General features: G+C 66.4%; 42 protein-coding genes and 1 tRNA gene (1 of these 43 running past the window's edge). 15 read left to right on the top strand and 28 right to left on the bottom strand.

Annotation, left to right across the window (positions count from 1 at the left end; all coding sequences use genetic code 11):
* Both pqqE and pqqB read left to right on the top strand, forming a co-directional pair.
* Positions 1 to 420: the end of a pyrroloquinoline quinone biosynthesis protein PqqE gene (pqqE, locus tag B9C43_RS30845; RefSeq protein WP_143446771.1), read on the top strand. It extends 675 nt beyond the left edge of the window; 420 of the gene's 1,095 nt are visible here — the last part of the coding sequence; its start codon lies off the left edge, out of view; the stop codon is at positions 418 to 420.
* Positions 417 to 1,292, top strand: a complete 876-nt coding sequence (gene pqqB, locus B9C43_RS30840) for a pyrroloquinoline quinone biosynthesis protein PqqB (protein ID WP_033381766.1) — start codon at positions 417 to 419, stop codon at positions 1,290 to 1,292. Before pqqE ends, pqqB begins: the two co-directional genes overlap by 4 nt.
* On the opposite strand, the gene B9C43_RS30835 is transcribed toward pqqB, so the two are convergent.
* Positions 1,282 to 4,194, bottom strand: a complete 2,913-nt coding sequence (locus B9C43_RS30835; protein ID WP_084430445.1) for an ATP-binding protein — start codon at positions 4,192 to 4,194, stop codon at positions 1,282 to 1,284. The genes pqqB and B9C43_RS30835 overlap by 11 nt on opposite strands.
* Positions 4,195 to 4,257: 63 nt before the next feature.
* On the opposite strand from B9C43_RS30835, the gene B9C43_RS30830 reads away from it, so the two are divergent.
* A complete protein-coding gene (locus B9C43_RS30830) occupies positions 4,258 to 5,079 on the top strand; it encodes an alpha/beta fold hydrolase (protein WP_084430444.1) in 822 nt (273 codons plus the stop codon).
* Between the two features lie 41 nt (positions 5,080 to 5,120).
* On the opposite strand, the gene B9C43_RS30825 is transcribed toward B9C43_RS30830, so the two are convergent.
* The 13 genes from B9C43_RS30825 to B9C43_RS30765 all read right to left on the bottom strand — a co-directional run bounded on the left by B9C43_RS30825 (position 5,121) and on the right by B9C43_RS30765 (position 22,713).
* Positions 5,121 to 8,624 carry a M12 family metallo-peptidase gene (locus B9C43_RS30825; RefSeq protein WP_200825771.1) on the bottom strand — a complete coding sequence of 1,168 codons (3,504 nt, stop codon included), beginning with the start codon at positions 8,622 to 8,624 and terminating at the stop codon, positions 5,121 to 5,123.
* A 67-nt stretch (positions 8,625 to 8,691) separates the two neighbouring features.
* Positions 8,692 to 12,228: a reprolysin-like metallopeptidase gene (locus tag B9C43_RS30820; RefSeq protein ID WP_200825770.1), complete on the bottom strand. Its 3,537-nt coding sequence runs from the start codon at positions 12,226 to 12,228 to the stop codon at positions 8,692 to 8,694.
* Positions 12,229 to 12,382: 154 nt separating this feature from the next.
* Entirely contained in the window at positions 12,383 to 13,810 is a 1,428-nt protein-coding gene (atpD, locus tag B9C43_RS30815; RefSeq protein ID WP_033381763.1) for a F0F1 ATP synthase subunit beta, read from the bottom strand.
* A 3-nt stretch (positions 13,811 to 13,813) separates the two neighbouring features.
* The gene (locus B9C43_RS30810) at positions 13,814 to 14,752 is read right to left on the bottom strand and encodes a F0F1 ATP synthase subunit gamma (RefSeq protein ID WP_033381762.1); all 939 of its coding nucleotides are present in this window, start codon (positions 14,750 to 14,752) and stop codon (positions 13,814 to 13,816) included.
* 12 nt (positions 14,753 to 14,764) lie between these two features.
* Positions 14,765 to 16,405: a F0F1 ATP synthase subunit alpha gene (atpA, locus tag B9C43_RS30805; RefSeq protein ID WP_033381761.1), complete on the bottom strand. Its 1,641-nt coding sequence runs from the start codon at positions 16,403 to 16,405 to the stop codon at positions 14,765 to 14,767.
* A gap of 55 nt (positions 16,406 to 16,460) precedes the next feature.
* Entirely contained in the window at positions 16,461 to 17,270 is an 810-nt protein-coding gene (locus tag B9C43_RS30800; RefSeq protein WP_033381760.1) for a F0F1 ATP synthase subunit delta, read from the bottom strand.
* A gap of 12 nt (positions 17,271 to 17,282) precedes the next feature.
* Positions 17,283 to 17,831 (bottom strand): F0F1 ATP synthase subunit B, encoded by a 549-nt coding sequence (locus B9C43_RS30795; RefSeq protein WP_407657140.1) that lies wholly within the window; start codon positions 17,829 to 17,831, stop codon positions 17,283 to 17,285.
* 34 nt (positions 17,832 to 17,865) lie between these two features.
* Positions 17,866 to 18,105 (bottom strand): ATP synthase subunit c family protein, encoded by a 240-nt coding sequence (locus B9C43_RS30790; protein ID WP_407657139.1) that lies wholly within the window; start codon positions 18,103 to 18,105, stop codon positions 17,866 to 17,868.
* Between the two features lie 88 nt (positions 18,106 to 18,193).
* Positions 18,194 to 18,976, bottom strand: a complete 783-nt coding sequence (atpB, locus tag B9C43_RS30785; protein WP_143446719.1) for a F0F1 ATP synthase subunit A — start codon at positions 18,974 to 18,976, stop codon at positions 18,194 to 18,196.
* Positions 18,977 to 19,167: 191 nt separating this feature from the next.
* Entirely contained in the window at positions 19,168 to 19,635 is a 468-nt protein-coding gene (locus tag B9C43_RS56920) for a Cg1360 family ATP-synthase-associated protein (protein ID WP_084430439.1), read from the bottom strand.
* Positions 19,632 to 20,789 (bottom strand): glycosyltransferase family 4 protein, encoded by a 1,158-nt coding sequence (locus B9C43_RS30775; protein WP_084430768.1) that lies wholly within the window; start codon positions 20,787 to 20,789, stop codon positions 19,632 to 19,634. The genes B9C43_RS56920 and B9C43_RS30775 overlap by 4 nt, the downstream gene beginning before the upstream one ends.
* Positions 20,786 to 22,042 carry a serine hydroxymethyltransferase gene (locus B9C43_RS30770; RefSeq protein WP_327223582.1) on the bottom strand — a complete coding sequence of 419 codons (1,257 nt, stop codon included), beginning with the start codon at positions 22,040 to 22,042 and terminating at the stop codon, positions 20,786 to 20,788. Before B9C43_RS30770 ends, B9C43_RS30775 begins: the two co-directional genes overlap by 4 nt.
* Before the next feature lie 20 nt (positions 22,043 to 22,062).
* On the bottom strand, positions 22,063 to 22,713 hold the full coding sequence (locus tag B9C43_RS30765; protein ID WP_033381750.1) for an L-threonylcarbamoyladenylate synthase: 651 nt from the start codon (positions 22,711 to 22,713) through the stop codon (positions 22,063 to 22,065).
* A gap of 55 nt (positions 22,714 to 22,768) precedes the next feature.
* Between B9C43_RS30765 and B9C43_RS30760 the strand changes: the two genes are divergently transcribed.
* Together B9C43_RS30760 and B9C43_RS30755 are read left to right on the top strand one after the other, a co-directional pair.
* Positions 22,769 to 23,512, top strand: a complete 744-nt coding sequence (locus B9C43_RS30760; protein ID WP_084430437.1) for a DUF7919 family protein — start codon at positions 22,769 to 22,771, stop codon at positions 23,510 to 23,512.
* A 179-nt stretch (positions 23,513 to 23,691) separates the two neighbouring features.
* Positions 23,692 to 24,576 carry an META domain-containing protein gene (locus tag B9C43_RS30755; protein ID WP_084430767.1) on the top strand — a complete coding sequence of 295 codons (885 nt, stop codon included), beginning with the start codon at positions 23,692 to 23,694 and terminating at the stop codon, positions 24,574 to 24,576.
* A 27-nt stretch (positions 24,577 to 24,603) separates the two neighbouring features.
* On the opposite strand, the gene B9C43_RS30750 is transcribed toward B9C43_RS30755, so the two are convergent.
* The 4 genes from B9C43_RS30750 to rpmE all read right to left on the bottom strand — a co-directional run bounded on the left by B9C43_RS30750 (position 24,604) and on the right by rpmE (position 27,523).
* Entirely contained in the window at positions 24,604 to 25,209 is a 606-nt protein-coding gene (locus tag B9C43_RS30750; protein WP_200825769.1) for a methyltransferase family protein, read from the bottom strand.
* Positions 25,206 to 26,069: a peptide chain release factor N(5)-glutamine methyltransferase gene (gene prmC / locus B9C43_RS30745; RefSeq protein ID WP_084430436.1), complete on the bottom strand. Its 864-nt coding sequence runs from the start codon at positions 26,067 to 26,069 to the stop codon at positions 25,206 to 25,208. The genes B9C43_RS30750 and prmC overlap by 4 nt, the downstream gene beginning before the upstream one ends.
* A gap of 22 nt (positions 26,070 to 26,091) precedes the next feature.
* Positions 26,092 to 27,147, bottom strand: coding sequence for a peptide chain release factor 1 (gene prfA, locus B9C43_RS30740; protein ID WP_235038944.1), 1,056 nt, complete (start codon positions 27,145 to 27,147; stop codon positions 26,092 to 26,094).
* Positions 27,148 to 27,310: 163 nt separating this feature from the next.
* Entirely contained in the window at positions 27,311 to 27,523 is a 213-nt protein-coding gene (gene rpmE / locus B9C43_RS30735) for a 50S ribosomal protein L31 (RefSeq protein WP_033381747.1), read from the bottom strand.
* Positions 27,524 to 27,765: 242 nt separating this feature from the next.
* Between rpmE and B9C43_RS30730 the strand changes: the two genes are divergently transcribed.
* Complete coding sequence (locus tag B9C43_RS30730; RefSeq protein WP_143446716.1) at positions 27,766 to 28,146, top strand: hypothetical protein; 381 nt, start codon at positions 27,766 to 27,768, stop codon at positions 28,144 to 28,146.
* Between the two features lie 33 nt (positions 28,147 to 28,179).
* On the opposite strand, the gene rho is transcribed toward B9C43_RS30730, so the two are convergent.
* The 6 genes from rho to B9C43_RS30700 form a co-directional block, all read right to left on the bottom strand.
* The gene (rho, locus tag B9C43_RS30725) at positions 28,180 to 30,135 is read right to left on the bottom strand and encodes a transcription termination factor Rho (RefSeq protein ID WP_084430434.1); all 1,956 of its coding nucleotides are present in this window, start codon (positions 30,133 to 30,135) and stop codon (positions 28,180 to 28,182) included.
* A 355-nt stretch (positions 30,136 to 30,490) separates the two neighbouring features.
* On the bottom strand, positions 30,491 to 31,363 hold the full coding sequence (gene thrB / locus B9C43_RS30720; RefSeq protein WP_084430764.1) for a homoserine kinase: 873 nt from the start codon (positions 31,361 to 31,363) through the stop codon (positions 30,491 to 30,493).
* 26 nt (positions 31,364 to 31,389) lie between these two features.
* On the bottom strand, positions 31,390 to 32,463 hold the full coding sequence (thrC, locus tag B9C43_RS30715) for a threonine synthase (RefSeq protein WP_200825768.1): 1,074 nt from the start codon (positions 32,461 to 32,463) through the stop codon (positions 31,390 to 31,392).
* Entirely contained in the window at positions 32,460 to 33,737 is a 1,278-nt protein-coding gene (locus tag B9C43_RS30710) for a homoserine dehydrogenase (RefSeq protein ID WP_033381743.1), read from the bottom strand. Before B9C43_RS30710 ends, thrC begins: the two co-directional genes overlap by 4 nt.
* Positions 33,734 to 35,173 (bottom strand): diaminopimelate decarboxylase, encoded by a 1,440-nt coding sequence (gene lysA, locus B9C43_RS30705; protein WP_084430433.1) that lies wholly within the window; start codon positions 35,171 to 35,173, stop codon positions 33,734 to 33,736. Before lysA ends, B9C43_RS30710 begins: the two co-directional genes overlap by 4 nt.
* A gap of 3 nt (positions 35,174 to 35,176) precedes the next feature.
* Complete coding sequence (locus B9C43_RS30700; RefSeq protein WP_084430432.1) at positions 35,177 to 35,950, bottom strand: DALR anticodon-binding domain-containing protein; 774 nt, start codon at positions 35,948 to 35,950, stop codon at positions 35,177 to 35,179.
* A 79-nt stretch (positions 35,951 to 36,029) separates the two neighbouring features.
* Here B9C43_RS30700 and B9C43_RS30695 point away from each other — a divergent pair, with 79 nt between their 5' ends.
* From B9C43_RS30695 to B9C43_RS30685, 3 genes are all read left to right on the top strand, one after another.
* Positions 36,030 to 36,671 (top strand): DUF3105 domain-containing protein, encoded by a 642-nt coding sequence (locus B9C43_RS30695; RefSeq protein WP_235038943.1) that lies wholly within the window; start codon positions 36,030 to 36,032, stop codon positions 36,669 to 36,671.
* 73 nt (positions 36,672 to 36,744) lie between these two features.
* Positions 36,745 to 37,602 (top strand): DUF3105 domain-containing protein, encoded by an 858-nt coding sequence (locus tag B9C43_RS30690; RefSeq protein ID WP_084430430.1) that lies wholly within the window; start codon positions 36,745 to 36,747, stop codon positions 37,600 to 37,602.
* The gene (locus B9C43_RS30685) at positions 37,599 to 38,336 is read left to right on the top strand and encodes a DUF305 domain-containing protein (RefSeq protein ID WP_143446715.1); all 738 of its coding nucleotides are present in this window, start codon (positions 37,599 to 37,601) and stop codon (positions 38,334 to 38,336) included. Before B9C43_RS30690 ends, B9C43_RS30685 begins: the two co-directional genes overlap by 4 nt.
* On the opposite strand, the gene B9C43_RS30680 is transcribed toward B9C43_RS30685, so the two are convergent.
* Both B9C43_RS30680 and B9C43_RS30675 read right to left on the bottom strand, forming a co-directional pair.
* Complete coding sequence (locus B9C43_RS30680) at positions 38,333 to 39,481, bottom strand: ROK family transcriptional regulator (protein WP_051895104.1); 1,149 nt, start codon at positions 39,479 to 39,481, stop codon at positions 38,333 to 38,335. The genes B9C43_RS30685 and B9C43_RS30680 overlap by 4 nt on opposite strands.
* A gap of 96 nt (positions 39,482 to 39,577) precedes the next feature.
* The gene (locus B9C43_RS30675; protein WP_033381728.1) at positions 39,578 to 40,495 is read right to left on the bottom strand and encodes a cation diffusion facilitator family transporter; all 918 of its coding nucleotides are present in this window, start codon (positions 40,493 to 40,495) and stop codon (positions 39,578 to 39,580) included.
* Between the two features lie 116 nt (positions 40,496 to 40,611).
* Here B9C43_RS30675 and B9C43_RS30670 point away from each other — a divergent pair.
* From B9C43_RS30670 to B9C43_RS30645, 6 genes are all read left to right on the top strand, one after another.
* Positions 40,612 to 40,683: transfer RNA gene (locus tag B9C43_RS30670), tRNA-Arg, on the top strand.
* Positions 40,684 to 41,542: 859 nt separating this feature from the next.
* Positions 41,543 to 42,556, top strand: coding sequence for a 3-oxoacyl-ACP synthase III family protein (locus B9C43_RS30665; protein WP_235038942.1), 1,014 nt, complete (start codon positions 41,543 to 41,545; stop codon positions 42,554 to 42,556).
* 14 nt (positions 42,557 to 42,570) lie between these two features.
* Entirely contained in the window at positions 42,571 to 43,926 is a 1,356-nt protein-coding gene (locus tag B9C43_RS30660) for an aspartate aminotransferase family protein (RefSeq protein ID WP_160096786.1), read from the top strand.
* 5 nt (positions 43,927 to 43,931) lie between these two features.
* On the top strand, positions 43,932 to 45,110 hold the full coding sequence (locus B9C43_RS30655) for an acyl-CoA dehydrogenase family protein (RefSeq protein ID WP_084430761.1): 1,179 nt from the start codon (positions 43,932 to 43,934) through the stop codon (positions 45,108 to 45,110).
* Positions 45,107 to 45,493, top strand: a complete 387-nt coding sequence (locus tag B9C43_RS30650) for a thioesterase family protein (RefSeq protein ID WP_084430427.1) — start codon at positions 45,107 to 45,109, stop codon at positions 45,491 to 45,493. Before B9C43_RS30655 ends, B9C43_RS30650 begins: the two co-directional genes overlap by 4 nt.
* Before the next feature lie 21 nt (positions 45,494 to 45,514).
* Positions 45,515 to 46,705 carry an MFS transporter gene (locus B9C43_RS30645; RefSeq protein WP_084430426.1) on the top strand — a complete coding sequence of 397 codons (1,191 nt, stop codon included), beginning with the start codon at positions 45,515 to 45,517 and terminating at the stop codon, positions 46,703 to 46,705.
* A 91-nt stretch (positions 46,706 to 46,796) separates the two neighbouring features.
* Here the strand turns inward: B9C43_RS30645 and B9C43_RS30640 are convergent, their stop codons facing one another.
* On the bottom strand, positions 46,797 to 53,009 hold the full coding sequence (locus B9C43_RS30640; protein ID WP_235038941.1) for an RHS repeat-associated core domain-containing protein: 6,213 nt from the start codon (positions 53,007 to 53,009) through the stop codon (positions 46,797 to 46,799).
* A 22-nt stretch (positions 53,010 to 53,031) separates the two neighbouring features.
* Positions 53,032 to 57,671 (bottom strand): LamG domain-containing protein (locus B9C43_RS30635; RefSeq protein WP_084430424.1); only part of this gene is annotated, 4,640 nt, incomplete at its 5' end.

Genomic DNA, 57,671 nt, shown 5'->3' with positions numbered 1-57,671 from the left:
GCGGATTACTACGAGCCGTATCCCAAACCCTGTATGTACGGCTGGGGTTCGCGGCAGCTGACAGTGGCACCGAACGGTGACGTGCTCCCCTGCCCGGCGGCGTCGTCGATCACCACGTTGAAGCTGGACAACGTCCGTTCCCAGTCGCTGGAAGAAATCTGGTACCGCTCGGAGTCGTTCAACGCCTATCGCGGCGACCACTGGATGCCCGACCCGTGCCGCAGCTGTTCACGCAAGGGCATCGACTTCGGCGGCTGCCGCTGCCAGGCGTTCCTGCTGACCGGTGACGCGGGCGCGACGGACCCGGTCTGCTCGAAGTCCCCGGACCGTGGCGTGATCGATACGATCCTGGCCGGCACGCCATCCGAGCCGCCGGAGCTCGTGATGCGCAAGAACACGATCAAGGTGGTCTCCAGTTGAAGGTTCTGCTGCTGGGAACGGCCGCGGGCGGCGGATTCCCGCAGTGGAACTGCGCCTGCCGGATGTGTGAGGCGGGTCTGCCTGCCCGGACCCAGGACTGCATCGCGATCAGTGCGGACGGCACCGGCTGGTACCTGGTCAACGCCTCGCCGGACATCCGCACGCAGATCCTTTCGACGCCCGCGTTGGCCGCAGGTCCAGGCCCGCGCGACACGCCTTTGCGTGGCGCGTTGCTGACAGACGCGGAACTCGACCACTCCCTTGGCCTGACCATGCTGCGTGAGGGCGCAGGCCTTTCGGTGTGGGCTCCTGCTGCTGTCTTGCACGCCTTGCGCACGGATTTTCCGTTGCAGGAAATCGTCTCTCGTTATGGCGCATGGAACTGGCGGCCAGCCGCCGGGAATTTCGAGATCGACGGGTTGACCGTCACGGTCTTCCCGATCAGCGACAAGAAGCCCAAGTACGTCCAGTCCACAGTGGATGGTCCGTGGGTGGTCGCGTACAAGATCTCGGATCCGTCCGGCGGAGCCGTGGTGTACGCGCCGTGCTTGAAGACATGGCCCGAGGGCTTCGACGAGCTGATCGCGGACGCGTCCTGCGTGATCCTGGACGGCACGTTCTACTCGCCCGACGAGATGTCGGGCGCCACGAACAAAGGCGTGGGATCAGGCGCGCAACGGGCGATGGGCCACATCCCGATCGCCGGTCCGGAGGGTAGCCTCGCCCAGATCGCCCGGCACCCAGGCAAGCGCTGGATCTACACGCATCTCAACAACACCAACCCGATCCTCGACCCGGAGTCGAAGGAATACAAAGAGGTCCTGGCCGCGGGAGCGCAAGCGCCCTTCGACGGCACAGTGATCACGGTGTAGCCAACGCAGCAGCTTGCTTGTCGTGCTGAGCAGCCTCGCGGTGACGTCCCAGGCCTCGAGCCAGTCCGCCGAGGTAGTACGCGACCGGCTTCAGCGTGAGCAGCCCGCTTCCGGCCCCGGCGAGCTCCCCAGCAGCTGGCAGCAGCACGTCGTAGAGCTCGGCCATCGACTCACGATCGCCTCTTTCGACAGCGGCGATCGCGTGCAGGCAAGTCCGGGCCTCGAACAGCAGGTCGTGTGGTGAAGGCGGAATCACGCCGCCAGGTCGGCACCAAGGCTCGTAGACGCCGAAGTCCAGGTCACGGGACACGGGCAGCCCGTTGCGGAGCTGATGACACAGCAAGGCGAACGACAGGATGCCGTCACCGAGGCCAGGCATCTCGGTGCCTGCCAGGAAAGCCGCGCGGTACAAAGGCGCGGCATCTCCGCCGGCCACCGAAGTGCGAAGCGCCCGATACCACTGAACGAAGACCTCGGCCAGTGGCAACTGATAGTCACGCCCCAGCCGGGTGACCTCGGCGGCATGGGTGTCCGCTTCGGCGAACGCAGCAAGCGCCGAGTGTGCCTGCATCAGGATCATGTGGCCGAGGACCTCGAACGTCACCAGCGAATTCCGTGAAGCCACATCGACGAGCTCAGTACCGATGCGCACTCGCTGCGGGGCAAGCCCTGCCCGGGAGAAGGACTGCATGAACTGGGCGTTCAGGGCGAACGCCAACACCGCGGGATCGTCCAGGGTCCGAGCGATCGCCACGGCCTCCGACGCCGCTGCAACCGCGCGATGACCGCCTGAGCTGCGTAGTTCCATGGCGATCGTGGCCAGCAGACGGCTACGGGAAGCAGACGTCACCGAAGGCAGAACTCGCTCAGTCACAGCGACAACGCGAGCTGCCAAGGCGGGATCGTCCGGCGTTGTCCAGATCGCGGGTACGTCGAAAGACGCGATCACCCGCGCGGCCAACTCTGGATCGTCGACCGGGCCGAGCAAGTCGAGCGCCGAAGCCCGAAGTTCCCGGGCCTGCCCGAGCGATCCGGTGAACGACAAGGCACGGACCAAGCCCATGATCAGCTCAAGCCGATCCGCCGAGGCACTGGCAAGAGCGATGCGCCACAGGCGAGCGGCCTCACCGAAGTCGAAACGCGCCTCGGCCAAAGAAGCAGCCGCACGCGCATATCCAGCCGCTCGCGGGTCCGAGGCCAGTGAAAAGTGGTGTGCCAAGGCGGCAACGTCATCGGGCCGGACCCGTTCAAGGGCCGAGCCGACCGCGAGGTGCAAATGAGCCCGGCGGGTCTGCGAAAGGTCCTGGTAGAGCGTGTCACGGACCAAGGCGTGCGAGAACCGGAACTCCTGAGCCGCGACCTCGACCAGAAACCCGTGCTGTACGGCGACTTCCACGGCATCCAGCGAGCCGGCCACGTCGAGGGTGAACGACTCGCCGACAACCGAGGCGGTGCGAAGAACCGACTGGACCTCGGCGGGCAAGCGGGACAGCCGGTACTTCACGACGTCCCGAACACCGGCGGGCACTGCCGAGAGATCACTGCCTGCCGCGACCAATCGCGCGAGTTCCCTGACGAAGAACGGGTTCCCGCCACTGCGCCGGTGAATCACCGACGCTGTGTCGTCATCCACATCCAAGCCGACAGCCGAATGTACGACTGCCGGAATGTCCGACATGGACAGTCCACTGAGGTAGACGCGAGTCGGTTCGGATCGTGCGACACGGCCGAGAAACGCCGTGGGCGCATCGGTTGTCCGATATGTCCCCACCAGCAGCACCGGTGCGTCAACCGGGTCGGCGACCACCGAAGCCACCAGGGACAGCGTTTCCTCGTCGGCCCAATGCAGATCGTCCAGCACGATCAACAGCCGTCCGGCCGAAGCCAACTGCGTCCGCGCCGCTTGGTAGCGCTGGAAACGTGCTGTCGACGGGTCCGTGACCTCGATGGGATCGAGGAACCAGCCTGCGGGCGCGTCTTCGAGGTTGCTGCTCCACCGGCTGGGCCAGCCGAGGCGGGCCTGAAAAGCCGACGCCAGTGCGGTTTTCCCGGCACCGGCTTCCCCGCTGATCAACGCCAGCCCCAGCCGCCCGGTGCGCAGCACCTCAGCCGCGGCGTCGCTCAACTGCTCCATCTCATGCGAACGCCCAACCAGCACCGGCACATCAGCAGGCGTCAGCTCAGGCGCCTGAGCGAGAACGTCAGCTTCCAGCTGTCGCAACGCCGGGCCAGGGTCGACTCCCAACTCCGCGGACAGCACCTGGCGGGCTCTCCGCAGAGATTCCAACGCATCGCCCTGCCGCCCCGCGCGATACTGCGCCAAAGCCAACAGCCGCCACGCATCCTCGCGCCACGGATGTCCGTCCACATGGGCCTGGAGTTCAGGCACAGCCTCAGCGGCACGGCCGAGCCCCAGCAAGGCCTCGGCTCGCCGTTCTATCGCCAGCAGGCGGAGCTCATCCAGGCGGGCTATCTCGGCTCTGGCCCACGGCTGGTCCGTGAACTCGGCATAGGCGGGCCCACGCCACAACGCGAGCGCGGAGTCCAAATCAGACAACGAACCACCGAGTGCGGCCTCGAAGTCCCACGCGTCCACCGATTCCGCGCGCAGGGCGTAACCGGGACCGGACGTGACGAGCAACTGGGCCGGGGTGCGTGGCGGGCGATCCGGCTCCAGTGCCTTGCGCAACGCGGCCACAAAAGTCTGGATGGCGCCGACGGCACCGTCCGGCGGGTCGTCCCACAGGTCGTTGACCAGCATGTCGACCGGCACAACCCGGCCTCTGGCGACGAGCAGACGAGCGAGCACGGCGCGGTGCCGGGGTCCTTTGAGGTCGATCGGGCCCGCGGAGTCCGACGCCACCAGCGGACCCAGCACGCCGAACCACACCGAGGAACCCATCACTCAGCACTGTACTCAGCGGACGCTGATCCGCTGCTGATTGACCGCGCGCACGCTGGTGCCATGAAGATTCCAGTCGCCGAAGGCGTCGAGTTGAACGTGGCGGTCCAGGGCTCCGGCAGCCCGATCGTCCTGCTGCACGGCTTCCCACAGACCCACCTGATGTGGCGGCACGTCGCCGCCGACCTGGCCGCCGACCACACCGTCATCTGCCCTGACCTGCGCGGATACGGCGACAGCGACAAGCCCAAGACCGGCTACGACAAGCGCACGATGGCTCAGGACATCGTCGAGGTCGCCCGCCACCTTGGCTTCGAGAAGTTCGCTCTGGCCGGACACGACCGCGGGGCACACGTCGCCTTCCGGGCCGGTCTCGACCACCCGGACACCGTCACCCACCTGGCCATGCTCGACATCCTGCCCACGCTGGACATGTGGGACGTGCTGCACGGCGCCAACGCGGCCGTCGGCTTCCACCTGTACCTGATGGCCCAGCCACCCGGCCTGCCCGAGCAGATGATCAACGCGGCACCGGACGCGTTCTTCGGCTACTTCCTCGACGCGTGGTCCAACAGCCCGTTCCCGGAGGACATCCGCGAGGCCTACCTCAAAGCCTCCAGGGACGCGGTCGAATCCATCGTCGCGGACTACCGGGCAACAGCCACAGTGGACATCGAGCACGACACACAGGACCTGGGCAAGACGCTGAAGATGCCGGTCACGGTCATGCAGCAGGACTGGGGTGCCGCGCTGAGCTACGACGCGAAGGCCCGCTGGCAGAAGTGGGCGCCTGAGCTCACCCACATCACCGTCAACTCCGGGCACTTCATGGCCGAGGAGTCCCCGGCCGAGGTGATCAAGGCATTGCGCGACCTGCTGGCATGAGAAAGGCCCCCGGCGGACCGGGGGCCTTCCTTGAACAGGGCTTACAGCACCACGAGGGAGCCGCGGGCCAGCTTGGTCACGGCGGTCGACGCACCGGTCCACGCGGTGGAGAAGACCAGCTTCGAGCCGTCGATGAGCGTGAACGCCAGGCCGTCCTTGACCTTGCCGGTCACCCGCAGGGTCAGGCCGGTGGCCACGGTCTTCGGCCGCCAGTGGTCCGTCACGTCGACCAGGTCGGCGCGGCTGCGCATGTCGATCGCACCCGTGGCGTTCGAGCCGAACGAGTCGACGCGGATGCTGCGGATCTGGTACTTCTTGCCGCCGGAGGTGAACGTCACCAGGCTTGCCCCGGAGGACTGCCCTTTGAAGTGCGCCACCGCCAGTGTGAAGTCCGCTTTGGACCCGTTGTCGGCGCCGTAGGCCTTGCTCAGCGGCACCGAGCCGTCACCGATCACCAGACGGTTCTGCGAGTTGGTGACCTCAACCCGCCCAGGTGCTTTTCCCGTGTAGTTGCCACCGACCGAAGCTGTCACCTCGTGCACACCGGCCGGCAAGGTGGCCGTGCAGTTGCCGGAAGCATCCGTGGGGCCAGTGCCCAGCAGGGCCAAAGCGGCCGTGCAGAGTGTCTGGTCGCCTGCGGTGAACGTCAACGTTCCACTTAGGACATCGCCGGGCGTGGCGTCCGTGTTGTCCTGGACGGTCGCGCGCAACTGCACGGTTCCGCCGTCCACCATGGAGTCTCCGGTGTAGGTCACAGCGGCGTCCTCGGGTGCGACCTTGATCGCGAACGCGGACTTCCCAACGACACCAGTCTGATCCGTCACCGAGACGGACACCTGGTAGTCACCGGGTGCGGCCGTGGCCGTCCCCGAGACGGTCCATGAGCCAGGTCCGGCCTGGGTCAGCGACAAACCAGCGGGCAGGCCCGCAGCGGTCGCGGTCAGGCCCTCCACCGGGCTGTCCGGGTCGGTCGCGGTCACCGGGAACGAGGCCGCGTCGCTGTACTGCACCGAAGCACCAGACGGGCTGGCGATCTTCGGCGCGCCGAGGATGGTGAAGTCGGCGTTGTTCAGGTCGAAGAAGACGTTGCCGACCGCCTCGATCTTGATCCGGGCCTTCTGGGTCGCCACATCCGGCAGGCTGACGGTCTCGCTGCCGTCGTTGGCCGTGCGCTCAGACAACACGTGCGGGAAGGTCACGCCGCCGTCGGTGGACAGCGAGATCTTCACGTCGGTGGCGTTGATCGGTGCGGCGTTCGTGCCCGCCACGTCCCACGTGATCTCCTGCGCCGAACCACCCGGGTAGGTCACGTTGGCGCCCTGCGAGGTCACCAGGAACGGGCCGGTGTTCGGCGCCAGCACCAGAGCGGTGTCGGCGCTGCCGACGCCACCGCCACCCGCGCGGTAGTCCCGAGCGGTCAGACGGAAGTGCAGCGTGCGGTCGTTGTTGAAGCCAACCCAGTCCGCCGTCGGCAGGAACTCCGAGTAGCAGTCGACCACAGCGGCTGGGACAACCGCTGGCGGAGCCGGTGCGGCCGGGCAGGTACCCGCTTCGGCGTTGGTGTTGTTCAGCGACACCTGCAGCATGTCCGGGAAGACGCGCGTCGGGTTGTCGTTCACGGCGTTCTGGCCGGGCGAGTGGTACTTCAGGCTGTCCTCGTCGCTGACGATCGCCGCGGTACCGAACTGGCGGAACAGCGGACCGTTCGTCTTGACGTTGTTCACCAGGCCCGTGCCCGCGCTGCCGCCACGGTCGTTCTGCTCCCACAGGTAGGTGAGCTTGTCGCCGTCGGCGTCGGTCGCGCTGCCGGTCAAGGAGAACGGTGTGCGCAACGGGATCGTGTACTGCGGCGCCGTGGTCACGACCGGAGCGTGGTTGGTGGTGTCCTCGACCTTGAACCCGGTGTTCTCCTGCGGACCACCGTCCACAGTCTCACCGACCACCGCGCTGGTTCCGGTACCGGTGAACCCGAGCGCCGGAACGTCAACCGCGGCAACCGGTCCACTTTGGAAGGTCACCTGGAAGCCGGTGTCGTTGAACAGCGACCCGCCGAAGCCGGACACCGTCACGGTCGCGCCCGCCGGCCAGCCCTGGATGCCCTCGATCGCGGCCTTGATCCCGGCGGCGGTGTAGTTGGTGCCACGCACGATCGGCGCGGAAGCCTGGCCGTTGTAGGACAAGGTGAACGAGTCGGTGCCGTCGAACTCACGCAGGCCGACGTTCTGCACCTCGTTGATCGCCGCCCGCGGGGTCGAGATGAACGTGGAGATCTCGGTGAAGCTGCGCTGCGACCAGTACGGATCCGAGTGCGGCTGCAGGTTGTCCTGCGCGCAGATACCGGCGTACGCCATGATCGACGAACCACTACCCGGCTCGTAGGAGTTGGCGGCGCTGCGGTTCGCACCTGAGCAGGAGCCCTGGGTGCCGTTGAACGTGTGGTTGCCCGCGAACTGGTGGCCGAGCTCGTGCGCCACGTAGTCCACGGCGAAGAAGTCACCGACCGGCGTCGGCAAACCGGTGCAACCACGGGCCTTGCCGCTGCCGCCGACCACGCCGAGACCGGCGACGCCGCCGCCGTCCAGACCGAGGCCGATGTGCCCCACGTCGTAGTTGCCCGCGCCGACCAGCTGGCCGAGCACGATCTGGTTGCGGTTCAACAAGGTGCTGCTGCAGCCAGCGAGCTGGGTCGTGGTGAAGCACGGCGCCGCACCACACGGACCGTTCGCACCAGTCGCCTGGGCCGGCGTGTTCAGGTTGGTCTTGTCCGTGTCGTTGATCAGGACAAGACGGATCGCGGTCTCGTCCTCGTAGATCTGAGCGACTCGGTTGACCAGCGTCACCTTCGCGGCGGTCACGTTCTCGGCGCCGAAGTAGTTGGCGTACGAGGGATCCGTGACGAGCGCGAGGCGGTAGGTCCGGAGCTTGACGATTGGGCCTGCGTCCGTGGGAAGGGCGTCCTGCAGGACCTCTTCGATCTCCTCGTTCTCCACCAGCGGCCCGGCGTCGTTACGCAGGTTGTGGCCGTAGTAGCTGGCGTAGAGGCTCTGATCCTTGTGGTAGTACGGGTCGACGTAGTACTGACCGCGCTTCGACCGCACAGAAGCGTGGAACCCCAGTGGCGTCAGGTCTGCGCGTACGGTCGCGGTCGGGTCGTCGATTCCCCTGCCGGAGTAGGTCTTGATCTCCGGGTGGGCTGCGGCGAGCTTCTCCTCCATCACCGGCGCGTCGAGGAGTGCGAACCGCTCGAAGGTGCCTTCCGGCGTCGGCAGCAGGACTTGTTTGCCCGCTGTGGCCGCGCGGGGCGCGAGCGACAGGTCTGCCTGCATCGCGTCGCGGTCCAGGGTGAACCCGGCGAACTTGTCCGTCCGGATGTCGGCCTGTCTCGCCGATCTAGCCGCGACCGGATTGCCTTCGACCTTGGTCCAAGGGTTTTCCGACTCCGCCGGTGCGACCGTGCCGAACACCGGCAAGAGCGCGAGTGACATACCCGCGATCGCGAGCGCGGCCAGACTGCGGCCACGTGTGGGTAACGAGGATCTCGCCAAGTGACTATCTCCTTGAAAAACCTCGTGGGTGGTCACCAGCGCGGTGACCACCCACGAGGTGAATGGGTTATGCGATCAGGAATCCACCGGTCGCCAGCGGGATTTCCTGCGTCTTCGCGCCCGTCCAGTCGGACGAGAACAACAGTTTGTCGCCCTGCAGCAGGGTCACCGAGACGTTGCGCCCGGTCTGCGTCACCCGCAGCGTGACGTTCGCCGCGACGAACATCGCCTGGCCGCTGGTCACGTCGCTGAGCAGAACCTTCGTGCGCACGTCGAGCGAACCGGACGTCTTCGCCCCGAAGGACTCGACGCCGTTGCCGAACGCGACGTACTCACGGCCACCCGAGCGGAACTTCAGCGTGCTCAGGCCTTTCGTCTTGGCGTCGTTGTGCACCAGCAACGCCGTGACGTTGACCGGCGTGCCATGATCGGCCTTGTACGTTCCGGCCGACTTGGTCGCGGTGATCACACCGGCGGCGAGCACGGTCCGCTTCTGCGAAGCCTGTGTCTCCACTGAAGCGGTCGCACTGGCCGCGTAGTTCCCGCCCGCCGCAACGGTTACAGAGGTCACGCCGGCCGGCAGCTTGCCGACGCAGCTACCCGACCCGTCGGACGCACCAGTCCCAAGCAGACCGATGGTCGCGGTGCACAAGGCCTTGCCACCGGCCGAGAACGTCACGTTCGCGGTCTTGATGTCGCCAGGAGTGGCGTCGGTGTTGTCCCGGGCAGTCGCCCGGAACAGCACGGAATCGCCGTACACCAACGAATCTCCGGTGTACGTGACCTCGACGTCCTCCGGCTTCACCTTGATCGGCACGGTGAGCGTGCTCGCCACACCGGTGTCGTCGGTGACCGTGAACGCGACCGGGTAGTCACCGGCTTTCGCCTTGGTGGTCCCGGAAATCGTCCACGTCCGCTTGTTGTCCGCGGCCGTGCCCTCAGCCACCGAAAGCCCTTCGGGCAGGCCGGTGACGGCAGCGGTCAGCGCCGCCCCCTTGCTGTCCGGGTCCTCGGCGGTGATCGTGACCGGCGCGAGAGCGTCGCTGTACTGGACAGCGATGTTCTGCGGGCTGGTCACCCGCGGCGAGGCGTTGATCGTGAAATCGGCGTCGCTGACGTCGAAGAAGACGTTCCCGACCGCCTCGATCTTGATCCGCGCCTTGGTCGTCGCCTCGTCGGTCAGCCGCACCTGCTCGCTGCCGTCGTTCGGCGTGCTGCGGGCGAGCACGTGCGGGAAGGTCTTGCCGCCGTCGGTGGACAGCGAGATCTTCACGTTCTTCGCGTTGACCGGCGCGGCATTGGTGCCGGCCACATCCCACGTGATCGTCTGCTTCGAACCTCCGGCCAGCGCACCGGCAGCACCCTGCGACGTCACCAGGAACGGACCGGCGCTGGGCGCGATCGTCAGCGCGGTGTCGTCGAATCCGATCCCACCGCCGCCTTGTTTGGCGTCACGTGCGGTCAGGCGGAAGTGCATGGTCCGGTCGTTGCCGATGCCGACCCAGTCCGCCGTGGGCAGGAACTCCGAATAGCAGTCGACCAGCGGCTGAGGCACTGGGGTCGTCGGCGTCGGTGGCGGCGGCACCGGCGGGCACGCACCGGTCTTGGCGTTGGTGTTGTTCGCCAGGATCTGGTCCATGTCCGGGAAGACCCGCGTGGGGTTGCGGTTCACCGCGTTCTGCCCCGGCGAGTAGTACTTCAAGCTGTCCTCGGTGCTGACCAGCGCCGACGTGCCGAACTGGCGGAACAGCGGGCCGTCCTTCTTGACGTTGTTCGTCAGTGCGGTGCCGGTCGCCGCGCCGCGGTCGTTCTGCTCCCACATGTAGGTCACGACATCGCGGTCAGCGTCCTTCGCGGTTCCGGTCAACGCGAACGGAGTCCGCGCCGGGATCGTGTACGAGGCAGGCGCGTTCACCACAGGCGGGTGGTTACGGGTGTCGCGGATCTTCCAGCCCTTGTTGTTCTGCGGGCCGCCCTTCACCGACTCACCGGCGAACCCGGTCACCCCGTTCACCGTCAAGGACTCGACGTTCTTGCCCTCGAGCGCGCCGCCGAACGTGACCTGGAAACCGGTCTCGTCGAACGGCATCGGCCGGTAGTCCGGATCGTTGCCGAGACCCGCGACGGTCACCGTGGCACCGGTGATGCTCTCCACCGCGGCTTTGACGCCCTCCGGCGTGTAGTTCACGCCGTGCACGATCGGCTCCGAGGTCTTGCCCTGGAACGTAAGGGTGAAGGAGTCGCCGGTGCCGAACCCGCGCAGCGACACTTCCTGGACTTCGTTGACGTTGGGCAGATCCGCCGTGGTGTACGACGTGATCTCGGTGTAGCTCTGGTGCGACCAGTACGGGTCGCTGTGCGGCTGCAGGTTGTCCTGACGGCAGATACCCGCGTACGCCATGATCGACGAACCGCTGCCCGGCTCCACCGACGTGCTCGGCTCGCGGTTGCCGCCGGAGCAGTTGTGCACGGTCCCGTTGAACGTGTGGTTGCCCGCGAACTGGTGGCCAAGCTCGTGCGCCACGTAGTCGACGGCGAAGAAGTCACCGACAGGCGTTGGCACGCCCGTGCAGCCGACGGCCTTGTACGGACCACCAACACCACCGAGCCATGCGACGCCACCACCGGCAAGACCGAAGCCGATGTGCCCGACGTCGTACTTGTCGGCACCCACGAGCTGGCTCAACGCGGGACCGACCGCGAAGATCGTCGGGATGTCGCAGCCCTGCAGCTCTTCTGGCTTGAAGCACGGCGCCGCACCACACGGGCCGTTCGGCTCGGTCGCCTGCGCGGGCGTGTTCAGGTTCGTCTTGTCGGTGTCGTTGATCAACACCAGCCGGATGGCGGTCTCGTCCTCGTAGATGTGCGTGATCCGGTTGACCAGCGTCACCTTCGCCGCGGTGACGTTCTCCGCGCCGAAGTAGTTCGCGTACGACGGATCGGTGATCAGCGCGAGCCGATAGGTCCGCAGCTTCACGGTGTCCTTGGAAGCCAGCTCCTTGATTTCCGGCGCCTTGCCCAGCAACGCCTTGTCCTGCAGCGGGCCAGCCGGGTTCTGCAAGTCGTGGCCGTAGTAACTGGCGTAAAGGCTGTCATCGCTCGAATAGTCGCCCTTGAAATAAGGGTCGATGAACCACGAGCCGCTCTCGGAACGAACCGAAGCGTGGAACCCCAGTGGCGTCAGATCGGCACGAACCGAAGCGGTCGGGTCGTCGATGCCGCGGCCTGCGTAAGTCTTGATCTCCGGATGCGCGGCCGCCAGGCCCTCTTCCATCACCGGGGTGTCTTCCAGCGCGAACCGCTGGAACGTGCCCCCGGGAGTAGGCAGCAGCACTTCCTGTGTCCCAGATGCCAGCGACGCCTTCCCCAGCTCGCCCCGCATCAACGACCGGTCGAGGGTGAACCCCGCGAACTTGGATGTCCTGATGTCGGCCTGCTTCGCCGACCTTGCGGCCGTCAAACCCGGATCTGCTTTGGTCCACGGGTTGTTCGGTGCCGCGGGTGCCGTCGTGCCCAGCACCGGCATGAGTGCGACCGCCAGCCCGGCGATCGCGACAGCGGTCAGACTTCTAGCGGGTCTGGACCGTAACAGGGACCGTTCCAATTCACCCCTCCTGAGAGAACGCGTTCACAGGCATTCTTGTCGCGGGGTGGACTAGCCATAACAGCCAAAAGTAGTAAGCCGAATGCCCGTCGAAGACGCCACAAGGGCCGCCCAGGAAAAAGGGCGGCCCTTGTGGCGTATTTCGATGACTGGCTTACTTGCCGGTCAGCTCCTTGGTGCGCTTCTCCAGGTCCTCGAGGCCACCGATACCGAGGAAGGCCTGCTCCGGAACGTGGTCGAAGTCGCCCTTGGCGATCTTGTCGAACGCCTCGACGGTCTCCTTGATCGGCACGGTCGAACCGGGCTGACCGGTGAACACCTCGGCGACCAGCATGTTCTGCGACAGGAAGCGCTCGATGCGCCGGGCCCGGTTCACCGTCAGCTTGTCCTCTTCGGACAGTTCGTCCATGCCGAGGATGGCGATGATGTCCTGCAGTTCGCGGTACTTCTGCAGGATTCGCTTCACTTCCTGGGCCACGCGGTAGTGCTCGTCGCCCACGATGTTCGGGTCGAGGATCGTCGACGACGACGCCAACGGGTCCACGGCCGGGAAGATGCCCTTCTGGAACACCGAACGCGACAGCTCCGTCGTGGCGTCCAGGTGGGCGAACGTGGTTGCCGGCGCCGGGTCGGTGTAGTCGTCGGCGGGCACGTAGATCGCCTGCATCGAGGTGATCGAACGACCACGGGTCGAGGTGATGCGCTCCTGCAGCTCACCCATCTCGTCGGCCAGCGTCGGCTGGTAACCCACGGCCGACGGCATCCGACCCAGCAGGGTCGACACCTCGGAACCGGCCTGGGTGAACCGGAAGATGTTGTCGATGAACAGCAGCACGTCCTGGTTCTGCACATCGCGGAAGTACTCCGCCATGGTCAGTGCCGACAGCGCCACGCGCATACGCGTGCCGGGCGGCTCGTCCATCTGACCGAACACGAGCGCCGTGTCGTTGATGGTGCCGTCCTCGCTCAGCTCGAGGATCAGGTCGTTGCCTTCACGGGTGCGCTCACCGACACCGGCGAACACCGAGGTACCACCGAAGTTCTTGGCAACACGGGTGATCATTTCCTTGATCAGCACCGTCTTGCCCACACCGGCACCACCGAACAGGCCGATCTTGCCACCCTGCACGTACGGGGTGAGCAGGTCGATCACCTTCAGGCCGGTCTCCAGCACGTCCGTGCGGCCCTCGAGCTGGTCGAAGGCCGGCGGCTTGCGGTGGATGGTCCAGCGTTCGGCGTCCTTGGCGTAGCCCGGGTCGTCCAGGCAGTCGCCCAGGGCGTTGAACACGTGGCCCTTGACGATGTCGCCGACCGGCACGGCGATGGCCTGGCCGGTGTCGCGCACCGGGGTACCACGCACCAGGCCGTCCTGCGGCTGCATCGAGATGCAACGGACCAGGTTGTCACCCAGGTGCGCGGCGACCTCCAGGGTCACGGTCTTCTTCAGCTGCTCGAACTCGATGTCGACCTTGAGGGCGTTGAACAGCTCGGGCACCGCGTCGCGAGGGAACTCGACGTCGACGACCGGGCCGGTCACGCGGACGATACGACCGGTGGCAGTTGCTTCTTGAGTGGCAGTCATCGCTTAGTCATCACTTCCTGCGGCAGCGGCGAGCGCGTTGGCGCCACCGACGATCTCGCTGATCTCCTGGGTGATCTGGGCCTGGCGCGCCTGGTTCGCCTCACGCGAGAGAGTGAGCACGAGATCCTTCGCGTTGTCCGTCGCGGACTTCATCGCGGTGCGACGAGCCGCGGACTCCGACGCCGCCGAGTCGAGCAGTGCGGAGAAGATCCTGGTGTTGATGTACTTCGGCAGCAGCGCTGCGAGCAGCTGGTCCGCGCCCGGCTCGAACTCGTAGCTCGGCGGGATGGTCTCCGGCTTCTCCTCGGAGAACTCGACCTCGAGCGGAGCCATCCGCTTGACGATCGGCACCTGGGAGAGCATCGAGCGGAACTCCGTGTAGACGATGTGCAGCTCGTCCACACCGAGCACGCCGTCAGCGCCCGGGCCGTCACCCTCGTCGTCGACTCCCGACATGAAGGCCTTGACCAGCAGTTCACCTGCGGTCTGCGCGTTCTCGTACCGCGGCGTCTCGGAGAACCCGGTCCACGACTCGACGAACTCGCGGTTGCGGAACGTGTAGAACGAGACGGCCTTGCGGCCGATCAGGTACAGCACCGGCTGCTTGCCCTGGGAGCGGAGCAACGAGACGAGCTCCTCCGCGGCGCGCAGCACGTTGGCGTTGTAGCCGCCGCACAGGCCACGGTCACTCGTCACGATGAGCACGCCCGCCCGCTTGGGGTTCTCGCGCTCGGTCAGCAACGGGTGATCCAAGTTGGACGCCGCCCCGGCCAGCGCGGAGAGCACGTTCGTGATCTCCTGCGCGTACGGCCGGGAGGCCTCCACTCGTGCCTGCGCCCGGCTGATCCGCGTGGTCGCGATGACCTCCTGGGCCTTGAAGATCTTGGCAAGGCCCTGGGTGGAGCGGATCCGTTGGCGTAGTTCGCGAAGCTGTGCGGCCATGTGGCTACCCGATCACTTCTTCGGGGCGGGACGGTGCACCTTCACCGACTCCTGCCCGACCTTGTCGGCCTCCAGCGCGTCCGCCGGGGTGTCGACGACCGACGATCCGTCAGCCGCCGTGAACTGCTCCTTGAACTTGTTGATCGCCTCGGACAGGCGCTCGATCAGCTCGTCGGACAGGTCCTTGGTGTCGCGGATCTCCTGGAGGATACCCGCGTGGTTACGCCGGATGTTGTCCAGCAACTCGCGCTCGAACCGGCGGATGTCGTCGGTCGGCACCGAGTCGAGGAAACCACGGGTACCAGCGAAGATCGAGACAACCTGCTCGTCGATCGCGACCGGCGAGTACGCACCCTGGCGCAGCACCTGGTACAGCCGGTCACCGCGCTCCAGCTGGGCCTTCGAGGTGGCGTCCAGGTCGGAGGCGAACGCGGCGAACGCGGCCAGCTCGGTGTGCTGCGAGAGGTCGATACGCAGCGAACCGGAGACCTTGCGCATCGCCTTGATCTGGGCGGCACCACCGACTCGAGACACCGACACACCCACCGCGATGGCGGGGCGCTGGCCCTGGTTGAACAGGTCAGCCTGCAGGAAGCACTGGCCGTCGGTGATCGAGATGACGTTGGTCGGGATGTACGCGGAGATGTCGCCGGCCTTGGTCTCGATGATCGGCAGACCGGTCATCGAACCCGCGCCCAGCTCGTCGGACAGCTTCGCGCAGCGCTCCAGCAGACGGGAGTGCAAGTAGAAGACGTCACCCGGGTAGGCCTCGCGGCCCGGCGGGCGGCGCAGCAGCAGCGACAGCGCACGGTAGGCCTCGGCCTGCTTGGTCAGGTCGTCGAACACGATCAGGACGTGCTTGCCGCCGTACATCCAGTGCTGGCCAAGGGCCGAGCCGGTGTAGGGGGCGATCCACTTGAAGCCCGCGGAGTCCGAGGCCGGGGCGGCCACGATGGTGGTGTACTCCATCGCGCCGTGGTCCTCGAGGGTCTTCTTGACCGCCGCGATCGTGGAGCCCTTCTGACCGATGGCGACGTAGATGCAGCGCACCTGCTGCTTCGGGTCGCCGGTCTCCCAGGCCTTCTTCTGGTTGATGATCGTGTCGACGCAGACCGTGGTCTTACCGGTCTTGCGGTCACCGATGATCAGCTGGCGCTGGCCACGGCCGATCGGCGTCATGGCGTCGATCGCCTTGATGCCGGTCTCCAGCGGCTCCTTCACCGGCTGGCGCTGGACCACCGTCGCGGCCTGCAGTTCCAGCACGCGCTGGTCGTCGGCGACGATGTCACCGAGGCCGTCCAGCGGCTGGCCGAGCGGGTCGATGACGCGACCGAGGAAGCCGTCGCCGACCGGCACCGAAAGGATCCGGCCGGTCCGCTTGACCTCCTGGCCTTCCTCGATGGTCTCGTAGTTACCGAGGATCGTGACACCGATTTCGCGCACGTCCAGGTTCTGTGCGACACCGAGCACGCCGCCGGGGAACTCGACCAGCTCGTTGGCCATCGCCGAGGGCAGGCCCTCGACGTAGGCCACGCCGTCACCGGTCGCGGTGACGGTGCCGACCTCTTCCTTCGTCACGTCCGGCGTGTAACCGGAGACGTAGTTCTCGATCGCACTGCGGATCTCGTCCGACGAGATCGTCAGCTCCGCCATGTCTTCCCGCTCTCGCTTTCGTTACTTCAATGCTTGGGTGCCAGCAGGTTTCAGCTCAGCCGGCCAGCCGGCGTCGCAGGTCGTCAAGGCGACCCGCTGCGCTGCCGTCGATCACTTCGTCACCGACGCGGATGACCAGCCCACCGAGCAGGTCGGAGTCCACCTCGATGTGCAGCGCGATCGGCCGCGAGTAGATGCGCTGCAGAGTCGCCGCCAGCCGGTCCTGCTGCGCTTCGGTCAGCGGCACCACCGAGGTGACGTGCGCGACCGAACGCTCCCGGCGCTTGGCGGCCAGGTCGGCCAGCTCTTCAAGGCCTTCGACAGCCCTGCGGCCACGCGGATAGGCCACCAACGCCTCGGTCAGCTTGTCGGTGACCGGGTCGACCTTCGCCGCGATCAGCGACCGGACCAGCTCGAGCTTGCCCGCCACCGGCGCGGCCGGGTCGGACAGCAGCCGCTCGAGCTCACCGTCGCCCGCGACGATCCGGCCGAGCCGGAACAGTTCGTCCTCGACCGTGTCGAGCTTGCCCGCGCGCTCGGCGCCGACCAGCAGCGCGGTGCGGGCGAGCGACTCGATGCCGTCGACCAGCTCACGCGGGTTGGACCAGCGCGAGGAGATCACGGAGTCGAGCAAGTCGACCGTCGCCGTGGAGAGCTTGCTGGAGAACAGTTGGCGGACCAGCGCGGTCCGCCGCTCTGTCTCGGCCGACGAGTCCGCCAGCGCCCTGCGCAGCCCGGGTTCCCGGGTGAGCAGGCCGACCACGGCGAACAGCTCGTCGCCGACCGTGGCGAAATCGTCGACGTCGAGCAGCTTCAGCTCGGCGGCCGCGAGCGCTTCCCGGCTCGCGGCGTGCAGCAGCGTCATCTTGGCCGTCCCCTACCTCTTCGCGGGTGCCGACACGGAGTCAAGCTCCTCGAGGAACCGGTCGACGGTGCCGCGACGGCGGGCTTCGTCCTCAAGGGACTCACCGACGATCTTGCTGGCCAGCTCGACGGCGGTGCGGCCGAGGTCGGCACGCAGTTCGGCGACGATCTGGGCCCGCTGGGCCTCGAGCTGGTTGCGGCCCTGCGCCACGATCCGTGCCGCTTCTTCCTGGGCCTGAACCCGCAGTTCCTCGCGGATCTGCTCGGCCTCGATCCGGGCGTCGTCACGAATCCGCGCGGCCGCTGCGTTGGCGTCGGCGAGCAGGTCCTTGTACTTCTGCAGGTTCTCCTCGGCCTGAGCCTGCATCTGCTCGGCCTTCTGGATGCCGCCCTCGATCTTCTCGGTCCGCTCGGTGTAGAGCTTCTCGAACCGGGGGACGGCGAACTTCCAGAGGATGCCAAGCAGCAACAGGAACGCCACCAGTCCGAGGATGATCTCGGACGTGTGCGGCAGGACCGGGCTCGGTTCACCCTCAGCCGCAAGCACCGTCAACTGTTTCAGCACGACAACTCCCTAGATCTGACGTCGAGATGAATCAGGCGGTCGACGCGATGAAGTACAGAACCAGACCGATCAGGGCGAGCACCTCAGTCAGGATGAACGTCTGGAAGGCCAGACCACGCAGCTTGCCCTCGGCCTCCGGCTGACGGGCGGTGCCGTTGATGACGGCGGCGAAGATGACACCCACACCGATACCCGGGCCGATGGCACCGAGGCCGTAACCGATCATCGCCAGACCGGGGTTGATGTTGGTCGTGGCTTCCTGCGCAAGCATGATGGCGTTGCTCACTTCGATTTTCCCTTTCGAGTTCGGTCCGCGATGGCGCGGATCCGGGAACTTGTCACTGGACCGGAACAGCCGGTCAGTGGTCTGCGGCCAGTGCGGCTCCGATGTATCCAGCGGACAACAACGCGAAGATGTACGCCTGGATGACCTGGACGAACGCCTCGAGGAACGTCATCGCGATGGCGAACGCCCAGGCGATGATGGACGCGGGCTTCAGCCATGCGCTCGCCTCGAGCAACAAGAACTCGCCACCCATGGTGAACACCAGCAGGATCAGGTGCCCGGCGAACATCGCCGCGAACACCCGGATCGCCAGGGTGATCGGGTTCATGAAGAACTTGGTGAAGATCTCGATCGGCGTCAGCAGCAGGTAGATCGGCTTCGGAATGCCCGGAGGGAAGAGCTGGTTCTTGAGGTACCCACCGAGGCCGTGCCTGCGGATACCCGAGATGTGGTAGACCGGATAGACCACCAGGACCGACAGTGCCAGCGGGAAGCCGATGTGCGAGAACGTCGGGAACTGAATGATCGGGATGATGCCGAAGATGTTGTTCACCAGCGTGAACGTGAACAGCGTCAGGATCAGCGGCACGTACGGCCGGAAGTCCTTGGCACCGATCTGCTCGCGCGTGATGCCGTTGCGGCTGAAGTCGTAGATGCTTTCCGCCGCGAACTGGAACTTGCTCGGCACGATCTTCATGTTGCGTGACGCGAGCAGGAAGAACGCGGCGATGATGATGACCGACAGCACGACAAGCACCATCGGCTTGGTGACGCTGCCGAAGATCGGCGGCAGGAAGAAATCTCCGACGCCAGGCGGCTCGAACTTTGCCTCCTGCGCCAGCCACGGCATGCCCAACGGGGGCTCCTTCCGGTTCTCCCGGCCGGCCGTGTGTCACACCACCGGGGGAATCGTCACGATCAGGACGTAACGTACCTGACGTACTGCAAGCACTCGAAAGCGGGGCTGCCCGGCGCACTACCGGGCGTCACTGCCCCTTCGGGCGAACACTATCAACCGGCTGAGACCCAACCGGACGGGCGTACTACTTAGCCCTCTTTGCTCGCCGGGATGATTGTAGGGACCTTGGTTCGCTGGAAGGCGAACACCTCGGCCGTAGCGGTCACCACGATGGTCGCGAGCAGGGTGAACGCCAGCGAGTTGCGGTGCAGCGCCTCGATCCCGCCGAGCAGCGTCATGGCGACCAGCAAGATCAGCATCTTGACGATGAACCCACCGAGCACGGCCAGCAGCAGCATGTGCGGCTTGATCCCGGCGGTCTGCCGCATCAGGACAAGCGTGGCCAGTGACGACAGGATGCCGACCGCGCCGCCGACCAGTGCACCGAAGACACCGTTCCACCCGACCAGCACCCCGGCCAGCACGACAGCGATCGCCACCGTGCCGACCGTCCACCAGATGGCGCCGCGGAACATAGCCACGGCCAGCGTCTGCACGATCTCCCGGTGGGATTCGGGCTGCTTGGGGACCTCGAAGCTCTCGCTGTTCTCACTCATCGCGACCTGAGTCTAGGTATCGCCGAAACGAGCAACGCGACCAGTAGGCCGATCGCCATCCCCCAGACCACGACGAGCCCGTCGAACAGGCTCAGTGAGACCGCGCCGAACGCCAGCACGGCGGCCCACAAGTAGATCAGCAGAACGGCCCGGCGCTGCGAGTGGCCGATCTCCAGCAGCCGGTGGTGCAGGTGCATCTTGTCGGCGTGGAACGGGCTGAGCCCGCGCCTGGTCCGGCGGACCACCGCCATCAGCAGGTCCAGCAGCGGCACGAACAGCACCGCGGCCACGACGATCAGCGGGGACAGCACCGCGATCGTGTTCGACGGGCCCTGCTCGGCGGGCAGTCGCTTGCCCGCAGCGGACGTGCTGGCCGCGGCCAGCGTGAGGCCGATCAGCATCGACCCGGAGTCGCCCATGAACAGGCGGGCGGGCTGGAAGTTGTGCGGCAGGAAACCGAGGCACGCGCCCGCCAACGTGATCGACAGCAGAGCTGGCGCGTAGTTGACCACGTCATTGCCGGTCTGTGACAGCAAGTGGAACGAGAACGTACAAGTTGCCAACGATGCGATCACGCCGATGCCCGCGGCCAGGCCGTCGAGGCCGTCGATGAAGTTCATCGCGTTGATCAGCACCAGCGCGAGCAGGACCGTGAGCAGTCCGCCCTGGTTCATGTCCAGCACGACCAGCGACCCGCTCGGGCCGGTGTCGTTGCCGCCCCACGGCACCCAGACCAGCACCCACTGGATGCCGAACAGCACGATGATGCCCGCGGACATGGTCTGCCCGGCGAACTTCGTCAGCGCGTCGAGTTCGAAGCGGTCGTCGAGCATGCCGATCAGCATGATCACGCCGCCGCCGATGAGCACCCCGATCGGATCGAGGGAATAGTCGAATGCCCTGCGCAGCAAAGGAAGCTGGTGTGCCAGCAGCATGCCGCCGCAGATGCCGAGGTACATCGCCAGCCCGCCGAGCCGCGGGATCGGCTGGGTGTGCACGTCACGCGTGCGCGGCACGGCGACCGCGCCGATCTTGAACGCCAGCAGCCTGACCGGGCCGGTCAGCAGGAACGTCAAGGTCAGGCTGATCAGGCCGACCAGCAGGTATTCGCGGATCGGCAGGCCCTGGACGATGGCGGGACTCGGCACGGTCAGCTCCGTGGGTATGCCGGCCGGTCGGCGACCAGGCGCTCGACATCCGTGGCGATGGACTGCAGTTCGGTGTCGTCGTCGGCGCGCACCGCGCGACCGATCAGCCGAGCGATCTCGGCCATGTCGGACTCGACCATCCCTTGCGTTGTGACGCAAGACGTGCCGACGCGGATGCCGGACGCGACCATGGGCGGGCTGGGGTCAAAGGGAATCGCCTTCTTGTTCACCATGATCCTGGCTTGGGCACAGCGTTGTTCGGCTTGCGCGCCAGTGACCTTCTGCTGCAGGTCCAGCAGGGCGAGGTGGGTGTCCGTACCGCCGGAGACCGGCCGCATCCCTTCTGCCTCAAGGCCTTTGGTCAAGGCAGCCGCGTTCGTGACGACCTGCGTGGCGTATGCCTGGTACGCAGGCGTCGAAGCCTCTTTGAGCGCGACCGCCTTGGCCGCGACCACATGCATCAGCGGGCCGCCCTGAATCGCCGGGGACACAGCCTTGTCAATCGCTTCGGCGTGTTCCCCTTTGCAGAGGATCATGCCGCCGCGCGGGCCGCGAAGGACTTTGTGCGTGCTGAATGTGACGACATCCGCGTACGGCACCGGGGACGGAATCACCTTGCCGGCGACCAGACCGATGAAATGCGCCGCGTCGACCACGAGCACCGCGTCGACCTCGTCGGCGATCTCCCGGAACGCGACGAAATCGATGAGCCTAGGGTACGCGGTCGCCCCCGCGATGATCATCTTGGGGCGGTGCGTCAGCGCCAGATCCCTGACCTGGTCGTAGTCGATGAGCTCAGTGTCCTTGCGCACGCCGTAGGAAACCGGCTGGAACCACTGGCCGGAGAAATTCGCCTTCGAGCCGTGGGTCAGATGCCCGCCGTGCGGAAGGGACATAGCCAGAACGACGTCGCCCGGTTCACAGAATGCGGTGTACACAGCCAGATTCGCGGTGGCACCGGAATACGGCTGCAGGTTGGCGTGCTCGGCGCCGAAAAGAGCTTTCGCCCGATCGATACCGAGTTGCTCGGCCCGGTCGACCTGTTCGCAGCCGCCGTAATAGCGGTGGCCCGGATATCCCTCGGCGTACTTGTTGGTCAACGCGGACCCCGTGGCAGCGAGCACAGCCGGGCTCGCCAGGTTCTCGCTGGCGATCAGCTGCAGGCCGGCACGCAGCCGGTCGACTTCGCGCAGGAGGACGTCGGCGATGTCCGGATCGGCCGCGGCCAGAACCTCGAAGTCCGGACCCCAGAAGGTCACCGAGTGCTCCTTTTCCAAGCTCAGGCCGGGCTGGAGACCTCGACGCCAAGCGCCTCTTCGACGGCTTGGCGGCTGACCGCGCCTTCCCGCAGCAGGACGGGAGAGTCGCCGGTGAGGTCCACGATGGAGGACGGCACCGGATCGCCGGACGGCCCCCCGTCCAGGTATACCGCGACCGACTCGCCAAGCTGGTCGCGGGCCTCCTCGGCCGTGGACGCAGGCGGATGCCCTGACCTGTTCGCGCTGGACACAGCCATCGGCCCGACCTCACGGAGAAGCTCGATGGCGACGGGGTGAAGCGGCATCCGGAGCATGACGGTGCCCCGCGTGTTGCCCAGGTCCCACGCCAGGCTCGGTGCGTGCGGCAGAACAATCGACAGGTCGCCGGGCCAGAACGCCTCGACAAGCTTGCGCGCCTGGTCGGGCACCGAAAGGACGAGGCCGTCGATGGCCGTCCAACTTCCGACGAGCACGCCGACCGGCATGTCCGGGCCACGGTTCTTGGCCTCGAGCAGCGCCCGCACAGCGCCGCCGTCGAAGGCGTCGCAGCCGATGCCGTAGACGGTGTCGGTAGGAATCACGACAAGACGCCCAGACCGCACCGCCCCAGCGGCGGCCGCGAGCCCATCCTGCCGGTCCTCAGCCAATGAACAGTCGTACAGCGTGCTCACGCCCGTGACTCTAGCCCTCGCGCTCAGGGCGGCCACTCGCCGGTCAAGATGCGCTGTGGCCGTTTACGACGACTTGTCCCCGTACACGTACTGGACCGCCGAGGAAGGGATCGAGGTTGCCGACCTCAACGTCGGCTGGCTCGGTGCGGGCGAGTTCCCGACCGGCCCGGTGGATCCGGCGTTCCTCGCCGGGCTGAACGTGCTCGCCGAACTGCCGGTGAACGCGACCCGCGGGACGCACGACTGCCCGTTCTGCGCGCAGGCATGGGGCAACGCGGAGATCCATGTCCTCGGCCCCGACCGGACGATTTACGGGGCGCCGAGCCTGATCACCCATTACGTCGACGCACACGGTTACCTGCCGCCTCAGCCCTTCGTCGACGCGGTGCTCATCCGGGTTCGCGCGTTCTGGGACACGATCGAGCGATTCGATCCGCCAGCGGCTCAGGAGGCGCAGTTCCGGATGTCGCTGCGGTGGTTCATGGGAAAGGCGTTGACGTGGTCGTTGTGGGACGCGGCCGAGGTCATCAACGGCGGCCCGGTGTCCAAGGAAACCTTCCGCGATTTCCGGCATTGGCTCGTGTGGCAAGGCAGTTCGACGTTCACCGCGGCCGTGTGCCGGCCGGACACGTTGGCGGCGATTTCTCAGATCCGCAACGGCCTGCCTTTGATGGATCCTATTTGCTCGATCACCCCGCTCGCGCCGGCCGAACCCGAGTTCTACCGAGTCAAAGGGATCGCGCGGACTCAGCGCTTCCCGAACCTCACCGCACTACGGGAAGCCCCAGAAGGTTCCTGAGCCTCCACTTCGAACAGGCTGACCAGCCCGTTGACTCGGAAGAATTGCGCGGTGAGGTTTGGCGGTTATTTAACAGCGGGCCCGTGAATTGTGAAGAAACAGTTCTCGCATGCGGTAACAGTTCCATGATCAACTTCGACCTCACGCGCGCAATTTCCTACTGGGACCAAGGGGGGTCCATGCGGAATCTTGTGTCATGGAAACGTGCTGTCGCCACATTGGTCAGTTTGGTGGCTGGCATTTTCCTCTTAGCGGTGATACCGGCCAATGCGCAGCCGGTCACCCAAGGCAGTTTCGCGGCCAGCGGCGACCCAGGTGACTGGGTCACTGGTGGTGGCTCGTACTCCTACACAACGGATGCGGGCGACGTGATGAACGTGTCGGGCAACGGGAACCACGTTGCCGTCAGCGTGGACGGGAAGAACGGCGACTACTGGACCCTGGATCTGGCTGCGGTCCAAGGCAAGCCGCTGGTTGCCGGCGTCTACGACGGCGCACTGCGTTACCCGTTCCAAGGTGCGGCCGCACCCGGTCTCGACTTCAGCGGGAACCACCGTGGCTGCAACGAACTGAGCGGGACGTTCACCATTCAGGACATCGCGTTCGGTCCGAACGGGTACGTCCACAAACTCCACGCGAGCTTCGTGCAGCACTGTGAGCACGGGGCACCCGCCGCGCGTGGCGAGGTGCACATCGACAACGCGCCGCCACCGGCCGAGCTCGATCTGGGGCTGGACATCTCTGTCGAGGGCGAGGCCAATTCCATCAACGGCAAGGCGCACGTCAAGGGCACCGTCAGCTGCACGGTGGCTGCCAAGGTCACCATCAACGGCCGGGTCACGCAGATCAAGAACCAGGTCCTGATCCGCGGTGACTACTCCACCCAGGTCGACTGCAAGCCAGGCGGCCCGGTGCCGTGGACGGCTGCGGCAGATCCGACTGGAACAACTCCGTTCCAGGCCGGCAAGGCCGAGGTTCTGTCGAGGGCATCGGCCGTCGACCCGACCTACGGCAACCCGGTGACTGAAGAGAAGACGACCGTCGTAACCCTGCGGAAGGTCTGACACGTTGTTCCCCGTGAGTGCGCGCACTCACGGGGAACGCAGTCGTCCGATTCCGGGGAAGAACCGCCCGATCCGCCGCGCGTAACCGAGGTAGTCCGCGCCGTGCGTGCTGATCAAGTACGGCTCTTCCACCTTGCGCACCAACACGGACACCGTGGCGTACAACAACAGCAGACCGCCAAAGGACAGGATGTTGGGCACTGCCAAAGCCAGGCCGAGGCCAGTGAGCAGCATCGAGGCGAAGATGGGATTACGCACCACCCGGAACGGCCCTGCCGTGACCAAGTCCGTGCGTTCAGCGACATCCACGCCGATACGCCACGACGGCCCCATGGACAACTGGGCGTAAACCGTGGCAGCAACACCGACCGCGGCGATGACCGCGCCGAGGATGCGCAGCGGCAGCTGATCGAGCAGTTCGATCCGGGGCAGGACGCCGAGCAGGTCCAGAACAGGGTTGGCCAGTCCGACCAGGCCGGTCACCCCGAAAGCCGCTTCACCCGCCCACTGCAGACGTCCGGAGATCCGCATGCCCGAGTCCTGCCCGCCAGTCCGGCGCCGGGTGACCGCGATCGGCACGCCGAAGGCAAGGATCAGCCAGAGCAGGTAGATCCCGAGGGCTAAGCCGGTCACCTGGCACCACGTTGGGCGGTGGCGAACCGGGGACGGCCGGCGAGGTCCTTGTGATCCTCTACTTCGGACAGCACGCGCCGGGCGGCGAGCAGTTCGGGGACCGAGGATCCTTGGGTGTCATCGTGTTCGATGCCGACCCAGCCGCCAGGCTTCAGCAGCCGGGCGGTGCAGGAGATCACATGCCTGATGATGTCGAGGCCGTCCGGGCCGCCGAAGACCGCGATGTCCGGGTCGTGCTCGGCGACCTCAGGTGGTACGGCAGTGGAGTCGGGAACGTAAGGCGGGTTGCACAGCACCAGATCGACCGTGCCTTCCAAGGACGCCAACAACTTCGGGTCGGTGACGTCACCGGAGTGCAAGCGGACCGGGGTGTCGCCGGCCTCGCGCCGGATGTCGGCGTTGCGGCGGGCCCACGACAGGGCCACGCGGTCAAGTTCGACGGCATGCACCACAGCGTCCGGTCGCGCATGAGCGAACGCCAGAGCCAAAGCGCCCGATCCGGTGCACAGGTCGACCACGACCGGCGCCTCGGCAGCGACGGAAAGTCCCCACTCCAGCAGCAGATCCGTCTCGGGGCGCGGGACGAAAACACCGGGCCCCACCACCAGCGGGATGGAGCCGAGCCAGGCCGATCCGGTGATGTGCTGCAGCGGTTCGCGGGATGCCCTGCGGCGCACCAGTTTGCCGATTTCGTCCACAACGGACACGTCGACCAACGGCACCAGCGGCAGCCGTCCCCGCTCCACACCGAGCACATGGGACGCGAGCAGTTCCGCATCGGCCCGTGGACTGTCCACACCGGCCTCAGCCAGAATCCGCTCGGCTTCGATGATGGCCAGTCGCAACGGGGTTCGCGTCATAGCTCAGGTTAGCCCAGAGCAATCAACCCTGAGCCGATGCCAGCCGGTCGGCGCGGTCGGCGTCGGCCAGCGCGTCGAGCACGCCGTCCAGTTCGCCTTCCAGTACCTGGTCGAGGTTGTAGGACTTGTAGTTCACCCGGTGGTCGGAGATCCGGTTCTCCGGGAAGTTGTACGTCCGCACCCGCTCGGACCGGTCGACGGTCCGGACCTGGCTGCGCCGGGAGTCCGAAGCCTTCTTGGCCGCTTCCTCGTCGGCCAGCGCCTGCAGCCGCACCTTCAGCACGTGCATCGCCTGCGCGCGGTTCTGCAGCTGGGAACGTTCGTTCTGGCAGGACACCACGATCCCGGTCGGCAGGTGGGTGATCCGGACCGCCGAGTCGGTCGTGTTGACGCTCTGGCCGCCGTGCCCGGACGACCGGAAAACGTCGACGCGCAGGTCCTTCTCGTCGATCTCCACCTCGACGTCCTCGACCTCGGGGTAGACGAGCACACCCGCGGCGGACGTGTGGATCCGGCCCTGCGACTCGGTCACCGGCACGCGCTGCACGCGGTGCACGCCGCCTTCGAACTTCATCCGGGCCCAGACACCCTCGGCGTCGGTGCCCTTGGATTTCACCGAAAGGGTGACGTCCTTGTAGCCGCCGAGATCCGATTCGGTCGCGTTCAGCACGTCGATCTTCCAGCCGCGCTTCTCGGCGTAGCGCGTGTACATCCGGAACAGGTCGCCCGCGAACAGCGCGGACTCCTCGCCACCTTCGCCGGACTTGATCTCGACGAGCACATCGGAGCCGTCGTGCGGGTCACGCGGCAGCAACAGCTCGGACAGGCGCTCTTCCAGCTCGGGGATGCGCTTGGTCAGCGCTTCGGCCTCGGCGGCGAACGCCTCGTCCTCGGTCGCCAGCTCCTGCGCGGCGGCCAGGTCCTCGCGCGCGCTGTCAAGCTCGCGCAGGGTCTTCACGATCGGGGTGAGCTCGGCGTACCTGCGGCCGAGTTTCCGGGCACGCGCCTGGTCGGCGTGCACTGCCGGGTCGGCCAGTTCACGTTCCAGCTCGGCGTATTCCTTGAGCAACTCGTCCACGGTGTCCTCTTCGAGCAGAACGGGCTGGTTTGGACAAACGCGCCCACGCTGGGTCTGAAGGAGCACGCACCGTGGGGGGCGTGGGGGGCTCGGCCCCCCAACATAATTGAGGGCGACGAGGTCCGCGCTTTCCGCGGACACACGTCGCCCATCGCCCGAACAGCTACTTCTTGCGCTTGCCGTAACGGGCTTCGAAGCGCGCGACCCGGCCACCGGTGTCCAGGATCTTCTGCTTGCCCGTGTAGAACGGGTGGCAGTTGGAGCAGACCTCGACGTGGATGGACCCGGAAGTCTTGGTGCTGCGGGTGGAAAAGGTGTTGCCGCAGCCGCAGGTCACCTCAGTGGTGACGTACTCGGGGTGGATACCGCTCTTCACTGATCTCGCCTCTCGTTGTGGCCGCCGGGTCCCCACACGCACTCGGGGTGAACCGGAGCCGGACTCGACCTACTAGTGTGCCAGACGCTCTGACCAGCTCGTACAACACCTCCGTACGGAGGTTTGTTCCGGCGCTGGCCACTTACCCGCTCGTCGTGGCTGGGGTGCCGCCCAACGCAGAACCCTGGGGCTTGGTCGACCCCTGGGTTATGACCAGGCAGAACGCCCGACAAACTAATCGCGTGCAATGCGCCGTACGACGCCCGCTTCCGCTGCTCTCATGGGTGGCGTTGCCGGTGCTGTTCACGGCCGTTGTGCTCGGCCTCACATCAGTGGGCCAGCTGTTGCTCAGCTCGCCCGGTGACACCGTGCTGACCAGCGCGCACATGGGCACGGCCGCCGGGGTCACCGCGATGGTCGGCTACTCGATCGACCGACCGCGCGGGTGGCGTTGGCTGAATTGGCTGTACGCGTTTGTAGTTTTCGTCGCCGGAATCGTGCTGCACGGGATGATCGTCCCGGCAATTCTGGCCATCGGCCTCGGCATCCCGAGTGCGGTAGTGCTGCTCAGGATCACCTGGCTGCACCGCTCCATGGGCAAACACACGCCGATCCCTTCGTGAGTGACCTGGCAGGTCACTCACGAAGGGGATGACTCAGTCGTTGTCCGCACCCGGGGTGGTCTTGGCCACCTGCATCAGGAACTCGATGTTGGTGCGGGTCTTGCGCAGCCGGTCGAGCAGCAGCTCGATCGCCGCCTGCGGCTCCAGGGCGTGCAGGACACGACGCAGCTTGTGCGTGACGGCCAGCTCGTCCGGCGAGAGCAGCAGGTCTTCCTTACGGGTGGAGGACTGGTCGACGTCCACCGCGGGGAAGGTGCGCTTGTCGGCGATCTTGCGGTCCAGCTTGAGCTCGGCGTTGCCGGTGCCCTTGAACTCCTCGAAGATCACGCTGTCACCGGCGGAGCCGGTCTCGACCAGCGCGGTCGCGAAGATGGTCAGCGAGCCGCCGTTCTCGATGTTGCGAGCGGCACCCAGGAAACGCTTCGGCGGGTACAGCGCGGTCGAGTCGACACCACCGGACAGGATCCGGCCGGACGCCGGGGCCGCCAGGTTGTACGCACGACCCAGACGGGTGACGGAGTCGAGCAGCACGACCACGTCGGTGCCCATCTCGACGAGCCGCTTGGCCCGCTCGATCGCCAGCTCTGCCAGCATGGTGTGGTCCGCCGGCGGGCGGTCGAACGTGGCGGCGATGACCTCGCCGTCGACGTTGCGCTGCATGTCGGTGACTTCCTCAGGACGCTCGTCCACCAGGACGACCATGAGGTAGCACTCGGGGTTGTTCTTGGCGATCGCGTTGGCGATCTGCTGCAGAACAGTCGTCTTACCGGCTTTCGGCGGGGAGACGATCAGCGCACGCTGGCCCTTGCCGACCGGCATGACCAGGTCGATGACCCGGGTCGAGAGGATGTGCGGCTCGGTCTCGAGGCGCAGTCGCTCGTTCGGGTACAGCGGCGTCAGCTTGGTGAACTCCGGGCGGGCCTTGGCCTGCTCGGGGTCCATGCCGTTGACAGTCTCGACCCGCACGAGCGGGTTGAACTTCTGCCGCTGCTGCTCGCCCTCACGCGGCTGGCGGACCAGACCGGTGATCGCGTCACCACGGCGCAGGCCGTGCCGGCGCACGAGCGACAGCGAGACGTACACGTCGTTCGGGCCCGCGAGGTAGCCGGAGGTACGCACGAACGCGTAGTTCTCCAGCACGTCCAGCACACCCGCGACGGGCAGCAGGACGTCGTCCTCACGCACCTCGGTGTCGGCGCCACCGCCACCGGTGCCGCCCTCGCCACGGCCACGACGGCGACGGTCACGGAACCGACGGCCGCGACGGCCGCCCCTCTCGTCGTCGTCCTCGTCGTCCTGCGCGTTGCTCTGGTCCTGGTTCTGGCGGCCCTGGCCACGGTCGTTGTTGCGGTCACCACGGTCGTTACGGTTCCCGCGCTCGCCGCGCTCACCACGCTCGCCGCGCTCACCGCGGTCGTTGTTGCGCTCGCGCCGGTCGCGGCCCTGCCGCTCCCCCTGCTGACGCTCCTGGCGCTCTTCCCGGCCAGCCTGCGGCTCGGGCTTCGACTCGGCCGCTGGCTCCGTCTTCGGCTCGGCCTTGACCTCGGCCGTCTTCGCCTCGGCGTCCGGGCTGCCGGTCGGGCGGCCTGCGCGGCGGCGACGGGTGCGAGTCGGTGCCTGCTCCTCGTCGGCCGCGGGCTTCTCGGCCTTCGCGGGCTTCTCGGCCGCGGGGGTCTTGTCGATCGCCGGCTTCGGGCTCTTGGCAGACCTGGGCTGCTTGACAGCAGGCAAGTTGTCGAGCGGCAATGTGTCCGCGGTGCCCCCAGTGGACCCGCCCTGGCGCTCCTTGATGGCATTGATCAGGTCGCCCTTGCGCATCCCGGTGGTACCGGTGATGCCAAGCGTTCCGGCCAACTCGCGCAGCTCCGCCAGCACCATGCCGGACAGCCCTGCACGGCGGCGCGGGGCACCGCCGTTGGAGCCGGCGACCTGGGACTTGTCAGAAGTGCCCGCAGCCGTGTCGCTGCTCAACAGATCGGTGTTGCTCACTAATGTCCTTCCTGACCGGTCCCCGCCTCCTACGTGGACCAGCGGACCGCCGCCCGACGGAACGCGGAACGGCTTGTCTCTCCTGCTTCGGCTAACCCTGTTCACGCTCTCGGCCACGAATTTGGCCAAGCGCGAGATGGATTCGCCAATACGGAGCATCGGTCACCAGGCTGTCGGGAAACCCTCGAACATCGACTCCAGTGAGGTGGGGTCGACATCCTTAAGGCAGATGCGACCCAGGAAGAATTCCCTGGGAACGACACCGGGCGCCCGTGCGCGCGGTGACTGAACGCCCCCGAGGGTAGATGGTGATGCAAGGACGTGCAACAACCACCCCCCGGCGCGTCGAGTGTGCTCAGACCGCCCTGACCTGCACTCCTTGCCTGTCCACCGGCAATTCGCGCGCGTCGAACCCGGCCAGGTCCACTCCATCGGGCAATTTGCCGTCCTGAGTGAGCACCATCACGGTCGGGCCCGCACCGGAGATCGTCGCGGCCAGCCCGTGCTCGCGCAGGATCTTGACCATGCGCAAACTCGCAGGCCAGGCAGCTTCTCGATAGTCCTGGTGCAGGCGGTCGGCGGTCGCTGGCAGTAGCAGGTCCGGCCTGGCCGTGATGGCCTGGACGGCCAGCGCGGCACGGCCCGCGGCGAACGCCGCGTCCGGGTGCGGGACACGATCCGGCAACAGTTGCCTGGTCACCGAGGTCTTCGAGGATTCACCCGGAATGAGCAATATCGGCCTGATCCCTGAATGCGGTTCGAGCCGCATCGCACGGTACCGATCACCCTCTGTCCACGCCAGAACGAGACCGCCAAGGAGGCTGGCGGCCGCGTTGTCGGCGTGTCCTTCGAACTCCGCAGCAACCTGCAACGCGCGATCGTCCACGTCTATTCCCGCGAGGCCGTACGCGGCCGCGACACCGGCGACGATGGCCGCCGCGGACGACCCGAGCCCACGGGAATGCGGAATAGCGTTGCGGCAGCGCAATTCCAGACCGGTTGGCCGGAACCCGATCACCTCACCGGCCGCCCGCAGCGCACGCACGACGAGGTGGGACTCGTCCCGGTCGACTTCGTCCGCGCCTTCACCCTCGACGGTGATTTCCAAACCCTGTGGCCGAACACGGGCCTCGATCACGTCGTAAAGCCCCAGTGCCAGGCCCAGTGCGTCAAAACCTGACCCGAGATTGGCGCTGGAAGCCGGAACAGTGACCTCAACAGCACCGATGCTCGATCCTGCAAGCAGATCTTCGGTCACGCCAGCTCCAAAGCGGCAGCGACGGCACCAGCGTCGACGGGAACCGGCTCGACCTCATGCATCGCAAGCAAAGCGGTGTCCGGGTCCTTGAGGCCGTGCCCGGTGACCGTGCACACCACGACCGATCCAGTTGGCAACCGGCCGTCGTTCGCGACAGCCAGCAATCCGGCAACGCTCGCGGCCGACGCGGGTTCGACGAACACCCCCTCACGCCCGGCGAGCAGCCGGTACGCCTCAAGGATCCGCTCGTCGGTGACCGCGTCGATCAGGCCGTCCGACTCGTCGCGCGCGGCGATCGCGCCGGTCCACGAGGCCGGGCTGCCGATCCGGATCGCGGTCGCGATGGTCTCCGGGTTGCTCACCGGCTCGCCGTGCACCAGCGGCGCTGCTCCTGCCGCCTGGAAGCCGAACATCCTTGGCGCGGCAGGGACTACCCCATCATCGGCGTACTCGCGGTAGCCGCGCCAGTACGCGGTGATGTTGCCGGCGTTGCCAACCGGCAGGCAATGCACGTCCGGCGCGCGGCCCAGCACGTCGCAGATCTCGAACGCGGCGGACTTCTGCCCTTCGAGCCGGACCGGGTTGACCGAGTTGACCAGCGCGACGGGGTGGTCGGCCGCGGTCTTGCACGCCAATTCGAGGCAGTCGTCGAAGTTGCCGTCAACCTGAAGAATTTTCGCACCATGCACGACGGCCTGCGCCAGCTTGCCGAGCGCGATCTTGCCGCGCGGCACGAGAACCGCGCAGGTCAGTCCGGCGCGCGCGGCGTACGCGGCGGCCGAGGCGGAGGTGTTGCCGGTGGACGCGCAGATCACCGCCTGGCTGCCTTCGGCGAGCGCGTACGTCATGGCCACGGTCATCCCGCGGTCCTTGAACGACCCGGTCGGGTTGGCGCCCTCGACCTTCAGGTACACCTTGCTGCCGGTCAGTTCCGACAGGTGCGGCGCCTCGACCAGCGGCGTCCCGCCTTCGCCGAGGGTGACCACCTTGGCACCGTCCGGCACGCTGATCCGGTCCGGATAGGCGTTGACGATGCCCGGCCAGGCAGGCGAGATCACCGATGTAGTCATGAATCCTCGCCCTCGACCCGCATCACGCTGACCACCTCGCGCACCGCGGGCAGCCCGGCAACTTTGTCCACTGTGGACTTCAGGGCGGCGTCCGGCGCCGCGTGGGTGACGATCACCAGGCTGGCGTCGTCGGTCCGGCCTTCCTGCCGGACGGCCGCGATGCTCACGTCGTGCTCGGCGAACACCGCCGCGACGCTCGCCAGCACACCGGCCTTGTCGGCGACGTCGAGACTGAGGTGGTAACGCGTCTCGACCTGCCCGACCGGCCGTACTTCCAGTGCGGCGTAAGCGGATTCACGCGGTCCGCGGCCGCCGTGCACCCGGTTGCGGGCAACCGCGACGAGGTCGCCGAGCACCGCGCTGGCAGTCGGCGCGCCACCGGCGCCCTGGCCGTAGAACATCAGCTGACCGGCCGCCTCGGCTTCCACGAAGACCGCGTTGAACGCGCCGTTGACGCTGGCCAGCGGGTGGCTGCGGGGAATCATCGCCGGGTGCACCCGTACTGCGACGGAGTCGTCGACGCGCTCGCAGATGGCCAGGAGCTTGATCGTCCGGCCGAGCGTGCGCGCGGCGGCGACGTCGGCGGACGTGACCGCCGAAATGCCCTCGCGGTAGACATCGCCCGCGGTGACCCTGCTGTGGAACGCGATCGAGGCCAGGATGGCGGCCTTCGACGCGGCGTCGTAACCGTCCACATCGGCCGTCGGGTCGGCCTCGGCGTACCCGAGCCTGCTGGCTTCCTCAAGGGTCTCGCCGTAGTTGGCGCCCGTCTCGTCCATCGCCGAGAGGATGTAGTTGGTGGTGCCGTTGACGATCCCCATCACGCGGGTGATCCGGTCACCGGCCAGCGATTCGCGCAGCGGCCGCAGCAACGGGATCGCACCGGCGACGGCCGCCTCGAAGTACAGGTCCGCGCCCGACTCGTCGGCCGCGGCGAACAGCTCGCCCGCGCTCTCGGCCAGCAGTGCCTTGTTCGCCGACACCACGGATTTGCCGCGGCGCAGGGCATCCAGCAGCAACGTGCGGACCGGCTCGATCCCGCCGATCACCTCGACCACGACGTCCGCATCGGACGCCACCAGCCCGGCGGCGTCCGCCGTGAGCAAGTGCTTGGGTACGTCGCGGTGCCTGTCCGGCCTGCGGACCGCGATCCCGGCCAGCTCGACCGGTGCGCCGACCCGCGCGGCCAGGTCGTCGGCCTGCTCGTCCAGCAGCCGGACCACCTGGGTGCCCACCGTTCCGCACCCGAGCAGCGCGACCTTGATCGGTTTCAAGACTGGACCTCCAGTGCGAACAGGTCGTCCTCGGTCTCCCGGCGCAGCAACAGCCGCGCCTGGCCATCCTTGACCGCGACCACGGCGGGCCTCGGCAGCCTGTTGTAACCGCTCGACATCGCGTAGCAGTACGCACCCGTCGCCGCCACCGCGACAAGGTCACCCGGGGCGACGGTGTCCGGCAGCCAGCAGTCCCGGACGATCACATCGCCTGCCTCGCAATGCTTTCCGACGATCCGGCTGAGCGTGGCCTGCGTGTCGTCCGAGCCTTCGTCGCTACGACGTGACACCAGTCGCGCGTCGTACACCGCGTCGTAGAGCGCGGTCCGGATGTTGTCGCTCATGCCGCCGTCGACGCTGACGTAGCGCCGCGCGGAACCCGCACCGAGCGTGATGTCTTTGATGGTCCCGACTTCGTAGACCGTGACGGTCCCTGGGCCGACGATCGCCCGGCCAGGCTCGACCGCGATCTTCGGCATCTCAAGGCCTTCGTATTCGCACTCCTTGGACACGATGGTCCGCAGCTGTTCGGCGAGCCAGCCGGGCGGAGGCGGATCGTCCTGCGGCGTATAGGCGATCCCGAGCCCGCCACCGAGGTCCACAGTGGTCAGATCGGCGATCGTCTCGGCGCCGTGCTCGTCCCGCAACTCGGCCAGCAGCTTGATCACGCGGTGCGCGGCGACTTCGAAGCCGTCCACGTCGAAGATCTGCGAGCCGATGTGGCTGTGCAGGCCGACAAGCCTGAGGCCACCGGACTTCAGCGTGCGCCGGACAGCCTCCTGCGCGTCGCCGGACGCCAGCGAGAACCCGAACTTCTGGTCCTCGTGCGCGGTCGCGATGAACTCGTGCGTGTGCGCCTCGACGCCGACGGTCACCCGGATCAGCACCGGCTGGACGGTGTCACGCTCGCGCGCGATCTGGTCGAGCCTGGCGATCTCGTAGAACGAGTCGAGCACGACCGCGCCGATGCCCGCCTCGACCGCCGCGGTCAGCTCGGCGACCGATTTGTTGTTGCCGTGCAACGCGATCCGCTCGGCAGGGAAGCCTGCCCTGAGCGCGATCGCGAGCTCGCCGCCGCTGCACACGTCCAGGCTCAGGCCCTCTTGCGCCACCCATTTGGCGATCTCGACCGACAGGAACGCCTTGGACGCGTAATGCACCAGCGCCGGGTCGCCGAAGGCCTGCGCGTGGTCACGGCAGCGCGAGCGGAAGTCGTCCTCGTCCATCACGAACAGCGGCGTGCCGTACGTCTCGGCCAGTTCACGGACGTCGACACCGGCCAGTCGGACCGCGCCGTCCTGCGCACGTGCGGCGTTGCGCGGCCACACCTGCTCAGGCAGCTCGTCGATCTCGGCGACCGTCGTGGGCCGCGGCCCTGCGGTGTTCGCGGGCAGCAGGACGTCCGCGTGCCGTGGTCCAGCGGGGTGGGCTCTCACTTCTCACATCCGTTCAGGGGCCGAGACACCGAGCGTCTCAAGGCCGTTCGCCAAGACTTGCCGCACCGCGCACGACAGCCGCAGCCGCGCGAGGTGCACAGCGGCGACTTCTTCGTCGCCCTTCGGCAGGATCCTGCACTCCGGGGTGTCGTACCACCTGTGCAGCGCGTCTGCCAGCCGTTCCAGGTACCGCGCGACCCGGTCGGCCGCGATCTCGTCGAACTCGCCGAGGACCCGGATCACGGTGTCCTCGCGCTCGTGCGTCATCAACCCTAGATCGGCACCCGCCGGATCCATGCCGAATTTCACCGAGTTCTCCACCACTCGGCAGATCCGCGCGTGCGCGTACTGCACGGTGAAGACCGGATTGTCCCAGATCCGGCGCTTGCGCAGGTCAGGGTCGACTTCTTGCCACGCTCCCGGCACGTGTGGCCGGGCCGCGTACCCCCGGCCCGCCGCCTCGATGTCGGCGACGACACCGGCGCGTGCAGCTTTCGTCAGGTGCAGGTTGACGAAACCCGGTCCGGCTGCCTCGGCGGAGTCGATTTCGTCACCTTCGGTCAACGCACCGGCCAGCCAGCGGGCAAGCTGTGGTGCCGGAACCCCGACCCGGTCGCCGAGCTGCAGCGGGAGCGTGGTCGCGAAGTCACCGTGCGCCGGGTTTCGCGGCCGCCGCAAAATGACCGTTTCGGGCAGCACGGTACTGTCGAGACCTCGGTCAGCGAGGACCTCGACGGCAGCGGCCCGTACCTTCTCGGCCAGCGCGGCGGGGTTCACTCCGCGAAGTCTAGGTAGAGCGCCCCGACCTGGACGAACCGGCTCTTTGAACACCACTGGACGAAAGGCGTCGCTACCCGTGCGTATCCGCCCCTTGCTCGCCGCCGGACTCGTCGCCACGGCCACTGCCTGTTCCAGTGGCACCGACCAGGCAACGCCGCCCGCGACGACGCCGAGCGCCGCGCCGCAGCCGGAGGACGTGTCGCTGAAGATCCCGGGCATCGAGGTCAAGAAGTACCGCGACCCGGGGCACGTCGAGATACCCACTCGGGTGGCCTACGACCAGAGCCCGCCCTTCGGCGGGTATCACGACGCCAGCTGGGCAGCGTGTAATGGCGTGGTCTACACCAAAGCTGTCCGCAACGAGAACATGGTGCACTCGCTCGAACACGGCGCGGTCTGGATCGCCTACAACCCGGAGACGCTGGCGGGCGCGGGAGTCGAGGCACTGGCGAAGAAGGTCACAGGTGTGCCGTACATGGTGATGTCGCCGTACCCCGGCCTGGACAAGCCGATCTCGCTGCAGTCGTGGGAGCACCGGCTGAAGCTGGACGATCCGGCCGATCCACGCGTTGACGCGTTCATCGTCGCGCTCAAGCAGAACGAGTACACCCACCCCGAACCGGGCGCGACCTGCGACAACCCGGAGTTCGACCAGGATGACCCGCCGCCGTTCGACCCGAGCCCGGCGCCTGCGGGTTCCGTGCCGGTCGGCAGTTGACACCCAGCAGACACCCTTTCCCTAAACTGTCCCACGGTGGTCGGTAAGTAACGAAACGAGGTCCGAGATCGGCATGGCCAGCGGCACGAAGAACAGAGGTGGCGGCTCCAAGTCGGCGAAGGGCGCCAAGAGCGCCAAGGCCCTGCGCTCCGCGGCGGTCAAGAAGCCGAAGCCGTGGGGCACCGTGGCGATCGTTTTCGGTCTCGTCGTCCTCGCGGTCGTGGTGATCGGCTACTCGGTCATGCGCGTGAACGAGGCCACCGCGTGGAAGCCGTCCGACAGCGACCAGGACCCGTCCGAGAAGATCGCGGGCATCGTGAAGGTCAAGTACGAGGCCGGCCAGCACGTCCAGCCGAACCAGCGCGTGGCCTACGACCACTCGCCGCCGTTCGGCGGACCGCACGACGGCATCTGGGCCGACTGCAACGGCATGGTCTACGCGACGCCGGTGCGCAACGAGAACATGGTCCACATGCTCGAGCACGGCGCGGTCTGGATCGCCTACAACCCGGACACGGTCAAGGGTCCCGACCTGGACGTGCTGCGCAACAAGGTCTCCGGCCAGGACTTCATCGCGATGTCGCCGTACCCCGGCCTGGACAAGCCGGTCTCGCTGCAGTCGTGGGGTCACCAGCTCAAGGTCGACACCGTCAACGACGAGCGGATCGACCAGTTCATCACGTCGCTGAAGCGCAACAACTGGCAGTTCCCCGAGCCGGGTGCGCGCTGTGACACCCAGCCGGGCTTCGACCCGTCGAACCCGCCGCCGCTCGACACCAGCCCGCTGCCCGCGGACGCGGTGAAGATGGACGGCACCGGTTCCTCGCAGGCCCCGATGAACAACGGCCAGGAGCAGCCGCCCGCCCCGTCGGGTTCGCAGGTTCCGCCGTCCGCCCCGGCTTCCGGCTCGCAGCCGCCGCCAAGCCAGTGACCGTCGACGATCGCGTGGACGACGAAGTCGTCGCCGAAGAGGATGAGGGCCCTCGCTCCAACGGGCAGCGGATCCTCATCTTCTCGGCCGCGGCCGTGGCACTGCTGCTTGTCGGCGCCGCGATCGGCATGCTGATCACGCTCGCCAGCACCGACCAGACGGCGCTCAACCCCGGACCTGACTCGGTGGACGTCGGGTTCGCGCAGGACATGACCACGCATCACCTGCAGGCCGTGTCCATGGCCAGCTGGACGCGTGACCACACCGACGACCCGACGATCAAGACGCTCGCGTTCGACATCGAAGGCACCCAGAAGGCCCAGGTCGGCATGATGGCCGGCTATCTGGACATCTGGGGGCAGCCGGAGGCGCGGCCGCCGAACCGGCAGGCGATGAGCTGGATGGCCAGGGACGCGTCCGGGGCGCACCAGCACGGCTCGATGCCCGATCACCCCGGCATGCAGCCAGGACAGCTGATGCCGGGCATGGCCAGCCAGGAAGAGCTGGCGGCGCTGCGCAAGAAGACCGGCAAGGACCTGGACATCTACTTCCTGCAGCTGATGATCCGGCACCACGAGGGCGGCCTGTCGATGGCGCAGTACGGCCAGGACCACGTGGCGCTGCCGCCGTTGCGCAACCTGGCGCGCACGATCGTGGTCTCGCAGTCCGGCGAGACGCAGTACATGAAGAGCCTGCTGGCTGAGCGTGGAGCCCAGCCACTGCCCGGCAGCTAGGAGGTTTTGAGCTCAAGCGCGCGATCGAACACCACTTCGCGCGCTGAGCCAAGGCCCATCGCGATCGCGCCGGAGAGCACGGCGGTCTCCCCCAATTCGCCGGTCACGATCCTCGGCCGCAACGGTGTCGTGCTCCGCAAAGCCTGTTCGAGGGGTTCGGCGAGCAGGTCGGTGTTCGAGCCGATTCCTCCGCCGAGGACCACGATCTCCGGGTCGATCACGGCCGCGACAGCGCCGACGACGAACGCGAGTTGCTCGGCTTCCTCGGTGACCGCTTTGCTGGCCACCTCGTCGCCCTTGCGGGCCAGTTCGAAGACTTCCTTGGCGCTCTTGGCCTCGACGAGACCGTGCTGGTGCGCTTTGCGTACCACCGAATCGCCTGACACTTCGGTCTCCAGCATTCCGCGCTCCGGTGGCGTGCTGCGCGCGGTGCCGTACGGCAGGTAGCTGATCTCGCCCGCGGCCCCGTGCGCACCGCGGAACAGCTGACCGTTCACCACGATGCCCATACCAATGCCTGTGCCCACGGTGATGCAGACGAAAGTTTCGACCCCTCGGGCAGCGCCGGCCGTCAATTCCCCCACAGCGGCAAGGTTTGCGTCGTTCTCCACGACAACGCTGTGGCCCAGCGCGGTTTTCAGGTCCTCGAGCAAGCCTTTCCGGCCCCAGCCGGGGAGGTTTTGCGCGTGCTGCAACGCGCCTGTCTCAGGATCCGGAACACCAGGGCTGCCAACGACTGTGGAGACCACATCGGCATGGCTGATGCTCGCCGCCCCGATGGTTTCCTCGGCGAGGTCCTTGAGCATCTGGACAAGGCTGCGGGCGCTGCGGCAGCGGTTGCGCTCGTCCACTCTGGACACTACGGCGCCGGACAGGTCGGCGACAGCCAGTCGCAGGCGTTCCTTGCCGATGTCGACGCCGAGAACGAACCCGGCTGCGGGGTTTTCCTCGTAGACGACGGCGGAGCGGCCGGGGCCCGCGGACGTCCGGCCGATCTCGCGGACCAATTGGCGCCGCTCGAGATCAAGCAGTGCTTGGCCGACGGTCGGCTTGGAAAGCCCGGTGTCCTTGGCAACCTGCGGGCGGGTGGCGGGGCCTGCTGTGCGCAACCGGGCCAACACGGCGCGTTGGTTCAGCTCACGCATTCCGGCCGGTGTGCCCACTTGCGGCGTTCTGCCCACGTATCACTCCTTTGACAGCCTCAGGCGAGTGTACGTGGTGAAGTTAAGAAATCTTCCTAACTACCAGCTGAGTTCCCGGCATTTGACGGAAGGCTGCTCGACCTGGAGCGTCGCGTGTTCGATGGAGTAATTGTCCGCGAGCAGACCTTGGGCCGCAACAAGGATGTCGGCCTGATCGGCTCCGTCCACCATGGTCAGATGGGCGGAGACGACCTCCATACCGGACGTGAGGGTCCAGACATGCAGGTCATGAACCTCGCAGACACCCGGAAGGCCGAGCAGATCGGCGGTCATCTGCTTGACGTCAACACCTTCGGGGGCATGTTGGAACAGAATCCGCAACGCACTGCGACCAAGGCGATACGCACGGGGAAGAACGAAGAGGCCGATCCCGATACCGATGATCGGGTCGGCGTACCGCCAGCCGAAGAGGATGGTGACAAGACCGGAAACGAGAACCCCGATGGAGCCGATCATGTCGGCCATCACTTCGAGATAAGCGCCCCGGACATTGAGTGACTCCGCAGCCCCGTCCTTGAGCAGAACGAAAGCGACGACGTTCATGACGAGACCGACGGCAGCCACGATGGTGACCGGCCACCCGGGAACCTCCGGAGGCGCACTGAACCGCCCAACCGCCTCGTAGATCACCCACCCCGCGACGGCGAAGAGCAGAACGGCGTTGGTGAGGGCAGCGAGCACCTCACTGCGATAGAGGCCGAACGTGCGCCCCTTTTTACTGGAGGACCGCCTAGCCACAACGATGGCGACGGCAGCGAGAGTCACCCCGAAGACATCGGTGAAGACATGCGCGGAGTCGGCCAGCAAAGCAAGCGAAGAAGTGGCAAGCCCCACACTGAGCTGAAGAACGAACGTGACAAGCCCTAAACCAACGGCGATCCACAACCGCCGCAAATGCCGCCCCCCAGCGGACACCGCCTGCTCAGGCGACATCCCATGCCCATGTCCGTGCCCCATCAAGCCTCCTCACTCACAGGCAACGTATAGCGACATGCGCATAGATGCAACCCGCAATCGGACGCCCCACCGGATACCCGGATGACAGGTACGCTAAGCTCTGCTTGCAAGGCAAAGCCCCCGTAGCTCAGGGGATAGAGCACCGCCCTCCGGAGGCGGGAGCGCAGGTTCGAATCCTGCCGGGGGCACAGTTGACCTACCTGCGGTAACTGCAGGTAGGAACCTCTTTCAGGTGAAGATCCTGTTGCTCAACTGCATGAGCGTGATCTCGTTGCGGCGCTAGGCTTTGTCGGTTCCCGTTATCGAGCCAGCGACCTGCGTTCGGCTGTCGAACCAGACCATTCTCGACGGTTGGTACTGCGGCCGGACCATCTGGTAGCGCGCCGCCCAGCACCCGCCCCAACTGCCCGGCTAAAACCGGCCGGGCGACGCTCGCGCCACCGCGGTGGCAGCACCCGCCCAATGCTCACTGGTGGAGCTCATCGCATCGACCGTGGACTTCCGCTGGCCTCCACCGGCGTGCGGGCCCGACCTGGACCACCAGCACCGCAGGCATCTGGCTACGGCAAGCAGCCGTCTGGGCCCCGGCCACATTCGCTGTCGCCGGTTACACCGGTCTGGTCCGCAAATTCGCTGACGCCGGCCGCAATCAGCCCAGGCAGTTGTCACGACACGATCACCTGCCCGGTGAAGGTTGAGACTCACCCACGTCTACTCAACTGGACGGCGACAGATTTGGCCAGCCGATCTGTTGGACAAGGTCCATTAGTGTTCGCTAGCCCATCCGAGTGGTCTCGCAGGCGTTCAAATCCCGAGGAACCGCAACTGACCTGCGAATACACCCGCCAGAGCGACTTGCGTTGAGTTGGTCGGAGCGTCGTGGACAGCTCTGTGCCGGTGCTACGTTCATTTCGGGGGTGGCGCGCAGAAATGCGCCCAGTCTGCGAAATCCGGACGAAAAGCACCGATAAAACTCGTCCATCGCGACATTCCATCCCACTGCGGAATTCCTGACCGACTAGAGCACCGAAATACACAGGGGGCTCAATGGAAAGGGATGCACGTCCAGGCATCCTGGCGACAGGTTCCTACTTACCGAGTTTCGTGATCACCAACGAGGCGCTCGCCGGACCGCTCGGGGTCGGCCCGGAGTGGATCGAAGGGCGCACCGGCATCCGGGAGCGGCGGATGGCGGCGGCTGACGAAGCAACCTCCGATCTGGCAACCAAAGCAGCCCGCCGCGCGCTGGCGGCCGCGGGCGTGCGGCCGGACCAGCTCGGGCTCATCATGGTCGCGACGTCCACACCGGACATGCCGCTGCCGGCCACCGCCTGTCAGCTGCAGGCCAATCTCGGCGCTGACAACGCCTGTGCGATGGACATCGACGCCGTGTGCACCGGCTTTGTCTACGCACTCGATGTGGCGCACAAGATGATGCGCTGCGAACCGACATTGGCGTACGCGCTCGTCGTCGGGGCGGATACCTACTCCCGCATCCTCGACTACAGCGACCGCAGAACGTGTGTGCTGTTCGGGGACGGTGCCGGTGCGGTGGTGCTCGGCCGGTCGGCAACAGCCGCGCGCATCGACTACACCCGGCTGGGCAGTGACGGCCGCAAGAACGACTACGTCCGAATTCCCAGCGGTGGCAGCAGAACACCGTCGACCGTGTCCGCGGTCGAGGCAGGCCAGCACTTCTTCAAGATGGAGGGCCGGCTCGTGCGGGAGTTCGTGCACGAGCGGCTGCCCGCGATGGTCAAGGACGTCACCGACAGCTGCGAGCTCACGGTGCCGGACATCGATCTCTTCGTGCTACACCAGGCGAACGGCCGCGTGCTCGACGACATGAGCAAGAAGCTGGGACTGCTGCCTGAGCAGGTGGCGGTGACGGTCGACAGGTACGGCAACACCGGCGCGGCGTCGATCCCCATCACCCTCGACCACGCGATCCGCGCGGGGCAGGCGGTACCGGGCAGCCGGGTGCTGCTCGCCGGCTTCGGCGGTGGCATGACGTGGGGCACGGCGTTGATGACGTGGAACGAACCCCGGGCAACCACATGAGAGTGAGCAACCAGATGACGGTCATCGCGGCTTACGAACAGCGGACTCCCCGGTCCCGCAAGCACTTCGAGGAGGTCGCACAGGTCATTCCGGCCGGTGCGACGCGCAGCCTGAACGCATGGCCGCCACATCCGGTCTACCTGGAGTCAGGTGCCGGCATGGTGGTCACCGACCTCGACGGCAACACCTACCACGACTTCCTCGCCAACTACACAGCATTGCCGCTCGGGTACGCCGACCCTGACATCACGCGGGCACTGGCCGAGCAGGTCGCCTCCGGCACCGTGCATTCCTTCTCCCGCACCGGGGAACGGGAACTGGCCGAGTTGTTGGCGGCACGGGTGCCGTCGGTGGACAAGATCCGCTTCACCGGTTCCGGCACTGAGGCGGTGATGTTCGCGCTGCGCCTTGCCAAGGCGTACACCCGACGCACCGCGGTGGCCAAGGCGGAGGGCGGCTACCACGGGACCACGGACGAGGTGATGATCAGCGTGCGGCCCGCCGCGAACCTCGCGGGTGACGCGCACGCGCCGCGCTCGGTGCCGGAGATGGCAGGCATCGATGAGTCCAGGGTGCGTGAGACGATCGTGGTGCCGTTCAACGACATCGAATCGTCGGCGGCGATCCTGCGCGCCCACAGCGACCGCCTTGCCGCGCTCATCCTCGAACCCGTGCTCGGCGTCGGCGGCATGATCCCCGCCGACCGCGAATATCTAGCCGCCATGCGCGAGGTGTGCGACGAACTCGGCATTGTGCTGGTGTTCGACGAAGTCATCACGTTGCGGATAGCGCCCGGCGGAGCGCAGGAGCACTACGGCGTTGTCCCTGACATCACCACGATGGGAAAGATCGTCGGCGGCGGCATGCCGATCGGCGCGTATGGCGGCCGGGCGGACCTGATGGCACTGCTGGAGCCTCGTGGCGGCACGGACGTGTACGACGCCCGTTCCGGTGGGCCCGTGCTGTACCAGGGCGGGACGTTCACCGGCAACGCGCTCAGCATCCGGGCGGGCATCACGACGATGAGCAAGCTCGATGCCGCGGCGATCACCGACCTGAACGCCAAGGGGGAACTGTTGCGGCGCAGCGTCACCGAAGCGGTCGCCGGGACACCTGTTGCGCTGACCGTGACGGGAATCGGGTCGCTGTTCAACCTGCACGTCGGCGTCAAGAAGGTTCACACGTTCCGCGACCTGCGCGGGATCGACGCGGCACGGCAGCACCAGTTGTTCATCGCGTTGCTCAACCGTGGCGCGATCATCGCTCCGCGCGGCATGGGGTGCGTGTCGACCTGCACCACTACCGAGGACATCGAGTTCTTCGCTCGTGCGGTCAACGAGTCGCTCATCGACATCACTGGGGAGTGCTGATCTGTATGAGGACCACCTGGACGAAGGAACAGCAGGCCAGGAGGGAGCGGTTTCGGGTGTTCGGCGCCGAGCGGGTGGCGCCGGGTACCTCGGACCGCGACCGGTCTGGGGCGTTCCACCACGAGTCATGGAAGTTGTTGGCGGAGGAAGGGTTCTGGACCGCGCACCTGCCTGCCGAGTACGGCGGTGAAGGTGGCACGCTGTGGGACTTCCTGGCAGGACTGGAAGGTCTCGCGTTGGGTGCCGACGACTCCGGTTTCGTGCTCTCAGCGGTCGCACACGCAGGTCTGGTGCACGTGCTGCTCGAACACGGTACGCCCGAACAGAAAGCGAGGCTGCTGCCCGCACTGACGTCCGGTGCGCTCGGTGCGACAGCGGCGACCGAGCCCACCGGCGGGTCGCACGTTGCCGCTGTGCACACCAGGGCTGAACAGAACGGTGCCGGCAACTGGTTGCTGAGCGGCCAGAAAGCGCACATCACCAACGCGCCCGAGGCCGACGTCATGCTGGTGGTCGGTCGGCTCGACGGGATCGGCAAGCGGGATATCACGCTGTTCGTGATGGAACGCGGCCGACGTGGCCTCACCACCGGCAAGCACGAAGATCTGCTGGGGCAGCGGACCAGTCCAACCGGCCCGATCTTCATGGACAACGTGACAGTCACGCGCGACGACATCGTCGGTGAGCCAGGCAACGGTCTTGCGACCTTGTACTCGTTCCTCGCGTTCGACCGCCTGATGTACGGCATCGTGGTGGCGTCACAACTGGAAGCGTTGCTGCCGACCACAGTCGAGCGTGCATCGCGGCGGCAGGCCTTCGGCACCTCGATCGGCAACCACGAATACATCCAGGACAAGATCGTCGTCATGCGGATGACGATCGAGTCCGCTCGGCACTTGGCCTACGCGGCCGCCGACGCGCTCATCCGCCGTGCCGACAACTACAGCGCGCTTGCGTCGTGCGCCAAGCTCGCAGCCTCTGAGGGCGCGGTGAGCTCCGCGGTCGAACTGGTACAGATCTTCGGGCACATGGGTTACGACCGGACCCAAGGTGTGGAACGGCATCTGCGCGACGCCGTTGCGATCCGCATCGCCGGCGGCACCACCGAGATGCAGAAGAAGAACATATACAAGGACATCGCGGAGCGGTTCACGCCGCGCACCGAGATCACGCAGGGGGCATGACCGTGGTCGAGACGATCGAGGGAAGCGGGAGCAAGCTCGTCGAGGACGACGACTGCGCGACCCGGTGGGGCAACGAGGGCCTGCACGTACTGTCGACGCCGTCGATCCTCGGCTCGATGGAGAAGGTCTGTGTCGACCTGATGGCCCCGAAGCTCGAACCCGGCGAGATGACTGTCGGCGTCGACGTCCAGTTGGCGCACCTCGCGCCGACGCCGAAGGGCGACACGGTGACGTTCGAGGTGGTGATGCGGCGCGACGGCCGCACCATCGACGTCGAGTTCGTCGCCACCGACTCGCGCGGCACGGTGGTCAGCAAAGGCACGCACAAACGCGCGATCATCAACAAGGACAGGTTCCTGGCCAAGCTCGCGGCCATGGCCTGACGGAGGCCGAGGGGTGCCAGCGTGGTGTCGTTAGGCAAATCGGACGGCTATCGCGGGGTCGTGACGACGCCGGGGTGGTTGTCGTGGGCAGTCGCGACGTTCGGTGCGCGACTGCCGGTGGCGATGGCGCCGCTGGCACTCGTGCTGGTGGGTCACGCGGCAACCGGTGGCTACGTGTTCGGTGGCCTGCTCGTGGCCGCGCACACGCTCGGCGAGGCGCTGGCGGCCCCGATCACCGGTGCGTTGGTGGACAGATGGTCGCCGCGCCGCACCATCGCGCCGTGCCTGGCGATCGAAGCGGCGCTGTTCGGTACGTTGGCGCTGTTGGTGATCGCCGACGGCGCGGACGTGCTGCTGTTGGCGGTGGCCGCACTGGCGGGCGCGATTCCAGCGGGAGCGCCCGGCGGCCTCCGGTCCACCCTCACCCATGTCGTGGGTGCCGCCGCGTTGCCCCGGGCACTGTCGCTGGACACGGTGATCAACCAGACGTGCTGGGCGCTGGCACCGATCATCGTGAGCGTCTGCGCGGGACTCGCCTCACCGACCGCCGCGATCGCGCTGGTTGGTGTCTTCCCGGCGATCGGCATGGTGGCGGCGCTGTATTTGCCGCGCACACCTGGCCACGCCACACGAGAAACGCGGACAGGCCTGTGGGCATTGACGCTCGTGCTGCACCGCACGTTGCTGCTCACCGCCGTACTGCGGCTGATGCTGGGTGCGATGACTGTTGCCGCGCCGCCGTTGTTCGACGCGGCGTCGGCACCGGCGCTGGCCGGGTTCGCATTGGGCGCCTACGCGGTCGGCACAGCCGTTGGCGGTCTGCTCTACGGGATGCGCCGCACCTGGCCGGGAACACACGAGCAACAGGCCGACGTATGCCTGCTGTTGCTTGGCATCGTCATCATGTCGGCCTTCTTCGTGCACCACAGTGTCCTTTTTGTGCTGCTGTACGGAGTGGCCGGCCTGCTGGAGGGACCGGTCGTGCTCGCGCGATCGCTGCATTTGGAGGACATCCTCCCCGGCGATCGGCGGGCGATGGGCTTCAGCCTGCAGTACGCGGCCATCGGCTGGGGTTTCGCCGCAGGCGGTTTCGTACTCGCCCAGATCATCGGCAAGGCAACGCCACAGACCGCGCTCACCGTGATCGGCGGCCTCGTCGCGGCCGCGTCGTTGCTCGCGCTTTTGCTGCCTTCACGCCGTCGCCGGGCGTGAGTCAGGCCAGCTGTCCAACTGTCCGCGCCGCTCGGCGATGGCGTCTTCGGGGGTGGGAACGTGTCCCACCCCCGACTCGCCACGAGCTCGCCTAACCGACCGTCAACCCTGGGAAGAAGATCCTGCCTTCGAGGTATCCGATCTGCATCAAGGTGCCGTGCACATCTCCTCTCAGCAGGTTGGTCTGTACCTCCGGGCCTATGTCGTCGCCGATCTGACCGACCTGCACCACGGTGCCTTCCACGTTGCCATTCACTGTCCCGCCGTGCGTTATGACCACATTGCCCTTGATGTTGCCGTTGACGGTTCCGCCCCGGACGATGACGTTGCCTTCGATGTCTCCGTTGATGACTTCGCCGTGACGCACCAGTACGTGATCACCCTTGATCGGCAACCCGATCTCGTCGATGTCACAGGTGCGTTCGTTGTGCACGAGGATCGGGTCGTCGCCCACGAGCACGTAGTACGACTCCAGGTCGAGCACGGAGAGGTTGTACGCCGCCGTTGACCTCCGGGTTTCTGGCTTCAGCTCACGGAATGCGACGTGGTCACCGGCGGCGGTCACCAGACTGTCGCCGGCGTCGAGCTGATCGGCACGCTGCCACTGCCCGTCACTCGCGTTCCAGAATGGATGGTCCGCGGTGGTGGTGACCGTGCCGCCGTCCTCGGTCACCAGGTCGAGCACGCTGTCCTGGTGGCGGCTCAGGCCTGTCACGGTCTTCACGCCCTTGGCACCGGTCTCCGGATCGGCAGCCAGGACCTTGTCCCCGAGCTTCACCTCCGAGATGGGCTTGGTCGTTCCGTCCGCCATCACGACCTTGGTGTCCGCGGTGAAACTGCAGGCCTTGGCTGCTTTGCCGCTCTTGAGCAGCTTCGCCGCCTTGAGCACCGGAATGTCGGCCACCATCCACCAGCACGAGGACTCTCCCGTGGCGCACTCCGATGCGCTTTGCAGCACTCCCAACGGAGTCAGCCCGATGATGAAGTCCGCGACCGGCGACTTCTCGATGTCGAGCATGCCCAAGTCTTGGACGTACGAGCAGAAACCTTCGTTGCCGACGGACCGCCGGCACACGTGTTTCGCCCAGTCCTTGAGCGCCTTCGCGTACTCACCGTCGCTGTAGCCGACCCCGGTCAGCCGCAACGCCTTGAGTTCGTCGAACGTCGGCATCCGCCGGTCGAAGATGATCGGCTGCTTGGTCGCGTCCTTGTTGCGGCCGTCGATGATCGCCGCTCGCTGACCGATCTTGTCGCCCTTGTCGTATCCGGTCGGCGCGTTGGGCTTGGTGGGCTGACCGGGCGGGACCGGGGTCCAGATCGAACCGCTGCCGCCGTTCTTCTCGTCCTCACGGCCGTAGAAGTCGCAGCTGTCGCAGAACGCCCCGCTCGGATCGCTGAACGTGATCGGGTTGTTGTTGCTGTACGTGTACCCGTTGATCTGCTGGGAATCGGACGGGTTGAGCACCGGGTCGACCGAGATGAACCTTCCTGTCGACGGGTCGTAGTCGCGTGCGCCCAGATGTGTCAGACCTGTGCTCTTGTCCTCGACACCGCCAACGAATCCTCGATCTCCCGGCCACTGCACAGCCGCACCACGGGGCGCGCCGAACGGCAGTTGACGTCGCTGGGTGACCTCGAGCGTGCCTGCGTTGATCGCGATCTGACCGGTGCCCTGGTGATCGCCCGCGAGCCACGTGAGCGAACCATTGCCTTGCCGGACAGCGACAATCTGTCCGCCGTGGCGGTAGTACCGGGTCACCGTCGGGTTACCGCCACCAACAGCCACCCGCAGTTCCTGACCGCCCAGATACAGCGTGGTGGCGTCCGGGTCACGGCGGATCAGCCGGTTCCCCTCAGCATCGTGCAGGAAGGTCGTGCTCGTGCCGTCCTTGCTGACGCCGGTCAGTTTGCCCTCGACGTCCCAGGTGAAGGTCTGATCGCCCTTGCGGATCACCGAACCACTGGCGTTGTATTCGTAATCTTCCTTGGTATCGACGCCAAAACCCTTGGTGGTGACCGACTTCAGCGCGTGCGCGTGCCCGAGGACGTCATACTCGTACGTCCTCGTGGTGTCGCCGTTGCTGCCGTGCTGCGTCTCGCTCTTGCGGTTGCCCGACTTGTCGTACGTGTACGAGTGCCAGTACGGAGCAGGGCCACTGGAGGTCAGGCTGGGCTGGGTTGTACAACCCTGGTCTGCCGTCCAGTTCGCGGCCGTCGTCGTCCAGGCCTCGGTGGTCCGGCGCAGGTAATCCTGCTGGAAACACTGGATGTCGGCAGGTTTGCCCAGCGGTACGTCCGCCACCGAGGTGATCGTGCCTGCCGGACTGTAGGTGTACCTGGTGTCCGTCTGCATCGGTGACGGCAGCTCAGCATCCACAATGGACCGGTTCAGCCGCCGGGTGCTGGTGTCGTAGTAGTACGACTGCCAGACACGGCGGTCACCAGAACCGAGTCGCAACCGCTGAATTTCGCCGTACCGCGTGTACTCCGTCGCAGACCCGTAGTGGAATGTGCTGCCGTTGTATCCGCCCCAGCTCTGCAGGACCGGGCCAAGGTCGTCGTACTTGTAACTGACGCTCTCGGCAGGCAACTCCCCTGCCTTGGCATACCCCTGGCTTCCGACGCTGCCGTTGACGTTGAACGAGGCGTAGGTCTCGTACGTCCCGGCGAGCAAACCTTCCTTGGCCGGAATCGTCAACGACGTACCAGTCTGGTTGTAAACCTGGTCGTAGCTAAGGACGTTCCGGGTGTACGCGGCGCCGTTCACCCACCGGGTCGAGGACGCCAACTGGCCCTTGCCCTTGATGACAGTGTCGTATGTCCACTCGGCGAGCTTCGTACCGCCGACTTGGCCGACGTACGTAGCGATCCGGCGGTCCAGGTTGTCGTATTCGAACGCAACCGTCTCGCCGCGACCGTCGCGGCTCGAAGTCACCCTGTCAAGGTCGTCGTACGATGTGATAGACGTTCCACTGTCAGGGTCTTCCTGCTCTGTCATCCGACCACGAAAATCGTACTTATAGCGCCAGATCTTGCTGAGCGGATCTGTCACCGTCTCCAGGTGACCGGCTTTGGTGTACGAGTAAAGCGTTGCGTCGTAATCGCCTTCGGCCTTCGTGCCGTGGTACTTGCGCTGCTCGACCATCTGGCCACGTGCATCGGTGATGGTCGTGACCGGCGTGGCACCCGACGGCGGCGTGATGTTGACCCGATCGCCGTCATAGGTCTTCGTCGTCCGCCACTTCTCGAACGCACCGGCGAAGTAGGCCGACACGGACACACGGCCTGCGTCGTCGTAGTAGCTCCGGGTATGCCCGGGGATCTCGGTGTCCGAGGCCAGCCACAAGGTGTCGTCGACACTGCCACTGTTGTAGTACGGCTGCGTCGCCTTCCACTGCCTGCCGAAGGAGTCGTACCGGATGTCGGTCAGCAGCCTGCCGCCGCCAAGCGCAGGCGCTTGAGTCTGCCTCGGCCGCAGCAGTCCGTCGTACAGGGTCTTGCTCGTGATCTCAGTCTTGTTAGGACCAAGCTTGGTGGTCGTGACGACGCTCGCGCCGTCATTGCGGATCAGGTAGTCGTACTTGACACTCGGTTTGCCTGTCGTCGGCTGGTTCGGCAGCCACGTCTGGGTCTTACGGCCTGCCGCGTCGTACACCAGCGTTGTCACCCGGTTGTTCGGGTCACTGGTCTTCGTCGGCGAGCCCCACGCGGGCTCCAAGGTCGTGGTTGTCGCCAGACCGGTAACGCCCGTACGGGGCGCCGGAGTGGTCACGACCGTCTGGGTGAGCGGACCGCCGAGTTGCGGAGTGTAAACAGTGGTCGTCGCTCGGCCATGGGCGTCCTTGAGGACGGTGATGCGTCCGTGGGCGTCATAGTCCATCGTGGACTTGGTCAAGTAGGACGGTTCGGACGCAGGCCGCTCCGTCGCCTGCTCGATCTTCTTGGTGTTGCCGTTGTCGTCGTAGGTGTTGCGTGTGGCGGAAAGCGCATCCCGCGGGTAGACCGCAGGCGTATCACAGTTGACGGAGACGGTCTCCGTGTGACCGATGAGACCAAGGATCCACTTGTCGGTGTTCCGGGCGTAGGTGTTCCGGACACAACGATCATCCGCAGCGTTGTCGATGTCGCCGAGGTCATTGATCTTCGTCGGCAGGCCACGGTCGTCGTAGTCGGTGTCCGTCCTGGTGATCCGCCACTGCCCGGACGACAACGCCGTGAAGGAGCGTGCGGTCTCAGTCCGGACGATATAGGCGGTCAGATCGCCGCGTTTCGCGGTCGGACCACGGACAAACGGCTTGCTGATGGCCTTGCTGAGCCGAGGCGGATCAGGCTTGTCCGAAGGACCTTCGTGAACGAACGTGGACGACTCGAATCCGAAGCCCTGCAACCAGTCCGAGTCGGGATAGGTACCACCGTGCGAGTCGCTCACCGAGGCGGGCCGGGTACCGTTCGGCAGCTTGTCGCCGTCCATACCTTGGTAGAACCGTTCTTCGGACATGGTGACCTTGCCGGAGGGGTCGCCGGGAGCGCCCATCCTGGTGCGGACCCGGCTGAATCCACGGAACTCGTTGTAGGTCTTCTTGCTGTCCTTGGTGAACTCCGAGGTGTCGCGGTGCCACGCCGCACCATCCAGGTACTCGTAGCTCACGACTTGCTCGGGGCTGCTGAGTGCCTGGTTGTTCTGGACCCGCAGGCGATCGGAGGTGATCACCTTGGTGACCATGTACTTGTGGAAGTAGTCAGTGCGCTCGGCGAAGTTCTTCGGCGCCCACACGACCGGGAAACACCATTGCTCGTTCTCTTCCGGTTTGGCCGGCAGGCTGTCCGGTTCGCACTGGGAGGTGTAGGTGATCGAGACCAGTCCGCCGGTCTCGGAACGCACGCCTGTGATGCGGTAGCGGTACATCGGTGCGATGCCGTCTGTTGCCGTGTCGACGCGGTTGGGCAGTGCCGTGCCCTCGAACGTCACCGCGGGCTGAGTCACTGACCCCTCGCCCACCAGCCCGGTGTGCTTGATGCTCTTGAGCCACAACGAGGCTTTCTCGCGGTCGCCCGGGTCCGGGAAGCTGTGCTCGAGATCCCAGCGATCGACGTCGTCGTACGTTGTGCCGCGCAGAACCTGCGTGGTGATGCTCGCCAAGCGCTTGGTCGACCAGAAGGACGGGTAGCGCTCCTTGCACGGAGTGGCTTTGCACTCGTTGTCCCACGAGACGTCCGGCCAGTTGTTCTTGCTCGCCTCCAGGCAGTCGCTGCCTGGCACACACCGTTTCGCCAACTCGAACACGACCCGGCCGCTCGGCGTGGTGACGTTGTCGCGCAGGCCGTAGTCGATCCGGTCGAGCGTGCCACCGCGGATGTACTCGACCGCGGTGTCCTGCTCGTTCATCCCGTACTTGTTGGTCTCGGTCAGGTAGTGGTACCGGATCATGTTGCCGTTGCGGTCGACGACCTTGTCCAGCATCCACCGGTAAGCCTGGACACAGTGCGAGGCCGCCAGTGTGTCCTTGTGGCACGGCTCGTTCGCGTCATCGCCGTACACCGGGACGGTCCATGTCGACTTCGAGTCCGGCTGGGACCCGAACCAGTACTGGGTACCGTCCATGGAGGTGATCACCCAGTGCTCGCCGTTGTCGTCACCGTTGGCGATGCCCTCACGGCGTTCGATGCGCGAACCGTCGTCGCTCTTCGTCCGCCAGTCCCCGGTGACGTCGTCGCGGATCAGCGGACCGCCGCTACCGCTGTAGCTCGCGGTGGCATTGTCGGTCCGCCAGCACAGATCTCCCTTCGTTTCAGGAGGTTTGACGTCACCCATGTCGTCGTCACCGCAGCTGCCGTAGGTGCGTTCGACGAATCCGGGCGACAGGTTCCAGCCTTCACCGACCCAGGACGGCTGGTTGTTGGTCGCACTGGTCCGGCCGTCCACTTCGGACGAACGGTACGACAGTGCGAGGCTGGGCACCAACGCTCCGGGCGCCGGTGGCACCCGCAGCGGATAGGACCACGAAAAGTCCCCGGTGTGCGACGCGACGCTCCAACTCGCCGACGGCGCCAACGAGGTCGCGGCTGTCGTGCCGTGACCGTCCGGTGAGGTCGTTTTCGGTGGCTGATTGCCGCTTAGCGTGCTCTTGGACGCTTGGTCCTCGCCGTAGGAGGCCAGCGACGGCGCGACCACGGAAGTGGACGGCGTCGATGGCAACGGCACTGATGGCTGGGTTTCCGCGGCGGCCACGGGGCTCGTCACGACCTGTACCAGCGTCGTGACGAGCGCCACGCTGACCGACAGCGCGATCGGTCTTGACCGCACGACTCTCCCTGTCAGTCGGGAATCATGGACGAAGCGGCACCGGGACGGATGCCAGCACATAGCCGAGCGAGGCGACCTGGGTGTGGCCCTCGCACGACGCGGTGGACGCGAAGTGCTGCCCGTCCATGGAACCGCCCGCCACCTTGCAGGAGAGCAGTTCCTTGGCAGCACGACCCTCTGGTGCCTGCGTCCAGACCCGGCCGATCGGCCGGACCACGGTCTTGCCGCCGCAGGCAGCGTCCGTGGAGAGGAACTGGTCCTCTCCGTCCATACAGGACATCAGCGACTGCGTACCCGGCTCGTCGTTCATCGCGACGAGGCCGAGCGTGCCTTCCCACTTGTACCCGGGTTCGGCGGCACCTGTTGTCTGGATGTGCTCACCGGCCCTGCCGTGGTGGTAGCGGCTCAAGGTCGTGTACGCCACCAGGTGCCCGAGCAGGCCGTCGTCGGTCTTGCCCTCACAGGTCGGCGAGATCGAATCGAACCGCTCTTCACCGGCCACGCACCGACGCAGCGCGACCGTCGAGACACCCTCCGGCGGCTCGATGTAGGCCCAACCGAGATCGGCGAGCTTCGTGTGCCCCTCACAGTTCGCGTCGATCGACGTGAACGCGTCGGTGTTGTTGATCAGGCAGCTGTACAACCGGTGTGCTCCCGGCTGTGCCTCCGTGAGCATCATGCCGAGCGGCCCTTCGTACCGGTAGCCAGCCGGAGTCTCGCCGAACGGGTCGTAGATGCCCCCGGCCGAGTAAGCCGACCGGTGCTCTCCACCCCCGATCACGGTGAACCGGCCGAGCTGTCCGCCCGACGGTGCCGGCCAGTTCGAGTAGCGCGCGATGTGCTCGGGCGACGTGACACCGTAGTCGGTCATCACCTCGTCGACCGCGCCACTGAAGTAGCCGGTCATGGCACCGTTCTCCTTGGCACGACCTATGTGGAACGCACCAAGGCCCGACCACAGCAGCGCGTCGTTCTTCGTTCCAACGTGCTGGCCATTGACGTACAACCGCAACTGCCGCAGCGGCGCGTCGTACACACCAGCCAGATGCGTCCACTGGTTGAGCGTGGGCGCCTGCAAGGAATGGGCGTACGTCAGTGGTGCGCCGTCCTGGTCGGCACTCGCCGCACCGAAGATCCACCGACCGATCTCCGGCCGGTACTGCAGCACAAACGAGCTCTGCCTGCTGCCGTCCTGGCTGAGCACGGTGGCCACCTTGTCGGCCTTCGTCAGCTTGACCCACGCCGACACGGAGAAGCTGTCGTGCATCGGCGTGCCCGCCCACTGCGCGGTCGCCGCACCGGACGTGCCGTCCAGCTGCAACGCCTTGCCAGTGACACCAGGCCCATACGAAGTGACGCCGGACAAGGTGGTCGGGTTCTTGCGCCACGACTTGTCCGTCACGGTGCTGTCATCGAACCGCCAATACCCATGCAACGCCGCCGGCACATCGTCGTGAATCACCCGGACCTCGGCGTCGGACAACGGCTTACGGAACGCACGGACCTCATCGACACCACGCGGGAAGAAGCACCCGTTGGCCCCGTTCCACTTGCACCGACCCATCGAGAACACACCAGCCGATGCGCGGATCTTGACGCCGACCTGCACGCCAGAGAGCAAACCGTTGACGTACAAGCGGATCTGCTCAAGGCCGGAGTCGTAGACCACCGTGAGGTGGTTCCAGCCCGCCACCGCGGGTTCGGCCGACATCAAGTAGTCGAGGTCAGGATTGTCCTTGTCCTCCTTGGGAACCACCACGCCCCACTTCTTGGCCGTGGGGTCGAACTGCACATGGAACGCACTCACCCTGTTGCCGTCCTGCCCGTAGGCGGTGACGTAGCGCGTGAGGTTGTCCAGGTACGCCCACCCGGCGACCGAGAAGCTCTGATCGGTGTTGAGCACCGGCGTGGCCGTTTCGGCGAAGCCGCTCGTACCGTCAAACCATCCGGTCCCGCCGCTCCGCCCGGCGAACCAGCCCGCACCGCCCTTCATGGTCGCGGTCAGGCCACGCCCACTCGAGTCAGCCGCCGTCGTCCCGGTGCTTTCGTCGAACTTCCAATGTCCGGCGTCCGCGACCGGCAGCGGGGTCGGACCGTCCTGCGCGGGATACGAGCTGATCAACGCGTTGATCCGGTCGTCGGTCAGCGCACCGCTGTACATCCGGACGTCGTCGATCCGCCCAGGCCAGAACTGGTTCCGCCCGTCCACGTGGGCGCTGCCGACCCGCAGCTGGCCGCTGGCCTGCCACGGCTCGAGCAGAATGCCGTCGCTCTTCCGGGTTCCGTCGACATACAGCCAAACAGCCTTGGCAGCCGCGTCGTACACGCCGGCCAGGTGCACCCACTTTTCCTTCTCACCCTTCAGCACGTCCAGCGACGCCTTGGTCACCTGGCCGTTCTTCTCGGGCAGTTCGAAGATCCAGTTGCCGGGCCTGCCGTTGTCGATGTCCTTGACGTAGCCCAGCCGGAACTTCGGCGGCACGCTGTCCCCGCCGTCCATCGACACCGCACTGATCATGCAGCGCAGCGTCTCCGGGTCGATGTCACACGACTTGCCATCCAGATGGACCCAGCCCGACACAGTAAAGCTGGTGTTCGTGTTGACGTTGACGCCGTTCTCGGTGACGGCGACATCGTCGACACCGTCGAACCGCAGCCCGTTGCCTGCCCGGCCCTGTGCGAAACCGGTGCCGTTCTGCAGCAGGACACGCTTCCCACCGACCGAGTCGTTGACGGCGGTGCCGCTGCCCTCGTCGAACGTCCAGTTGTGCCCGAGGCTGAGATCCCGGCCGGCCAGCACAGTGATCTCGCTGGCGAACAACGGCCGGTTGTAGACCGACACGTCGTCGATCGCGCCGGTGAACAACTCCGCGTTCGGGTTGCCCGCCCACTTGGACTTGCCGAACTGCAACGGCCCGGTCGCGTTGAACCCGCCGTCGTGGGCTGCCGAGGCGGCCAGCACACCGTTGACGTAGAGCTCGATCCGCTTGCGGTCCTTGCTGTAGGTGCCCACGAGATGTGTCCAGACACCACGAGTCGCGACCGGCCCGGTCGCCTGATCACCCACAACGGCCTGGTCGGAGCGCGCGGCGAAGAAGTCCCACCGGCCATCGGCCAGCGCACGCAACGTGAACCCGCTGACGTTGCTGCCTTCCTGGGACACCACCGCCGCCTGGCTGCCGATCTTGTCCAGCCGGGCCCACGCCGCCACCGAGAAGCTCTTGTCGGTGTCGAACGCCTTCGGCGCGGTGACGAACCCGTTGGCACCGTTGAGCCGCACGGCCATGTCCGCTGGGTTGGGATTCATGCTCTGGCCCGCGGACCAGTCCGCCCCACTGGGGCTCAGTGTGCCGTGCAGGTTCTTGCCAGACGTGTCTTGGGCGTTGCCGTCGAGCTTCCACTCACCCGACTTGACGTTGTCCCGCGTCACGACACCACGGACCTCGTCCTCCGACAATGCCCGGCTGTACACCCGGACCTCGTCGACCGACCCCGGCCAGAAGTCGGCCGGGTTGCCCGCGAACTTGCCGCGGCCGACGGTCAACGGACCAGCGGCCTGCCACGGGGCGTTCGGCAGAACTGCCTCACCACCGAACTCGCCGTTGACGTAGATCCGCATCTTGCGCGTGGGGGCGTCGAACGTGCCGGTCAGGTGCACCCAGTCCCCGGCCCTCGCCGCCTGCTCGGCTGCGGCGCCGTACCACGTCGGGTTGTCGATGTCCTCGCTGAACCGGGTGAACACCCACTTGTTGATGATGCTGTTGTACTGCAGGTAGAACCCGCTCATGCGGGTGCCGTCCTGGCCGACGGCCGTCATCGACGCGCCACCGGTGACGAACTCCCGCGCGTTCACCCACGCCGCGACCGAGAAGCTTTGATCAGTGCGGATCACCGATCCGCTGGTCACCATCGCACCGTCGGTTCCGTTGAGCTTCAACGAGTTGTTGGACGCGCCCGTCTCATCGAACGAAGCGCCACCGGACAACACGCCGTCCGCGCCGCCTTCGACGGCGTTGCGTGCGGTCTTGCCGTCCTTCTCGTCGAACTTCCAGTGTCCAAGGTGGACGTTGTTCTGGCTGACCGCGGCCGCGATCTCCGCCTCGGTCAGTGCCCGGTCGTGCAGCTGGACCTCGTCGATCGCACCCTTCCAGTGGTCGACCCCTGGCTTGCCGTCCCAGATGGTCCGGCCGATCCTGACCTTGCCAGGTGCGAACTCCGGTACGGCGTCCATCGCCACGGTGCCGGCCAGCACGCCGTTGACGTACAACCGCAGCTGCTTGTTCTTCGGGTCGTACACGCCGGTCAGATGCGTCCACGTGTTCAGCTGCGGCATACCGACCGGCGAGTGCACGATCTGCACACCCTTACTCGACGTCGTGGAGTTCGGCATACCGAACGCCCACGTTGGACGGGTTCCGTCCGGTTCCGCGCGGAACCACAACGCGAAGCCGGGGAACAACGCGCCATCCTGGCTGACCGCGGCCCGGGCACCGTGGTTCACCTTGATGTTCACCCACGCCGATACGGTGAAGGCGCTGTCGTTGCGGATGGTGTTCGGCGCGCTGACGTGGTCGTCCACACCGTCCAGTTCGACTGCCGAGCCGGTCGCGCCACCACTGACGATGCTCGCGCCACCTTCGAGCGTGCCGTGCCGGTCGCCCA

The sequence above is a fragment of the Kibdelosporangium aridum genome (genome assembly GCF_900176515.1).
GTDB lineage: Bacteria > Actinomycetota > Actinomycetes > Mycobacteriales > Pseudonocardiaceae > Kibdelosporangium > Kibdelosporangium aridum.
The sequence above is the reverse complement of the archived record's forward strand: the minus strand, read 5'-3'. Positions and strand labels throughout refer to the sequence as shown.

Coding starts and splice junctions, on each gene's coding strand:
- B9C43_RS30680 (WP_051895104.1), bottom strand. CDS start 39,481: ATGCGTGAGCTGAACCAACGCGCCGTGTTGGCCCGGTTGCGCACAGCA.
- B9C43_RS30690 (WP_084430430.1), top strand. CDS start 36,745: ATGGCCAGCGGCACGAAGAACAGAGGTGGCGGCTCCAAGTCGGCGAAG.
- B9C43_RS30800 (WP_033381760.1), bottom strand. CDS start 17,270: ATGACGCTGCTGCACGCCGCGAGCCGGGAAGCGCTCGCGGCCGCCGAG.
- B9C43_RS30790 (WP_407657139.1), bottom strand. CDS start 18,105: ATGCTTGCGCAGGAAGCCACGACCAACATCAACCCCGGTCTGGCGATG.
- atpA (WP_033381761.1), bottom strand. CDS start 16,405: ATGGCGGAGCTGACGATCTCGTCGGACGAGATCCGCAGTGCGATCGAG.
- B9C43_RS30665 (WP_235038942.1), top strand. CDS start 41,543: ATGGAAAGGGATGCACGTCCAGGCATCCTGGCGACAGGTTCCTACTTA.
- B9C43_RS30660 (WP_160096786.1), top strand. CDS start 42,571: ATGACGGTCATCGCGGCTTACGAACAGCGGACTCCCCGGTCCCGCAAG.
- B9C43_RS30810 (WP_033381762.1), bottom strand. CDS start 14,752: ATGGCCGCACAGCTTCGCGAACTACGCCAACGGATCCGCTCCACCCAG.
- B9C43_RS30655 (WP_084430761.1), top strand. CDS start 43,932: ATGAGGACCACCTGGACGAAGGAACAGCAGGCCAGGAGGGAGCGGTTT.
- prmC (WP_084430436.1), bottom strand. CDS start 26,069: ATGACGCGAACCCCGTTGCGACTGGCCATCATCGAAGCCGAGCGGATT.
- B9C43_RS30675 (WP_033381728.1), bottom strand. CDS start 40,495: ATGGGGCACGGACATGGGCATGGGATGTCGCCTGAGCAGGCGGTGTCC.
- B9C43_RS56920 (WP_084430439.1), bottom strand. CDS start 19,635: ATGAGTGAGAACAGCGAGAGCTTCGAGGTCCCCAAGCAGCCCGAATCC.
- atpD (WP_033381763.1), bottom strand. CDS start 13,810: ATGACTGCCACTCAAGAAGCAACTGCCACCGGTCGTATCGTCCGCGTG.
- B9C43_RS30650 (WP_084430427.1), top strand. CDS start 45,107: ATGACCGTGGTCGAGACGATCGAGGGAAGCGGGAGCAAGCTCGTCGAG.
- B9C43_RS30830 (WP_084430444.1), top strand. CDS start 4,258: ATGAAGATTCCAGTCGCCGAAGGCGTCGAGTTGAACGTGGCGGTCCAG.
- B9C43_RS30755 (WP_084430767.1), top strand. CDS start 23,692: ATGCGGAATCTTGTGTCATGGAAACGTGCTGTCGCCACATTGGTCAGT.
- thrC (WP_200825768.1), bottom strand. CDS start 32,463: ATGACTACATCGGTGATCTCGCCTGCCTGGCCGGGCATCGTCAACGCC.
- B9C43_RS30835 (WP_084430445.1), bottom strand. CDS start 4,194: ATGGGTTCCTCGGTGTGGTTCGGCGTGCTGGGTCCGCTGGTGGCGTCG.